Below are 56,348 nucleotides of genomic sequence, written 5' to 3' on the forward strand. Positions count from 1 at the left end.
AATTTTACGACAGGCTAACAGCGAAGGAGAATTTAGAGCTTCACTGTGAGTATATTGGGGTTTATGAAAAAGGAGCCGCTGAGGAGGCATTAGAGATAGTAGGTCTTAATGGTGTTGAACATAAAAAAATATATGAATTTTCGCTAGGAATGAAGCAAAGATTAGGCATCGCACGTGCCATTGTTGCCAAACCGGAAATTCTTATTTTGGATGAGCCAATTAATGGCCTTGATCCTATCGGTATTAAAGATATTCGGGAGCTCTTGCTACATCTAAAGGAGAAGCTTGGCATCACCATTTTAATATCCAGTCATATCGTGTCAGAAATTGAATCAATAGCGGATACAATTGGCATCCTTCATCATGGGAAGTTATTAAAAGAGGTAAGGATGGACGATGTTCGAAAAGAGAACATGGAGTATTTGGAGATACAAATAGACGATGCAAAAAAAGCGATTCATGTGATAGAGAACAAATTAGGAATTCAAAAATATGAAATTGTCAATCAGCATTGTATTCGAATTTTTGAACATGATATTTCTCAATCCCAAATTAATAAAGAGCTTATATTCAATAACATTGCTGTCAACGGCATTGAAAAACAACAACAGCATTTAGAAGAGTATTTCTTAAATCTTATTAATGGAGGGAATCAAATTGCTTAAACTATTAAGACTTGAATGGAAAAAGAATAGTATGTCTAGCTATTTTAAAGGCTTAATCATTTGTATTATTGGAATTTTTGCGGCAGTGGCACTTATGGCTGTTGGTTCTGGAGATGAAAAGATGTTTCTAGATTATACAGATTTTATGTCTTTAACAAATATTTTAATTCGCATTGTGTTTATCATTTTTGCAAGTGTGATTTTATCTCGTTTAGTCATTGATGAATACAAAAATAAGACGGTTCAATTATTATTTACGTATCCATTAAAAAGGAAAAAAATTATTTTCGCTAAGCTATCTCTAGTTTTCGGATTTTGCTTCTTTAGCATTATCATTGCAACCTTTTTGATGAATATCGCTGTTTATTTTTTAAATCCAATGATGAACTTATTTGAAGCTCCTGTTGAGATACAGGAGATGGTAGCTACTATACCGTCTACCCTTATTAATGCGTTTATGATGGCTGGGGTAAGCTTAATTCCTTTGTACTTTGGTATGCGAAAAAAATCAACAGCTGCGACAATAACGTCAGCTGTCTTAATTGGATTTTTGATTAATGCAACGGTTTCAAATGGGGATACATCTACTAGTTTATCTCAATTTATCATTGTCCCAACAATCATGTGTCTATTAGGGCTTATTATCGGTTATCTGTCCTATTATAAAGTCGACAAAGTAGATTTAATTTAATGAGAAATGAGGATGTAAAGTGAAAAAAGCGATCATTGCTTCGATATTCGTTATTGCAATAGGTGGACTATTCTTCACCCTTAAAATCAAAGGAGAAAAGAGCATCACTGAAGAGCAGTCCTTTGATGTTAAGGAAGTTGAAGAGCTAGAAATAAACATTGAGTCTTGGAATATAGCATTAGAAAATACAGAATCTGATAAACTAACGATTGAATTTGAAGGTAAGCAACAACAAAAGCAGCAAAGCAATCCTGTTGAAATTAAGAAAGACGGGAAAAAAGTAAAGGTACTTCAACAAGACACTGAAGAAGGGGTTATGAAAAACTTTAGCTTTGGAAAAAAAGATACTATTCACATTTCGATCCCTAAAAATGCAATGAAGAAGATTGTATTAAAAAATAGTTATGGTGATATTAAAATTAACAACATTGAAACAGAAGAACTTTCAATTTCTACGGATTCTGGCGCTAAAACCATTAAAGGGCTATCGGCAGATAAAGGTACAATTACATCAAAAGATGGTGAATTGAGTATCGCAGACAGTTCTTTAAATGAATTAACAATAGCTGCTACAAATGGTGATAGCTATATGACTAGAGTGAACAGTCCGAAAACGAAAATTACTTCGACTAGCGGTGAGGTCTTAATGAAGGAAATCATCGAAGGAAAAGCATTATTTGTAGAAACTGCTTCAGGGGATATTACAATAGCATACAAAGAGGCACCAAAATCATTAGAGCTTAAAGCGAACAGTGAATCATCTGATATAAGCGTTAATTTGGAAGGTTATCAGAAAGAAGAACATACGGATACATTAAAGACAGGTAAGATTGGCGATGCGTCAAATAAATTGGAACTAATTAGCAAAGGCGGTATAATAACTGTAAAATAAAAACTTACAATCTGTGAGGTTGATGAATCATGTTAAGACAGGAACTTGTTTCAAAAGTAGCGGATCATATTTTAGATTTACAACTTTATCATCCGACTAGAGTAGCGATTAGTGGAATCACAGCTTCAGGGAAAACAACTCTTGCCAATGAACTTGCTGAAGAGCTTCGTCGAAGAAAAAAAGAAGTAGTACGAACAAGCATTGACAATTTTCATAATCCAAGAGCGATTCGCTATAGACAAGGAAAAGATTCAGCAATCGGTTATTATGAAGATGCACACGATTATCAAGCATTTAAGGAAAAACTACTAATTCCTTTGGGGGAAAATGGAAATCGTCAGTATCAGACACTTTCATTCGATTTAGAAAAAGATGAATATGTAAATCCTGAGCAACAGCTTGCAAAAGACGATACCATTTTCATTGTTGATGGAACATTCCTATTAAAAAAGGAGCTAGTTCACTTTTTTGACTATAAAATTTTTGTTCAAACAGATTTTGAGATAGCTAGAAAAAGAGGAGCAGAGCGGGAGACGAGTGCATTCGGGAGCTATGAAAAAGCAGAGGAAATGTTTTTGAACAGGTATCACGCGGCATCGAGCCTTTATTTTAAGGAGCATAACCCTCAAGAAAATGCAGATATTGTGGTTAATAACAATGATGTAGGTTCTCCATATTTTCTCTAGGAGGTTTATATGGTTAAACATATTTATGTCATTAGACATTGCGAAGCCCAAGGACAATCGTCGGATGCTTCTTTAACAGAACATGGCTTTCAACAGGCTGAAGTTTTAGCTGATTTTTTCACTGACAAAAAAATTGAACGAATTATTGCTAGTCCCTTTTTGCGAGCAATTCAAACTATAGAACCGCTGAGTACGAGGGAAAATATAAATATTGAAATTGACGAACGCCTTTCGGAACGTATTTTAAGCACTAGAGATTTACCTGATTGGTATGAAAAACTGCAAGCGACTTTTACCGATATGGATTTGAAATTTGATGGTGGAGAGTCAAGTAACGAAGCAATGAAACGGATTGTTCATGTAGTTGAGGAAACTCTCCAAAGTGATGCCGAGCATTCCATTATTGTTAGTCATGGAAATATAATTACTTTACTATTGAAGTATTATAATAATGATGTCGATATTCAAGTTTGGGGAAATTTAAGTAATCCAGATATTTTTCAATTAAGCACTAAGCATAATGAAATAACACTAGAACGTGTATGGAAATGATAAAAGTTTGTTTTGCTTAAAAGCGCCTCCCGATATAACAAGAAGACCGCTTCTGAGCTACGTTTTCCTGCATTTGTTAGGGCGGCAGCAAGGGAGCGTATAAAAAATTGCGAATTAATCAGGTGGTATGAATCGAATTTCATACCACCTATTATTGTTGGTAAAAGGAGAATGAAGATGGAGAGGATACTACAAGAAATACTCAATTGGATAAAATTAAATGATAAAAGGATTATTATTGGCATTTCGGGACATGGAGCAGCAGGAAAAACAACGTTTGCCAATAAACTTATTAATGGTCTAAATCAAAATGAATTAAATTATATAAATACAGATCCGTATATTGTTAGTTCAGATATACGTAAGCAAACAATTATCGACTATATATATCAAAATGAAAACCATCGTTTTAAAATGACGGCTTGTCATCCAGCGGCGCATCATTTGCCTTCTTTAGAAAGAGATATTCAGATGGTTCGAGAAGGTCTAGATTTATTGACAATAGATACGCATTATATGAAAAGTGAGATGATTTCTTCAAAAATTAAAGTAACGATTGTAGAGGGAATGAGTGTAGCATTTATTAATCCCAAATTATTTGATTTGAAAATTTATTTTTATACAGATAGTGAAACGGAATTAATAAGAAGGTCGGGTCGTGATGTACTTGAAAGAGGAACCGATATCAATTATTTAAAGCAGTCCCATGAAGAACGTCGGATTCAATATGAATTGTTTATGCATTCGTATAGCCAGCATTTTGATATCATTTTTAAAACTTCTGATGAAGTAGTATGTTTAGAAAAAAATCCATTTAATCCTGAATAATATATAGTCATGTATGCGGACTGTTCTTGATTTCCGTATATATGGATGAATCCCAAGGAAAAGCGGATAAGTCTCTTTTCCTTGGGATTTTGTATATGATAAATTCAACTAATTCGAATAATTTCGCATGTAAACATAAAATTCAATACCTAGCATAAAGAGCGTTGCAATTAAAAATCCAATCATAAAAATTTCGTGTACAAGTGCAAAATACGCTATATAAATTACAATAGCAACTAAAAATAAGATTACAAGAAAATGAAACTTAACTGCTTTTTCATTATTCACGATTTGCTTTTTTATATTGCTATTACCTTTAATCAAATTATCTAAACTAATATTCATTTCATCGCTTAATAAAATTAAATTTTCAATATCAGGAGCACCTTTTTCTTGTTCCCATTTTGAAATGGCTTGTCTAGTTACACCGATTTTATTAGCCAATTGTTCTTGGCTTAAATTATTACTTTTGCGATAATCTAAAATCGATTTGCTAATTTGCATTTTTATCATTCCTTTCATATTTGATATCATCACCATACCAAATTTACTGCTGTTGCAAACGAAACCAATAGTATCAAGTCCGCAACGCTCCGTTGATGAAAAAAGAGTGCCATTGTTTTTAACCCTCTCGGCGTATCCAAACCTTCTTTTTTCAAGAAAATAAGATTTGCATACGAAGCAGAATTTTAGGTTCTTCACTAAAAGTCATGATAGTTTTTCTATAAATTCAATAATCTTACATTTATCTGAAAAAGAAAAGTGAAAACTCACGTATGGTAATTGTTGTTGAGACAAACCAAAAGAAGAGTTTTCGCTTTGGAATTATACAATTTAATATTGAAATTTCACTCGAACAGTCGCATTAATGGCTATTTGACCTTGCTCAATAGGTGTAGAAATTTTGGAATCAACCATCGCCATTGATCTATACAGGATAGGTGCACCTTCATGTTCCTCAACAATTTCAATTGGTTGTGGTTGTAAAGGCAAATGCATCGTCTCTGCAATTGTTTTAGCCTTCATTTGGGCATTATGAAGGGCTAAACTGAGAGCTTGTTGATAATAGGCATCTACATTGTCGATGTTGAATTGGATAGAGGAAATCCGATTTGCTCCATTTTCTACTGCTGTATCAATAATTTCACCAATCTGGCTCGTATCCGTTACTTTAACGGTAATAGCATTTGTTACTTCGTAGCCATTAAAAATCTGTTTGCCGTTCTCATAATCATAAAGTGGTGAAATAGTATAGAAAGCTGTTTGAATATTTTCTCTTGGGATATGGAGAGCTAAAAGAGATTGGATGACACGATTCATAATAATTGCATTTTCCTGCTGTGCCTCTTGTACATTTTTCCCTCTTGTCTGGACTTCTATTTGGATTTGAACATAGTTTGGAGTAGCCACTACTTTTCCATTTCCGGTGACCTCAATCACGCGAGAAGTATGGGGCGATAGCTGACTAACATTTGCATAGTACATAGAATACCACCTTTCGAATGGTTCATATTAGTTATGCTATGCTGGCTACAGAGGAATATTGTTTAGCTATTTTCTTTACCTTTTCAATAATTTATCATGGAATTTTGTCAATAACAGTAAAGCTAAAACGGTTCCAATGATGGCTAAAAACATGTCCCATTGTACATCCCAGCGATCTCCCTAGTAGCTTACATCAACTAAAAAAGCGTCTAGTAATAGCACTGACGCTTTATTTATGCAAAAGATAACTGTTATATCATTTTTAATAATGCCTCTATACCAGACATTCCTTCAGTAATACCGAGCTGCTGAGCTTCATAAGTAACGGATTCTAATGGAGCCGTCAATAACTCATCAATGGTTTTCACGCCAACTGCTCGACCTGCAATGATTTTTCGGTCTGCTAAGCGATCATTTAATAAACCAACATCTAAAGCCCCACACATGATGTAACCCATATCATTTGAAATTGTCAGTAGGGTTGTTTTCGGTAATTGGACCATTACAGCAGTGAAAAAATGCCCTTGAATCATAATAGGCTCAATTGTCACCATCAAAATCACTCCTTTTCTCTATATACATATGGCAATAGATAAAAAGGTGTTCGACATTTCTCTAAAATTATTTGTTACTTGAAACGAACGGCACAAATGTATCTTCTCGATTAAAAACTTTATAAATGATGTCACAACCGATTAAGTGAATTCGTTATAAGGGAAAAAGGAGGAGATATGATGAAGAATATTGTCATTGTTGGCGGAGGTTATGCAGGAATAAATTTATTAGAGGGATTGAAAAAGGAATTTCAAGGTCAAATCGGAAAATCAGTAAGAATCATTTTAATTGATAAAAATAGTTATCATTTAAAAAAAGTATTACTTGTTCGGGCTGCGATAAGGGATATAAATTTGAAAATACCTTTTAGCGAATACTGTCAGGACGGAATAGAATTTATTCAAGGGGAAGCAGTAGCTCTTCAGAAGCAAAATCAACAAATTACCATTAATATAGGAAATGAAAAAACTGGTAATTTACATTATGATTACTTGGTGCTGGCCTTTGGAAGTGTAATTAAAGAGATACCTAAAGATTTTGGTGGAATCACTTTAAAAGATAGACAGAGCGCCATAGAAATAAGAGAACAACTATTGTCTCTGATGGAATCATTTAAAGCCTTGGAAAAATCACAACAAAACCAAAGTTTATTTAAGGTAGCCGTTGTAGGTGGAGGAATCGCAGGCATTGAAACAGCTGCTGAAATTGCTGTGTGGTCTAAAGAACAGTTGACAGAAGCAGGTGTTAATCCAAATTTAGTAGAAGTTTTACTTTTTGATGCAAAGGATCGACTTTTACCAGAGGCTCCTGAGAAAGTAAGTGAAAAACTCGCCAATCATCTTAAAAATGTGGGGGTGGTTGTCAAAAATAAAACTAGGGTTTCTCATTGTAAAGAGGGTCAGTTATATACTAATGATGGTCAAAAATATGCTGTAGGAACTTGTATCTTTAATCCTGGGGTAGAAGCGAATCCGATAATCTCTAAATTAGGTGTATCTATGTCAGAAAAAAATCAAATTATTGTTAATCATTCCTATCAAGTTAAAGATGAAGAACATATCTATTCCATTGGTGATTGTGCACTAATAGCAGATTATAAAAATAATCATCCAGATGGTATGACATGTAAGGAAGCTATTCCACAAGCGACAAGGTTAAGTAAAATATTGAAGGCATCAATCAGCCAAACACCCGTGAACATATTGCACGAATCATATCCCGTAAAATTCTTTTGTATTAGTTTAGGTCCAAATAACGGGTTTTTGTGGACACAAAAATGGGGTCTTGATTTTACGATAGCCGGAAAATTAGGTGCAAAAATAAGAAACTACACTTGGGAGTTAGCAAGTCTTCAAAAATAAACAGCTTATGAGGTGTGCTATGGATAATGAGTTAATAAGTCAGCTATATAAAGAGCATAAATCACTTCTTTTTTCAATTGCCTATCGTATGACTGGTAGTGCTTCAGATGCCGAGGATATCGTACAGGACGTATTTACACGGATAGGGAAAACCGAAGTAAAACATATGAACAATATAAAAGCTCTTTTATGCAAAATGGTGACGAATCGTTGCTTGGATTTGTTAAAGTCATCGAGGAAAAAAAGAGAATTATATACGGGAACATGGCTACCTGAACCTCTGGCATTGGATGAGGATGATCCTTTGTTTACTGTTTTAAATGATACTAGCATTTCCCTAGCCATTATGATTTTGTTTGAGGAACTAAATCCAATCGAGCGAGCTATTTTTATTCTGAGAGAAGTTTTTGAGTATGAGTATCCAACAATTGCTGAAATCGTTGAAAAAAGTGAGATAAATTGCCGAAAAATCTTAAGTAGAATTAAAAAGAAATTACCTGAGCTAGTGAGAAAAAATAGTATCGTTACCAATAAGTTGGAAATACAAAATACAGTGACTGTTTTTATGTCTGCTTTTCAACAAGGAAAGGTCGATCAGCTCGTTCATATTTTAAAAGAAGATGTTGCTTATTATGCAGATGGTGGAGGAAAGGTTACAGCTGCATTACATCCTATTTACGGTCGCGAAAAAGTTTTCCGTTTATTATCTGCTCTTTTCCGTAAGTTTGAAAATAATGATGAAATTTATCAATTAGAATTGATGAATGTTAATGGTACAACTGGCTTAGCATTAATATCTGAAAATAAAATTCAGGCAGTAATTGGCTTCGAAGTTGAACATGGGCAGATCGAAGCAATTTATTATATGGTAAATCCTGATAAGTTAAGATGTGTTTGTTAAAAATTGATTTATACGTAAAAAGGTAAAAGAATCAACTCGTTTCATAAGAGTTGATTCTTTAAATTATTTTGTATAAGAAAGCATAGCTGTTTGCTTGAAATTGTTTAATGCAACCGTTGCCTCGTTTTTAGATTTATACTCGAACATACGATAAGTATTTTGTTCAAAAACTGTAATAATCCACATAATGAAAAATCCCCTTTGTTGTTTTTTTGTACTATAACAACTAGTAAAATATTTGATTTTTTCTCTTGTTGTTATACATCAGTTATGTTTTTTATTTTACATCAATCATTGAAAAAATAAAGTACTATGTGAGTGTTTTCACATTTTGTTCAAAATATAACTGGGAATTTATAAAATTTTTATGCATTTTTTATAAGGAGAAAACAGCCAAACCCTTCATAAGTATAATTCATTACAATTCGTAAATAGTAAGTTGACGGAGTTATGTGAATTTGAACTTGGGAGGTGATGCTTATGACACGTAAATATGTATTGGTTTTATCCCTTTGTTTTTTAATCATATCGGTATTTTCTACAGAGTTGACAACTTATGCGGATAAAGGTCGACCTTATTATGAGGAGACAGGGGAAGTTGTGTGGGACATTAACACAAAAGACAAAATAATTGCGCTAACCTTTGACGATGGACCTCATCCTAAATATACGGCAGCTATTTTAGATTTATTGGCAAAGTATGATGCAAAGGCGACGTTTTTTATTATTGGAAAAAATGCAGAAAAATATCCAGACCTTGTTTTACGATCTTATTCAGAAGGGCATGAGCTGGCCAATCATACGTATTCACATCCGTTTAAAGCTTCCGTAGCTGAATTACAGGCACAACTGCGTAAGACAAAGGCAATAATTTATAGTATTACTGGATTTGCACCGGTTTTGTTCCGTCCTGTAGGTGGTTACTATAATGATCAAATGATCAATTCCGCTGTTAAGGATGGCTACAAAGTAGTTATGTGGTCTTGGCATCAGGATACTCAAGATTGGAAACAGCCGGGGGTTAACAAAATTGTACAAAAAGTGATGAAGGGGTCGAAGCCTGGAGATGTTATTTTGTTCCATGATGGAGGCGGCGATCGTACGCAGACCATTAAGGCACTGGAAGAAATCTTACCAGAACTTAAAAAACAGGGTTATACATTTGTCACAATATCCGAGTTGATTAAAAGCAAACAGCAACAAGAGCAAGTGCAATAAGGGGAAATAAGCCATCTCAGTAACGTGAAATGGCTTATTTTTTTCCCGATGACAGTAAGTCTGTCAGCGCGCAGCGGATTGTATAATTAGTCATTTCGATATTACCAAAATAATAGTGGTGCTAGTGCAATTCCGGCAACTACCCCAAGTGCGATTCCAACACCAAAGCCTGCTCCGCCTCCTCCCCAACCCCAATAACCTAAACCATAACCGCCAAATCGTCTATCAGGTAGAATCCACACTTGTCTTCTATCCACCCTAGTTATTTCTCCGTAATGTACTCTGCCACCACGTTCTTCAATTCTTACACGTTTACCATGATATTGACAACAAAGATTATAAGTATTAGCTGGATTCACAAACTATCCCTCCTTTCGACTTCCTTACAAGCTAATATATGCGGTTGCAATCATTATCGTTAGCCGATTGTCTACTTTAGACATAAGTTATAGTAAGGAGGGAATGTATGTCAGTAATACCTACAGATGTGTGGCTCAATGAATTAATGGCTAGTCAAAAGCTTAATAACAGTAAAAATCTTGAAGACTTACAACGCTCTATTCTTTGCGGTCGTTTAGTAGAGATTTTTATTGGTGGATCTCCAGATGAAATACAATTTGAACTACAGCAACAGGGGCTTTTCAAATCACATGAGAAAATAGACATTAACAAGTTAAAAAAACAAAACGTATGGGAAGTAGTACAGAAGGAATTTATCTATTTAAAGGAGAGATGGAGCGGTCCCAATATACCAATCTATATCTTCCCGATAACGCAGGAGCAAACTATTACTAATAAAAACGGTGTTGCCTATCCAAATGCTATGTTTCTATATATTGGAGAGCTTGAAAAGAAGGAGCTTAAAGCGTTATTTGCACATGAATATAATCATGTTTGTCGTCTGCAATACTTAAATAAATCACTAGCCGAAGTGACGTTGTTAGATTCTTTAATATTAGAGGGATTAGCAGAGTGTGCGGTGGAGGAGATTTACGGTGATAAATGGTTAGCACCATGGTTGGGATCCTACTCAGTAGATAAAATGCTAGAAATTTGGAAAGGTCATTTTTTACCTCAAATCAATATTCAGGGTTTAAACAATCATGCTGAATTTTTATATGGTGGAAAGCTTCCTCAATGGATTGGGTATTGTATTGGTTATGAGATTGTAAGGACATATATAAAAAACCATTCATCCAATAACCTGCATGTAAAAAGCTCAAAGGAAATACTGGCTGGCTCTGATTTTTCTTTATAATCAAAATCTATGTTCATGACCGATAGATGGGAATGACACTTTGTTGAAACGTATGTGATGAGGATAAGTTGATTGGAGTGGAGGCTGGGTGATTCCTTGGGGATTAGCGGCTCATCGGACGCCCCAAGGAATGCGCCCAGCCGAAACGAAAATCAACCCCACTGTATAGTGATGAACCTTGATTTTCGGTATTTGATACATGCACTTCCATGACATTGACACAAATTTTCCGCTACAATATAAGGAAGGAGTGATTGTCATGTCGAATGAACTTAAAAATGTATTACCACCAGTTATTGACTTGTCAACGAAGGTGCTAATTGTCGGCTCAATGCCGGGAAAGCAATCATTAGAGAAGCAGCAATATTATGGTAACCCACGCAATCACTTTTGGCCGATTATTGGGGAAATAGTAGAGATGGATGTACCTCAGGATTATGGACAAAGATTAAAATGGCTAAAGAGCCATCATATCGGTCTCTGGGATACAATAGAATCGTGCGAGCGTAAAGGAAGCTTAGATGCAGCCATTCGTAATGAAAAACCGAATGATTTTAAAATGCTTTTTGAACACTATCCGAATATTGAGTTAGTGCTTTTCAATGGTGCAAAGGCATTCGAGGTTTTTAAAAAACATATCGGCCTTGGGGTTTTAGATGGTCGAGCATATCAGAAAATGCCTTCAACTAGCCCAATACCAGGTAAAAATATTAAATCTTTTGAAGAAAAGCTTGAGGATTGGCGAGTGATGCACTCTTATTTGCCTAGATAACTATATTACAAAAAAATCCCCTCTGATTAGTGTTACTTGACGGAGAGGATTATAAGCACTATTTAATAGATTACTGCCATGTATTGTAGTAAGATCCTGCCGGGCTATAAAAGAATTTAAAATGATATTTTTCAGCTAAAGCATGACTTTTCTGTTCATCGTTAAATCCGATGGTCATCACCTGTTTACCGAATTTTTCTCGTGTCTGAACTAATTGCTGTATCATTTTTAACGACCATTCATCTTCTCCGACTATATCATACGAAAAGTTTTCCCACATAACAAAATCGATATATGGTGCTGTAAAATCAGCTAAAGTTTGAAAGCCCCAAATTCCAACCGTAAAAATACGAATGCAGTTAGTCCGGCTGTACCAAGCTAATAGGCGACTGCTCAACGGTTATTAGCCCTTTCACATATATTGAATTATGTAAAGGAGGGGTTTATCATGTACAATCCATATGAAGAAATTATGCCACTGCCAGAACCCGGTTTCGAACCATCATTTGGACTGCCTGGTTTTGGACCACCACCATCATCTAGACCACCAAGTTTTGGACCGCCACCATCGTCTGGACCGCCTGGTTATGGACCATCACCACCATTTGGACCACCTGGTTTCGGTCCACCACCAGCAGGTCAAATGCCTCTTGGACCACCGCCTAGCTTTGTGCCATCAGTTCCACCTTTTGGAGTAGGTACAAGTGGTATTCAATCATGCTTATTCAGGAATACGTATATATGGATGTTAAATGGAACAGGCTTTTGGTTCTTCCTAACTGCTGTAGGAAGAGAGTTTATTGCAGGGTTCCGATGGAGTAGTAGAAGTGGTTGGCGCTTCCAAACAATTGCGAGAAGGAATATTCGCTCGTATGAATGTTCGAGATGGTAATGAAGAGTATGGAGAAGCCATGTTAATGAAATAAAGGTGTCATTAATAGGGAAATTTTATTGGTTCATAGTGTTGAAAAAATGGCCAAGGAAATCTTCCTGAATTGACCATTTTGTTTTTCAACACGAATAAAACCCCTAAAGCATATGTCTCTGCTTTAGGAGTTTTATTCGTGATTTTGCTTAAATCTCCTTAATATCATCCACGAGCTGCTTATACTCCGCAAACCACTTTTGCCATACTTCCATTGGAAATTCTTCATGTACAGTTCCATTTAATAAGTCCGAAAGCAGGTCTAAGCATATATGCCAGCCGGCTAAATCTTTAGGCGTATGCTCAGTTAGCTCACCAATCGTTTCAAGTAATACTAATATGGCGCCGCTGCTAGTAGGGGAGAGCTCAAACCTTACTGTATCTTTGCCCCAATCAAACTCGAGTATATTCTTCTCAGCATAGTCTGTAATTGCTATTTCTTGATAAGCATTTGTTCCATCATTCATATTAAAATGGATCTTGCCGTTCTTTCGAAGATCAATGATTTCTAAATTATTCATCCATTTTTGAAGCTTTTCATTCTCTGTTAATACTGTCCAAATAGCATCCACTGAATATGACAGTGGACGGTTGAATTTTACGATATAGTTATTTTGTTGTTTTTGAATAGTAGCGAGCATAGGTATCCTCCTTGTTTACTTTTCCACATCATAAACTGCTTGAAATAGTCTTGTCACGCCTTCATCTATTTCATTCTTCTTTAAATGACCATAGCCTAAAATAATTTGATTAGTATATTTCCCTTTCTCAATTGTGTGATCCTCTACAGGGTATACCCTTACACCAAATTGTTCGATTTGTAACAATAACTCTTTAGAAAAATGAATATTCTCCAGTTCAACAATTAAATGCATGCCAGTAGAGTAACCTAAAACTTTTACTTTATTTGAAAAGGTTGTATGTAAACATTGGATAAGGAAATCACGCTGGCTTTTATAAAATTTCTTCATTTTTGTAATATGTCGTTCTAAGTAACCTTCCTTAATAAAACGAGCGAGAATAAGCTGATCTAATGATGGTGAGTGTAAATCAGTAAACCATTTCAGCTGCCGACATTTCTCAATTAGATGAGTTGGGAGAACGATGTAACCTATTCTTAATGCTGGAGAAAGAATCTTACTAAAGGAGCCGATATAAAGTACGCGTTCTGGATCTAGGCCTTGTAAAGAACTGACAGGTGGACCTTCATAGCGAAACTCACTATCATAATCATCTTCAACTAAAAAACAATTATTCCTCCTAGCGAAGTTGATTAATTGAATTCTGCGCTGTATGGGTAGCGTACCCCCTAGTGGGAATTGGTGTGATGGAGTCAGGAAAACAAATTTAGGATGCAAACTCTCAGGTATTAAGACTGTCTTCATGCCATCTTCATCTACAGGTATTGGATAAATAGAGGCACCCGAAGATTTAAAAATTGTTTGAATATCATTCGTAATAGGATCTTCCATAATGGCTGTATCCTTAGGCGATAAAAGCAACCTAGAAACAAGTGTCATTGCCTGTGTAGCGCCTGATGTAATGACAATTTGTTCTGGATGACAGTTAACACATCTAGTTCTCAATAAGTAGTGTGCCAACGTTTGTCTTAATTCGAGACGACCTTCTGGAAAGTCATATCCAAAATTAGATGATTCACTATCATTCCACAGTTGGTGTGATAATTTTGCCCAAGTTTTACGTGGAAATAAATCCAATGCTGGAATGCCTGAACGGAAATTAATAATATGATTTTTAATCTCATTTTCATCTGCTTCATGTAATAAAAATGATGAATCATGCTGTGTTAAAAGGGCCCCCTCTGCCACAAATGTACCTGATCCTCTTCTTGCTAATAAAAATCCTTCTGCTAACAATTGATCGTAAGCGTCCAATATAACATTTCTGGAAACCTTTAACTCGGCGGAAAGCTCACGGGTTGATGCTAGCTTTTCACCTGCTTGAAGATGTCCATTTAAAATTTTTTCCCGAATTTGCTGATATACTTGCCGATTTAAAGGAATATCTGAAGAACGGTCGATCGGTATCCATAACAACTTTGTCTCGCCTCCTATTTAAAAGTGGTACCTTGAAAAAAACTATAAAGTGGTTCTTATTCTACCAATTTTATCATGTTAAAGTACTGGTAAATAGCTAGGAGGGAGGAATAAAAATGAAAAAAGCAGAAGAATTGGTGGTTCAAGCATTAAAATCTGCAGCGAGAGATAAGGGAATGAAACATGCCGTTCAACAATCAACAGAACTCTATCCGTTATTATGGAAGGCAGCGAAACGGTATGTTACGGGTGAAAAGAGACAGGATGCCCTCCCAATGGCTCGAGAGTTCATCGCCAAGGATTATCGAATTTCCATTGAATTTATTGGGGAAAATACAACAGATTTGTTGGAATGCCAGAAGGCCAAAGATGAATTGTTGCAACTTATCGAGAGTATGGGTGCCTCATCAATGAAACAAACCGTTTCGTTTGATTTGTCTCATATTGGTCTTTCTGTCAACGCAGAACTTGCTTATAAACACTTGGTAGAGCTTGCTCAAAAAGCAAATCAATATGAAATTACTTTAATGATTAGTATGGAGGAGTCATCAAAAACGAGCGATATTCTCAACATTTATAAAAAAATAGCTAGCCAATATTCCAATGTCGGGATTACACTACAAGTTCATCTCTATCGTACAGAGGAGGATATACAGCAGCTTATTCAATATCCAGGGAAAATAAGGCTTGTTAAAGGTGCTTTCCAGGAGCCAATCGACGTTGCGCTGAAAAGATCAGCGGAATTGAATGAACGTTATCTTCATTATGTAGAGCAGTTGATTAATGCCAATCATCCAATCTTGATAGCTACGCATGATGAAGTATTGATTCAAGAAATGGAACAAAGACAATATTTTAATCAACCAAATGTTGAGATAGAAATGCTTTATGGCATACGGCCAGATTTGATTCATCAATTAAAAGCGAAGGGCTATCGTTGTAAGGTTTATCTTACGTATGGAACTGATTGGTATTTATACTTATGCCATCGTCTTGCTGAATATCCGGAAAATCTATTTTTGGCTGTGGCAGACATTATTAATCCATCTATGTTATCTAGAAGTGAAGGTTATTAAACAAATAAATACATCAAACTAAGTTCTTATGTCCTTGGTATTATTAGACCTTTATGTAGAGCAGAATATCAGCTAATATGGTTGATAAGGGGGGGACCACATGCCGTATCAACAAGCTTTAGAGAGCTATATTGCAGCGACAAATCCCCATGATTTTAATAACGTAAAGGGAATTTTGCATCCGCAGGCGGTATATTGGTTTTCGGATAAAACATGCATAACTTTAAAAGAAATAGGAGTTTATTTCAATAATGCATGGGATTTGATAAAGGAAGAAGTTTATTCGGCTACCGATGTCCAGTGGCTTACGGTTGATGAACAATCAGCTACCTGTATTTATACATACCATTATGAAGGCTATCATAACGGAAAATTTGTATCAGGTAGCGGGAGAGCAACGAATATTTTTACGGTCTTAAACAATGAGTGGAAGTTAATTCATGAACATTTAAGTAGTTAAATTATTTTTATTGCTACTTGAATAAGTAGTAAAGAAATGATGATTATTAATAGTATTTTAGCTATTTTTATCGGAATTTTCGGTAAAATTAAAAGTCCGAGCTGAGAGCCGATAATGGAGCCTACTGCCATCGCAATTGCATAATGCCATTGAATAAAGCCAGTTTGGTAAAATACTAAAAATGCTCCTGTACAGCTCCCGAAAATAAGTACGCGTGTGAGCTGTACAGCCTTTATGTAGGAGTAATGATAGCGTAAAAAATGTAGTATGCTGAAGGTTGAAGAGCCAGGTCCAAAACAGCCATCATAAACTGCGATAAAAAATGGCTGCCATAATTTATTGCTGTGTTTAGTGTCGTTTTCTTCTGAGCTAACAGTCCATTCTTTATTTTTCAACGTCATAAATAGGGCGAAAATAAGTAGCATACATGCAATAATATTCATTGTTTTTTCTGAGATGGATACTGTTAGGAGTGCTCCACAAACGCCTCCGACAATTGCTACAGCAACATATTTCATAATAGCTGCTAGACGAAGCTCTTTATGATAAAGAAGATAAAAGATGCTCGACAAAGCTGCAATGCCCGATGAAAATTTATTCGTAGCAATGCCTGTTTGAATAGGTATACCAACAAGCATCATAGCAGGGATCGTAATTAGCCCAGCACCTCCAGCAAGTGTACCGATAAAAGCAGCAATAATTCCGATACCGACGAGCGTCAGTGAAATCTTTGTATAAGAAAGTCCCATTATAATGGCGAAAATCACAATCAAAATAAAAGGTTTTTTCATAAGCGTCTCCTTTAACGTTGGTAGTTAAAGGGTACGGGTAAATGATTTATAAATCTAATATATTATTTTTCGTTTTGTATAAATGATATTTATACAAAGGACAATTGATTTTTTCTCTTTCATCTTGAAATACTGTCCCCTTAAAGCTCCAGTCTCTCCTAATTTGCCCTGCTTAGCCCCTATGAAATTGAATTGTAAATAGTTATTATTGTAAGTAATGGGAGTAATTATTTGCCGAAGGGGATGGTAGCAATGAAACAAAACATATATCAATGGGGCGACTCACAAAATCCAACTTTACTCTTTTTACATGGCCTAGGGAGTACGGGCTTAGCATATGGAGAATTAGCAAAATATTTACCAGAGTATCATATCGTATCCTTTGATTTACCTGGACACGGCTATGCAAAAGCCTTGGAAGAAGAAGAGGCTTATTTGCCTTCCAATTTGATTGAAGAGATAGAAGCAACAATAAATCAGCAGTTAGGGAATACATCTCATTATTTAACTTCTTTCAACAGAAGCCCCTACCCTATATGTGTTGAGATGAATGCGGTTTTAAGTCACTTTTCAGCGGGTGTCCAATTATCCGCTGAAAGAAGTTAAAGCCTCCGGCGGATGTCACAGAATCGGAAAGGAGTTCTTTGTGCAAGCACAAAGCCGATTCCGGACGCAATTATGCCGAGGCATAATTGATTTGGTCATTCTTTTGGAGCTGATTTGGCATTACATTATGCCGCTAAATACCCAAAACGATCAAAGGGAATAATTTTGTTAGATGGCGGTTATTTGTCATCGCAAGATTTAGGCATGACATTAGAAAACGAATTACAAAGTATAGAGAAATTTTGCGAAGAAGTAAAATTCCCATCTTGGGACGTATTTTTTGAATCGGAAAAAGAAGAGCTTTCACGATGGTCGGAAGAGCTTGAAGAAGCATCAAGGGCTCAAGTTAAGGAGCAGGATGGAGAAATTAGACTAACGATGTCTACTTTTACAGGGCAATCCATCATAAAAGGTATTGATGCGGAACCTGTCAAAGATATAGTAGAACAGGTGCATTGCCCGACTCTCTTGATCTGCGCAACAAAACCAAGCGAATTAGAAGCTATTAGAAAGAAGAGTATTCAATTTTTGCAAACTAGAATTAAGAGCTTCGATATTGAACCAATCGCAGATGCAGGCCATGATATTTTTCGTGAAGCACCTAAGGATGTTGCCCAAAAAATAAGAACATGGGTTGAGAATCATTAATAAGGAAGCAGCGCAAGCATGGTATGACAAATTCAGAGGTGAATGAAACTGATAAAAACAGAAGAAGAGCTAAAAAGCTTAATTGCAGCAGATGAATGGATGATGCACATTTTAACAACTGTAGAAAAGCTACAATTACCTGATTCATGGGTATGTGCTGGATTTATTCGTTCAAAGGTGTGGGATTATTTACACGAAAAAGAATACAGAACACCATTAGCCGATATTGATGTGATATATTTTGATAAAGTAAATTCTTTAGAGAACTATGAGAAGCAATATGAACAAGAATTGAAGAAGTATTTACCGAATGAGCCATGGTCTGTGAAAAATCAAGCAAGAATGCATGAAATAAATAATAGTGAGCCTTATCAATCCTCTATTGATGGCATTGCACATTTTCCAGAAATACCAACAGCTATCGGTGTGAGGCTTGCTAATGGAAGACTTGAAATAGCTGCACCGCATGGTATCGAGCATTTAGTTTCTGGAATTGTCGCTCCTACACCATATTTTCAAAAAGGCTCTCAACAGCATGAGGTTTATATGAATAGAGTTCGAAACAAGCAGTGGGATTTATGTTGGCCGAAGCTACAGATTGTCTACTAAAATGAAACGAAGGAGGTAAAGACTTGTATCACGATAAAAATCAAATAATCTCGCATTATGAAAAATCTATAGCATTTGTGGGAAATTTAGTAAGTTTAACTGAAGAACAATGGCGTACACCTATAGAACCTGGAAAATGGACGGTTGCAGAGATAATTGGACATCTTACACCATGGGATGAATTCGTGTTAAATCAACGTCTACCGTTTCTTTTTACAGAAGAAAGCTTACCGAAAGGGCCACCTGTAGAAGAAACGAATGCAAGCGCATCAAGGAATAGTCGTGTACAAAGTAAAGAAGCAACGATAACTAATTTTATAAATCAGAGACATCAGCTAATGAACGCACTTCATCCATTTGATGATAAGCAATGGCAACAGCCTTTTAAAATAGGTACAACTGAATTAACACTCCACGGGTATTTTGCTAGTTTAGTAGATCATGATCTGCATCATTTTTCACAAATCCAAAATGTTTTAAAGAATGTAGAGGCAGTAAAGTGGATATCAAGCATTTAATCGATTACTATGCACATGCATCTGTAAGCTTTACGGATGTTTTTACAAATAAAATGGAACCAGGTCAAGTAGATACAGGACGAATAACAGCTCCTGGGAAGTGCGGGTTAGTTGTGCCACTTGCTGGTAGTGCCATATTTAGTTTTAATGGTATCCCTTATGTAATGGAGCCAGGTATGGTCGTACATGCAGGGCCACAAATGCCAATCGAAATTAAAGTTTCCGATGATAAGGAATGGGAGTATGCGGTTATCCATTATCAACTTCCTCCCGAAGAAGCAACTTTATATCCATTATCAGTTCAGCATTTTTTAATCAATACAGGCTATCATACAAAAATTATCGATTATGTACAGCAGCTAATAGAAAGCCAAGCAATGCCAGGTAATATGTCAATATTCAAAGCAAAGACGCTATTTATGAATCTTTTAGAAGTCATTCTTATGTCGGCAAAAGTGAAGGTTCTTGATACGGCAAGTGATCAGATGGAGCAAGCTTTGCAGTATATACATGAGAATTATGCTAAGCAACTTTCTGTTTCGAAAATTGCTGAAGAATTTGGCGTGGAGCGTCGTCGGTTTGCTTATCTGTTTGAACAGCATACTGGGATGAATCCTAGCGTCTATTTAACGGAATATCGCATACGGCGGTCGGAGGAGTTACTAAAATATGACGATTCTCCAGTAGCAGAAATAGCAGAATGTGTAGGTTATGTAGATTGCTTTTACTTCAGTCGAGTATTTAAAAAATGTACTGGAATGTCCCCGACAGCTTATCGAAAATTAATGATTGAGGAAGCTAAATACGTATAAAAAGTTGTTTCTTGATAATAGAAGCAGCTTTTTTTTTGTGACATCCGCCGGAGGCTTTAACTTCTTTCATCAGGTGTTTGAACACCTGATGAAAGAAGTTGAAAATCGGCAAAAGTCCATGAGATTCATGAAATTGTCCATTCACAATAAGTTTTCTCTTTGTTAGGATAGTATCCGTAAATGATAATGAATATCAATTAAAACAACAAAGTCTATTGACTTATAAATGAAAATGATTATCATTATCAATATAATTAAGTTCGTTAGGAGAGAATAAATCTATGAATAAATATTTTAAAATGTGTGCACCCGCTCTATTAGCGCTATCCTTGGCTGCATGTGGTACGGATAAAGCGGAAGAGTCTACTGCATCTACAAATAATGCCGCTGAAACTAGTACAACAGAAACACAAACGAATCAGGCGAAAACACAGACAATTACATACTTAGGCGAAAAATATGAACTTCCTGCAGAAGTGAAAAACATTGTAGCTGCAAGTTTAGAATCTATGGAGGATGCGACAATGCTTGGTATCAAGCCTGTTGGGGTGCTTGATATCGGTGGGAAAATCCCTTCATATCTTGCTTCTGAATTAGAAGGTGCTGAGCTTGTTGGAAATAAAATGTCACCGAATACTGAAGCCATTCTTAAACTTGATCCAGATGTCATTTTAGGTTCCTCAAAATATCCTGAGGAAATGGCTGAAAAGCTTAAAAAAATTCAAACGATGATTCCTTATTCACATGTCTCTACAAATTGGAAGGAGAATCTAACATTACTCGCCCAGCTTACAGGTAAAGAAGATGAGGCGAAAAAAATCATTGCTGATTATGAAGCGAAGGTTGCTGATTCTCAAGTGAAATCTAAAGAGCAATTAGCAGATAAGCAAGTTCTAGTTATTCGAGTACGTGGTGGCATCATGTATATCTATCCTGCAGGCGTTTACTTAAACCCTGTTTTATATGAAGATTTAGGGGCTCCAGTACCAGAGGTTTTAAAAACAGCTAAGGCACAGGCTGAACTATCGCTTGAAACATTAGCAGAGGTTAATCCTGATGCTATTTTCCTTCAATTTGAGGAATCAGAAAATGCCGATGCACCAAAAGCGTTAGAAGAGCTCCAAAAAAATCCGATTTTCGCAAGCTTAAAGGCATCACAAAATAAACAGGTTTTCGTTAATGCAATTGAACCTTTAGCACAAGGTGGTACAGCATGGTCTAAGGTGAAATTCTTAGATATCGCAGCGGAAAAATTACTTAAATAGTTTAGATAGGCTGGTAGTAGATTTGGTGGCATCACCAGGCTATTACCAGCCTTTTATAGGCATAATTGATATAGAAAAAGGTGTGGAAGTTGAAAAAAACAAACATTGTGGCATTTTCAATAGTAGCGGTTTCTCCATTCCTAATTGCGATTGTGGCATTAGTATCCGTTATGTATGGCACAAAAGACATTAGTGCAATAACGGTGTGGCAGGCGATTACTGCATTCGACTCTTCAAATGTGGATCACCAAATTATTCGAACAGGGCGTATCCCTAGAATAGCTGCAGTTTTACTGGTGGGAGCATTTTTAGCAGTAGCTGGGGCAGTGATGCAAGGTATTACACGAAATTATTTAGCATCCCCTTCGTTAATGGGCGTTAATGATGGTTCTGCATTTGTGATTACGTTAGCGATAGTATTTTTCCCAGGGCTTCCAAATTACCAAATGATTCTACTTTCAATGCTTGGTTCAGCATTAGGAGCAGGGATTGTCTTTGGTTTTGGCTCTTTAATTCGAAATGGTTTATCACCAGTAAGACTGGCCATTATTGGAACGGTCATTGGTACGTTTTTAAGCAGTATTACTACAGCCATTGCGATGTATTTCCAAGTATCACAAACGGTAAGTGTTTGGTATAACACAAAGGTACATATGGTAGATATGGATATGCTCATGCTAGCTATCCCATTTGGATTAATTGGTTTAGTTCTTGCACTTTTATCAGCTAAGGCTATTACAATAACTTCACTAGGCGAAGATATCGCTATTGGACTTGGACAAAAAACAAAAGCAGTGAAAATTATTAGTATGCTTGCTGTTGTTTGTTTAACAGGTACAGCAGTTGCACTTGTAGGAAAGATTGCCTTTGTAGGGTTAGTCATTCCTCATATTACACGTTTCCTTGTTGGAGTCGATTACCGCTTTATCATTCCTTGTGCAGCAGTAATAGGTGCGTTTTTCTTAGCGCTCTGTGATGTACTCAGCCGCTTTGTTAATTATCCATTCGAAACCCCAATCGGCGTCTTAACGGCCTTGGTTGGTGTTCCATTCTTCCTATATTTAGTTCGTAAACACGGAGGTGAACAACGTGCGTAAAAAAACCTCAAGTGTATTCGTCATGACTGTTTCCATACTCATGCTATTTATTTTTGGCGCCGGCTATCTCCATATGACAAATGGTGTCTTTGATATGTCGGTGATGGATGTTTTAAAAACATTGCTACGCATTGAACCAAATCCAAAATTTGATCTTGTCATTTTTGAATTTCGTTTACCACGTATCGTCATTGCAGCATTAGTAGGTGTTGGCTTAGGGATGGCAGGGGTTGTGCTACAAGGTATTACGCGTAATGGCCTAGCAGATCCGGGGATTTTAGGGATTAATGCTGGGGCTGGTGCAGCGGTGGTTATATTTATGTTTTTCTTTCAATTACGTCTCACATCCGCAGATTATAGTAGCTGGTTATCGATTTTGATGATGCCGATTTTTGGATTCGTCGGTGGTGCGATGGCAGCTGTGTTGATTTTCTCATTTGCCCGGAAAAATGGTCATTTAGATATGCAACGGCTAATTTTAACGGGGATTGCGATTAATAGTGGCTTTGGGGCATTGTCACTTTTTTTATCATTGAAAATGAATGCTCAAGATTATGAAGCTGCCGCCGTTTGGATGGCAGGCTCTATTTATAATGCAAACTGGATCTTTGTTGTGACAATGCTACCGTGGCTTATTTTATTAGGCTTTTATGTTTATCGGAAATCGTATTTGCTCGATTATTTTCAATTGGAAGAGGATAGTATTACTAGCTTAGGAATAGCAGTAGAAAAAGAGAAAATGAAGCTGTTATTGGCAAGCGTCGGCTTAGTAAGTGCCTGTGTATCAGTATCAGGTAGTATCGGTTTTATTGGATTAATGGCACCACATATTGCTAAACAGCTTGTTGGTATACAACATCGTTATGTCATGCCAGTAAGTGCGTTGATAGGCGCGGGATTGCTTATATTAGCTGATTTTATAGGAAAAACAGTATTTGCGCCGTCTGAGCTGGCGGTAGGTATTGTTGTCTCGATTATTGGGATTCCGTATTTCTTATATTTACTAGTGAAATCAAAGGCATAGGAGGAAAAAGTGTGCAAACTGCATTTAGAATGGAAAATTTATCTTCTGGCTATGAGCAGGTTCGTGTGTTTGAAAGCTTGAATTTAACAATAGAGGAGGGGAAGGTTACGACCATTATAGGTCCCAATGGATGTGGAAAATCTACACTGTTAAAAACAATTGGTCGTATATTAAAGAAGCAGCAGGGCACGGTTTATTTACAGGATCAAAACATGCAAAATTTATCGACGAAGGAAATTGCGAAAAAGCTCGCTATCTTGTCCCAGACACCTATCGCCCCAGGTCAGTTAAAGGTGAAGGAGCTCATTGCTTATGGCCGTTATCCCCATCGAAATAATGTTAATCGCTTAACGAAAAAGGACGAGGAAATGGTTGAATGGGCCTTAAATGTAACGAATACGATGGAGTACCGAAATCGAGAGCTTGCTCAGCTTTCGGGCGGTCAACGCCAGCGTGTATGGCTTGCAATGGCCTTAGCGCAAGAAACAAGTATTTTGTTATTAGACGAACCGACAACCTATTTAGATATGGCACATCAGCTAGAGGTGTTAGAAATTGTAAAAGACTTAAACGAACAGCATCGTTGTACGATTGTTATGGTATTGCACGATATTAATCACGCGGCACGATATTCAGATCATTTAATTGCAATGAGGCAGGGAGCTGTAATGAAAACTGGAACACCTGAGGAAATTTTATGTGCAGATGTTATGCGGAACGTCTTCAATATTAATGCTCGTATTATGGAAGATCCAGTTACGAAAACACCAGTATGCTATGGCTATGATGTTATGAAGGAGACCGACAAATGATTGAGGAGAAAATCGTGAAAGCACTTGATTATATGACGCAGCAAATTACTTCGAAATTTACAGATTATACGTATACCGTAAATGTCTATGTACCGAACGGAGAAGTACCGAAAGGAGGTTTTCCGATCTTATACGTATTAGATGGATCTTCATATTTCCACCTTATAAAGGAAGCGGTTCGCCTACAAAGCCGTAATGCACCTAAAACAGGAGTCTTACCAGCCGTTGTTGTTGGTATTGGGCATGGTGCAGACATGCACGAACGACGATTTTATGATTTTACAGGACAAGCCGAAACGTATACTTATCCTGCAAGATTTAAAGGTAAGGGTCATGAGAAACATGGAGGAGCAGAGAACTTTAGTAGATTTTTAGAGGAGGAATTAAAGCCAAGTATTCAGGCTGAATTCCCAGTAAATATACAGCATGAAGCACTGTTTGGGCATTCATTAGCTGGTTATTTTGTACTTTGGCAATTATTCCATCATCAAGCAAGTTTCCAACGCTATATAGCGATTAGCCCTTCTATTTGGTGGAATGAGCATGAACTAGTAGGTTATGCGTCAACATTTTTAAAAGAGCGTCCATTTGCTTATGAAAAACTATTCATCGGTGTGGGAGAACTAGAAATCTTTATGGTTGATGATGCACAACAAATCGCGAGTAAATTGCAGAATATCATGGATATCTCCTTCTATGAAGCGTTGGAGGAAAATCATGCTTCAATCGTTCCAACTGTTATGAGTAGAGCAATACGTTTTGTGAACAAAAAATAAATAGTGATGACCGCATTATTTCAAGGTAATGCGGTTTATTTATGGTTAAAAATACATTATAATGTATTTTTAACCATAAAAGGAGTGTTGACAGATGAACATTATTTTAGCGCAAGTAGAGGATGCTTCAGTAATTCATAATGTTATGCTGCGAGCTTTTAAATTCTTTCAGCGCTTGACTACCCGCTGAAAGAATTTAAAGCCTCCGGCGGATGTCACGGAATCGGAAAGGAGTTCTTTGTGCTTGCACAAAGCCGATTCCGGACGCAATTATGCCGAGGCATAATTGATAGAGTATGAACATGCAACACCACCATCAAGTGCACTAAGTGAAACAGTTGAATCGATTGAACAGGCGATGAAAAAAGGTGAGCATGCCTTCATCGGATATATCGATGAACAACCAGTTGCAATGGTAAGATTTACACTAAGCGCTCAAGGAATTTATTTTTTTAGATTATCTGTAATTCCAGAAATGCAAGGACAAGGATTGGCCAAAGCATTAATTACCGAGCTTGAGCAATTCGCATGGGCGAAAGGAAAAACGATAAGCGAATGTAAAGTACGTATGAGTGTACCGAGAAATATTGAGTTATATCACTCATTGGGGTATATTGTCACAAAAGAAAGCGAGGAAGAAAATCGTAACGGTTTCTCTCTTTCTGTAGCGACAATGGAAAAACAGCTTAATAATTAGGGGGGATAGCTCTTGAGGAAAACGCTTGGCTGTTTACATGCACATTATTCAAATATTGAGTATATAGAACAGGCATTTCAAAACATTGAGAAAGTAGAACTGGTACATTTTGTGGATCCTGGTCTTATACAGCAAGTATCAAAAGGGACTGGAGAGTTAGCCTTTAAGGTTAAAGAGCAACTTGAATGGATGGAAAGTTGTGATATGGATGCCATCTTAATAACGTGCACTAACTATATTGCATTATTAGAGGAAGAACAGCTAGAACTTTCTATTCCGATTGTTAAAATAGATGAGCCGTTCTTTGAAACGGTATGTGAAGAAGAACAGCCTCAAACGATTCTTTTTACAAATCCTGAAACCGTAGAAGGAACAATGAACAGACTTCAGCAATATGCTTTACTACATGAAAAATCCATTAATGCTGAAGTAAAAGTTATCGACAATACGTTTGAATTGATTATCCAAGGAAAAAAGGATGCATATAATAACGCTATTATACAAGCTCTTCATGATGTAGCAGGTGAACAGCAGCATATTTCAGTTGCACAGCTTTCAATGGTTGAGGCTGCACGGCAATTCGAAAAAGAGTCAACGTTAACGATTACGCATCCGCTAAAGTCGTTAGCTAAATTTGTGATGCAAGCTATAGAATAATAGTTTGTGTGTAGTTTTCGGAATACTCTGTAACAATTTGTGCAATACATTCGTTTCATAGGAAATAACTATGACTTGTAGGGAGTGTGGTAATGAGGGTATGGATAATTATGGTAGCTTCGTTGTTATTGTTGGTAGGCTGTTCAATGAACGGGAAAGCAGTAACTCTGCCAAATGATTTACCTGATTTTGTGCAAGAAAGTGATTTTAAATCGATTGATTGGGACAAAAAGGCGGTAGAGTTTGGAGACAGAGGTATTATTGGTAATGCGAATAAATCAGGTGTTATCGGGGCCAATATGCCGAGTTTAAACACTCAAAAATGGATGTGGCATCTTTGGGGAATTGAAGAAGGTCGTGATAGCAAGTTAACAATTGTCGGGTATCATAAAGATTCTAAAACGGTGTATCCTATCTTGGTAGATGGGTGGACAATAGGGCTTGGTGGACCTGTTAATGGTGCAGATGCTCATACACCTTCAAATGTAAAAATACCAAAACCTGGTGAATGGGCAATTTTACTTTATACGAATGGGAACTATTTTGATACGTTAATTTACGATATTAATGAATAGAGAGTGAATATTGCATACAACGACCCTCATTTTGTAAGTATAATTCTTACAAAATGAGGGTTTTGCTTAAAAGATTTAACTTCTTTCAGCGGGTGTCCAAACATCGCTGAAAAAGAGAAACTCAGGCTAAAACCTTCACATCCTGTGAAAACGCCTGAGTGACCAACATCGTGTTGGCCCAAAGCCTCCGGCGGATGTCACGGAATCGGAAAGGAGTTCTTTGTGCTTGCACAAAGCCGATTCCGGACGCAATTATGCCGAGGCATAATTGATTGCAAATGGCGTAAAAAATATAAAATTGGTAATATGAAAAGTAAGAAAATAGAAGTGGAGGATAGCTATTATGACCGATTTACGATATCCAATTGGACAATTTCAATTTCCGGAAGTAGTTACAGCACAGCAAGTAAAGGAATGGATGGAGGATATTCGTCTATTACCGAAACAACTAGCAGAGACTCTTAATGGAGCAAGTGAACAAGCATTAACAAAATCCTACCGAGAAAATGGCTGGACGGTTACGCAGCTTGTCCACCATATTGCAGATAGTCATATGAATAGCTTTATCCGTTTTAAGCTAGCTTTGACGGAGGATATTCCAACGATTAAACCTTACAATGAAGAAGATTGGGCAAAGCTTCCTGATTCAGAAATGCCTGCTTCAACATCTTATAAAATGATTGAGAGCTTACATGAACGTTGGGTTTATTTACTAACAAGCTTAACAACAGAGCAATTACAACGAGCATTTAATCATCCAGATTCAGGATTAATGACACTTGAAAAAGCTGTAGCCTTATATGCTTGGCACGGAAAGCATCATCTTGCTCATATTCAAATTGCTTTGGCGAAATAGATGCTCAAGTAAATAAGGTATTGGCTCAATCAATGGATTTTGAAAAAGCAGTTGAATCATAAATGACGCTTGCTTGATGACTTGATCCACAAATTGAATGAGCTAACTATAGAACTTAATACTGATAAAACTGTATAAAGTATGTTATTGAAGGCTGTTTCAAAAGTAAGACAAGACACTTTTGAAACAGCTATTTTAATGTTATTCGGGGATTCTACATAATTGTAGAGCAATCATATCTTGCCTTAATATTATTTCGTTTCTCGGTGCAATGTAACTCTTTTCAAGCGCGGGGAATATTTCTTAAGCTCCAGCCTTTCAGGATTAGTTCGTTTATTTTTTGTAGTGATATAGTTTTTATCACCTGTTTCTGTGCAGGCTAATGTCACTTGTACACGCATAAAATAACCTCCTTTTAAATCGTAATTATTACGCTTTATACATTATTATTTTTATTGAAATATGTCAATATCGTATTTCCGCAAAGTTTTTAGCGTTGCATTTTGTAGGATACTATGTTTTAATTACAAACTATAAATAGTAATCATTACGATTTAAGGGGTTGTAAAAATGACAAGAAAAATTCCAGTTACAGTTTTAAGTGGTTATTTAGGTTCTGGTAAAACAACAATGATGAATCACATTTTACAAAATGAAAAAGATATGCGTGTAGCTGTTATCGTCAATGATATGAGTGAAATTAATATTGATGCAGAGTTAATTGCAAATGGAAGTGGAATTTCACGAACAGAGGAAAAATTTGTAGAGTTATCGAATGGTTGCATTTGCTGCACGTTACGCGAGGATTTATTGCAGGAGGTGGAGCGTCTCGCAAAGCTCGGTACTATTGATTATATTTTAATTGAATCAACAGGGATTAGTGAGCCAATACCTGTTGCCCAAACGTTTAGCTATTTAGACGAAGAGCTTGGTATTGATTTAACAAAGTTTTGCCAGCTTGATACGATGGTGACGGTTGTAGATGCGAATCGTTTTTGGCATGATTTTCAGTCGGGTGAAAGCCTTTTAGAGCGTAAGGAGGCAGTGGGCGAATTAGATGAACGGGATGTTGCGGACTTACTCATTGAGCAAATCGAGTTTTGTGATGTCCTTGTATTAAACAAATGTGATTTAGTATCAGGTGAAGAGCTTGAAAGATTAGAGCGTATTTTGCGCGCTTTACAACCTGAAGCAAAGCTAATTCGTACAGTTAATGGTGTAATAGAGCCAGCTGAGATATTAAATACTGGACGCTTTGATTTTGAACGAGTATCGGAATCTGCTGGTTGGTTAAAGGAATTAGAACTTGGCCATGAAAATCATACACCTGAAACAGAGGAGTACGGCATTTCTTCGTTCACCTATATACGTAGAAGACCCTTTCATCCAATGCGTTTTGTAGAATGGTGTGACCAGATGCCAGAATCGATTGTCCGAGCAAAGGGGATTATTTGGAGTGCAAAGCATCAAGATGTTGCATTATTGCTATCACAGGCAGGCTCATCAGCAAAAATAGAGCCCGTTTCTTATTGGGTAGCTGCTTTACCAAAAGAACAGCAGCAGGATGTTTTCTTGCAAAGCCCCGAGGTACTAGAGGATTGGGATGAGGAATTCGGAGATCGCATGACACAGCTCGTAATAATTGGTGTTGATTTAGATAAAGAGGCGATTATAAAAGAATTGGACAAGTGTTTATTAACGGAAGATGAGTTTAATAATTCATGGGAGAGTTTACAAGATCCGTTCAATTGGGAATGGCATTAAAGATAAAAACAAAGAAGATTTCGGCTAGGATTCCGAAATCTTCTTTTGAAATATATGATTGTAATTTGTAGCATCTCGCAAAGCTTTTTCCTCAATTGGAATGCGCACGGACAGCATTGTCACATTTAAAAGTGTAAAGCAAAATGCTGTGAAATATGCTTGAAACATTAAAGGCAGAAGAATAATTTCTAAGCAAACCACAGCGTAATTTGGGTGACGCATAAATGTGTAAGGGCCTTTCCGTACAACTTCGGCATCCGGTAATATGAGTATTTTTGTGTTCCAAAAAGACCCTAATGAACGAATACACCAAATACGTAATGCCTGAACGGCAATAAATAATATGAACAATAACGGAAATAAAGGCGATAAACTTTTATGATTAGTAACGACTTCAATAATTAAAAACAGGAAAAAACCGGCGTGCAAAGAAACCATATATGGATAATGAGAGGAGCCAACTTCGTATGCCCCTTGTGAAAGCATCCATTTTTCATTGCGTTTTGCAATGAAAACTTCTGTCAATCTTTGTAGAATGACGAGGATCAAAATAATGTAAATAATCATGCTACTCCCTCCATTTAAGTAATACAGCTTCAGCACAGAAGCCAGGGCCGAGAGCGACGAGTAAACCAGTATCCTCTACTTGTCCTTCATTTAACATAAATTGCTCCAATACATATAGCACGGTAGGAGATGACATATTTCCGTGAAATTTCAATATTTCCCGAGAAATATCGGTTTTTTTGGAAGCTAGATACAGAGAATCTTCATAAGCTTTTAACACTTTTTTACCGCCAGGATGTGCAATGAAGTGGTTAAGCTGTTCACTATATAGTTCATGTTCTAATAAAAATTGTTCAATGAATGGCCCGAACCATTGGGTGATTATGGCAGGAATACTTTTCTGAAAAACGACATGTAGACCATTATTTTTAATATTCCAACCCATAACATTTTCTGAATCTGGCATCCATTTAGAGCCAGTCCCGATAATAGCAGGTACTGATTTTTTTACTGCGATATTCACTTCATCTCCACAGACGAGTATACATGCGGCTCCATCTGCAAAAAGAGAGGCACCGATTAAATTACTTTTTGAAAAATCATTTGGCTGAAAGGTTAGACTACAAAGCTCGACACAAACGACAAGAACTTTTGCTTCTGGATGGGCACGACAAAAATCATAGGCTCTACTAACACCGGCCGCACCACCAGCGCAACCAAGTCCCCAAAGTGGAATGCGTTTAAGTCTGTCTGAAAAAGGAAGTTTATTCATAACTCGTGCATCAATACTTGGTGTGGAAATGCCAGTAGAACTCACGAAAATGATGGCATCAATATCTTTAGGAGAAATAGGTGAATGTAAAAACGCTTCATTTTGTAAACAGGCTTGAATGACGTCAACGCTATATTGTGTAGCTAGCTCAATATATAAATCATTACGTTCCTCAAAGGAATGATCCGTACGATGCCATTCTGGTGGCACACAAAAATGGCGTGTTGCAATACCACCATTCTCAAAAACTTTTAAGTAGCGTTCTAATTTGGGAATCTTTGCATGAAAAAGCTCCTTCGTTAGCTCCTCTGCGTTTGTCTGCTGTAATGTGTACGGTGGTTGGTATGTACTGATAGAAATGATTTTTGACAATTCAACATCTCCTTCGCAACTAGTGGTCTTGTTCATTGTATGCAGGGGGATAGGGGGTACATGCTTGTTAGATTATAATTGACAATTTCGGAATATTTCGCTATATTGAAAATAACTAAATCGGAAGTAGGTGATGTGACATGATGAATAGATCCGTTTTTAACGAACTGCAATTCGGTTTGTTCAATTTCACACGCCTAAAATATATAAATTGACCACGCAGTGTATTTCAATCACAATTGTGGTGATTTGTATATTCTCTTAAATGTGCCTGTGAACCTTGTAACTGCCGAATTGCGCAGAGACAAGGTTTTTTTGTGTTTATTATCAATTGAGTACAAAGGATTTTCACATTTAGGAGGAAAACAAATTGAATTTAACAACTTTAGGATTTTCAACATATTTTGAAGAGCAAATGACTGGATTTAAACAGGAGGCTAAGCTGGCGAACTGTGTGCCGGCTAGGGTTACTTTAGAGCATAAGCATTCTTATCGTGTACTGGCTGAAGAAGGAGAGTGGCTGGCAACGATTGCTGGACATTACGCGTATACATCATTAGCACGTGAGGATTTCCCGGCAGTTGGGGATTGGGTGCTAGTTGAGAAAATGCCTGGTGAGGAAAAGGCGATTATTCATAAATTGTTTACACGAAAATCAGTGTTTTCACGTAAGGCTGCGGGTATGGAAATACAAGAGCAAATTGTAGCATCGAATGTTGATATCGTGCTTCTCGTTATGAGCTTAAATGCAGACTTTAATATTCGTCGTTTAGAACGTTATTTAGTAGCTGCGTGGGATTCAGGTGCGAAGCCGATCGTTGTATTGACGAAGGCTGATCTCTGTGAAGATATTTCTAGTAAACTACGTGAGGTTGAGTCTGTAGCGTTCGGTGTGGATGTTTTTGTGACTAGCGCTCTGTCAGGTGAGGGCTTAGAAGATATTCGTACGCTATTTACAGAAGGCGTGACGGGAGCATTGCTCGGCTCTTCTGGTGCCGGAAAATCTACATTGACAAATGCTCTTTGTGGTGAGGAGCTTATGAAGGTTTCGGGTATTCGTGAAGATGATGCGAAGGGGCGCCATACTACAACACATCGTGAGTTAGTTCTATTGCCAGAAGGCGGCTGTTTAATTGATACGCCTGGAATGCGAGAGCTACAATTATGGGACCAAGGTGATAGCTTATCCTCTAGTTTTAAGGATATTGAGGAACTTTCTGCGGCCTGCCGTTACAGGGATTGTACACATCAGAAGGAGCCGTATTGTGCTGTGCAGCAAGCAATTACAGATGGCGTGCTCGAACAATCCCGCCTTCAAAGCTACTTTAAGTTGCAAAGAGAGCTTGCTTTTATTGAACGCAAAACAAATACTCAAGCAAAATTAAGTGAGCAACGCAAATGGAAGCAAATTTCGAAAGGCTTAAAGAAAGGTAAAAAATCAAATTAAACTTGAAATATGAGTGAGCGATTTCATAGCTGGAGGCACGAAAATGACAATCCAAAACATAAATCATTTATTATTTTCAGTTTCAAATTTAGAGAAATCCATCGCATTTTATGAAAAGGTTTTTGACGCAAAATTATTAGTGAAGGGTAGAACTACAGCCTATTTAGATGTAAATGGGCTGTGGCTTGCCCTGAATGTAGAAAAGGATATCCCACGCAATGACATACATCAATCCTATACACATATAGCGTTTTCTATCCAGGAGGACGATTTTGACAAAATGTATGAAAAGCTAGTCCATCATAATGTCAACATTCTAGAAGGCAGACAAAGAGATGTGCGTGATAGAAAATCGATTTATTTCACGGATCCAGACGGTCATAAATTCGAATTTCATACAGGAACTTTACAGGATCGATTGGATTACTATAAGAAGGAAAAAACGCATATGGAGTTTTTTAATGTCTAATGGTTGCAACACTTCTTCAAATGAAAACGTTGCTAATAGTAGAAGGGGTGATCTTATGAAAAAAGCTATTATTTTTGATATGGATGGTACTTTATTTCAAACAAACCTAATATTAGAGCCAGCACTAGCGGCAACGTTCGATGTGTTACGTGCGAAAGGCTTATGGCAGGGAGAAACACCAATAGAGAAATACCGCCAAATTATGGGGGTTCCATTACCTGTTGTTTGGGAAACGTTATGTCCAATGCACACGCTAGAGACACGTGCAGAAAGCAATGCATTATTCCATGTTAAGCTGATTGAACAAATACGTAATCGCCAGGGCGCATTGTATCCAAATGCAGAGCAAACACTTGCTACTTTGGCAGAAAACTATGATTTATTCATTGCTAGTAATGGGCAAACCGAGTATTTACAAGCGATAGTAGAAACTTATCAATTACAGCGTTTTATCAAAGGTACATATAGTATTCAGTCCATTTCGAGCGGTCATAAATCTGATTTAGTGAAAAAGGTCATCGAGGAAAATGCCATTGACCGTGGAGCAGTTATAGGTGACCGTTCTTCTGATATTCAGGCAGCTCATGACAATCAGTTACTCTCTGTTGGTGTACGTTTCGACTTTGCGCAGGAAACAGAATTACAAAAAGCAGACATTATTATTGATGATTTAAAAGAGCTACTTTATATAAAGCTAGGATAAAATTTTATCGACTACATTTTCTGATTTATCGCCTAACTTTTTCATTTTATCGAAAACTTTCAATCGTTTATCGACATGCATTGCAATTCAAAAGTAGAAAGAGTAGAATGGTGGAAATCTATAGTAAAAGCATTGATAAGGAAAAGTAAATTGGATAAGCATTATATAGAGAGCCTCTGTTGGTGGAAATGAGGTAAATGCCCCCTTTTGAAAATGACCTTTGAGCTTCGTACCGAAAGCAAGTTTGCGAGTAGATTACGACGAGATAGGCACTCGTTACAACAGCGGCAGTATCTTTCACTTCTTCCAGCAGATGTCTAAACACCCGTTGGAAGAAGTTCAAGCCTCCGGCGGATGTCACGGAATCGGAAAGGAGTTCTTTGTGCAAGCACAAAGCCGATTCCGGACGCAATTATGCCGAGGCATAATTGATTAAATAAGATGGCACGTACTGATGGAGGCAAATAGTGTGAGCTATTTGTGAATATAGGTGGTAACACGGGTATACTCGTCCTAATCAATTTTGATTAGGGCGTTTTTTTTATCTTCATTCAGGGCTTACCTGAATAAAGATAAAGCCTCCGGCGGATGTCATGGATTTTAAAAGGAAGAATTGTGCTAGCACAATTCAAAATCCAGACGCAATTACGCCGAGGCGTAATTGATCTACACTTTTTCTGTACAATTTTTTCGAGGGGAGCAACTAAAGATGACAATTGTTATTGGAGGCGCGTGGCCATATGCAAATGGTTCGTTGCATTTAGGACATGTTGCCGCATTATTACCAGGTGATATTTTGGCTAGATATTACCGACAAAAGGGCGAGAAGGTTTTATATGTTTCGGGAAGTGACTGTAATGGCACACCGATTTCTATTCGGGCTGCACAGGAAAACACGACAACGGAAGCAATTGCTAATCATTATCATGAGGAGTTTTCAAGGTGCTTCAATGATTTAGGATTTACCTATGATTTGTATACGCGAACGGATGCGCCACACCATCATGATTCTGTTCAGACAATTTTTTTGCAACTACTAGCGAACAATTTTTTATACAAAAAGAAAATTGAACAAGCGTATTGTGAAACGGACAAGCAGTTTTTGCCGGACCGATTTGTAGAGGGGATTTGTCCAAACTGTGGTGCGAAGGCGCGTGGTGACCAATGTGATAATTGCTCAACAATTTTAGACCCACTCGATTTAATCGATAAACGCTGTAAAATTTGTGGGAATGAGCCAATTATCAGGGAGACAGAGCATTTTTATTTTGCTTTTAGTCAGTTTCAAGGGAGGTTGGAGACTTATTTAGCAGAGGCAAAGGCGGAAAAACGCTGGCGAGACAATGCTTTAGGTTTAACAGAACGTTACTTGGCAGAAGGGGTTCCGGACCGCGCTGTAACAAGGGATTTACCAAATGGAATAGACGTGCCAGTACCAGGTTTTGAAGGCAAAAAAATATATGTGTGGATTGAAGCTGTAGCAGGTTACTTAACAGCGAGTATTGAATGGGCAAAGCAGCATCAAATAGCGATTGAAGATTTGTGGAATGAAGAAACGATTTCGTATTATGTGCATGGTAAGGATAATATTCCGTTCCACACAGTTATATGGCCAGCTATTCTTATGGGGATAGGAGCAAAGGCCTTACCTACACATATTGTATCAAACGAATATTTAACATTAGAAAAACGAAAATTATCGACGAGCCAAAACTGGGCAGTATGGGTGCCGTATATTTTGAGTCGATACGATGCAGATTCTATTCGTTATTTTTTAACAATGAATGCGCCAGAAAATCGTGATACTGATTTTTCTTGGCGAGAATTTATTTATAGCCATAATGGCGAATTACTTGGCGCTTACGGTAATTTTGTCAATCGAACATTGAAGTTTTTAGAGAAATCATTCGATAGCAAAGTGCCTCAAACCGAGATAGATACCACTATTCGAAAACACACGATTCAGCTATTTAATGATGTTGGGATTCATTTAGAAGCGGGTCATTTTAAACAAGCTTTAGAGGCTATTTTTGAATACATTCGTGGGGCTAATCGTTATTTTGACGAGCAGCAGCCTTGGCTACAGGTGAAAGAGAATGTAGAAGCCGGCAATCGAACACTAGCAACATGTGTTTATATGATTGCTAATCTTGGCCAGCTGTTACATCCATTTTTACCGTTTTCAGCTGAGAAGGTGAGAAAAATGTTAGGAATCAATGAAGTGATGTGGCATGAGCAAGTGGAGTTACCAACAAGCATTGGCGAAGTGACACCATTGTTTGAACGTCTTGATATTGAATTAATTGAAGAGGAATATCAAAAGTTAGTGGAGGGCAGCCGCTAGGAAAAATGAAAGCAGTATGACTCGATATTGTCATACTGCTTTTAACTTCTTGTTGAACGCAATTATGCCGAGGCATAATTGATCTATTTAATTCATAACAGGTGTTAATTTAGCGACAACAATACTATTGATAGCATTAATATAAGCTAGCGCACTCGCTTTTAAAATATCTGTATCCGCAGCTTTTGCGATATATTTTTCACCTTCATGCTCGATTGTAATTTTTACTTTACCAAGCGCTTCTTTACCACGAGAAACACTATTGATATTATACTCCACAAGTTTCACGTCAATGTTTGTAATTTCTGCGATGGCCGAATATAGGGCATCAATTGGACCTGAGCCAACCGCACTTGCTTTAAATATCTCGCCACCTTTACGTACTTTCACACTTGCTGAAGGGAAGCTTGCATTGCTGACGACTTGTAAATCATCGAAGTCAAAGAACTGATCACTATAATGAGTGGCATTAGCATTGTTGGCGTCATGTTTTTCATAATAGCTTTCCACAATGACATATAAATCGTGATCGTAAACTTCTTTCTTAGCATCAGCAAGTTTCAAAAAGCCTTCGAAAATCCCTTCAAATTCATCTGTAGAAAGATTTGAGAAGCCAAGTTTTTCAAGGGCATTTTTCACCGCGTGACGCCCGGAGCGAGCTGTCAGAACAAGCTCCATATCATCAAGACCTACATCTTCAGGGTGCACAATCTCATAGGCATCACGAGATTTAAGAAGGCCGTCTTGATGAATACCAGATGAATGGGCAAAAGCATTATCCCCAGTAATCGCTTTGTTTACTTGTACGTCTAAGCCCATAAAGCTTGAAACAAGACGAGACGTATTCATAATTTCTCTTGTATTGATACGTGTCTCAGCATTATATACCGAGCCACGTGTTTTCAGCGCCATGACGACTTCTTCTAATGCAGCATTACCTGCACGTTCCCCAATGCCGTTAATTGTACATTCCACTTTATCCGCGCCGTTTTTAATCGCAGCAAGCGTGTTAGCAGTTGCCATACCAAGATCATTATGGCAATGAACACTTAGTAAAACGCTATCGTCTAAGTTCTTCATACGTTCATTTAGTTTATAAATCATTGCTCCGAATTCTTCCGGTTCTGCAAAGCCGACCGTGTCAGGTACATTAATCATTGTTGCCCCAGCTTTCATCACAGCTTCAATGGTTTTCCAAAGATACTCGAAATCAGAGCGAGATGCGTCTTCTGTTGAATATTGGACTTGTGGTAGAAGAGTTTTCGCATATTTTACTGCATCAACGCCAATTTGTAGAATTTGATCCTTGGATTTGCTAAATTTTTTCTCAACATGAATATCAGAAGTACCAAGTACCATATGAATCATAGGGTTTTCAGCATATTTTACAGCGTTATAAACAGCATCAATATCTGCCTGTACAGCACGTGCTAAAGCAGTAATCATAATATCACTTGTATGACCAACTTTTTGTGCGACAGCTTTAACTGCATCAAAATCTCCTTGTGATGAAGCAGGGAAACCAGCCTCGATAATATCGACGCCTAATTTTTTGAGTTGCTGAGCAATCTCTACTTTTTCATATAAATTCAGTTTTGCCCCAGGCACTTGCTCGCCATCACGTAAAGTTGTATCAAACACCCAAATTTTTCTTCCCATTTTCAAACACTCCTTTTGTAGTAGTTGTCTTTATATTGATATTGTCTCTACTTTGAACCGTTAGCTCTGCTAGAGACGAAATCCACACTTAGGCCAATAAACTTTTTGGAATCAATAAAAAAACCCGCCTCTATATAAAAATATAGAGACGAGTTTATGCTCGCGGTACCACTCTAATTGACCTTCTCTTTACAGAAAAAGTCCCCTTATCGACAGCCATCACTGTCTATCCCTTTAACGGAGGAAACCGACGTCCCTTACTTAAAGTTCAGGGAGTGGCTCATGGACGAGTTCAAAATGTGTGCCTATCGGTTTGCACCAACCACCGACTCTCTACAAGTACACTTGCATTTCTACTATTTCCAATCATGGCCTAAAATAATGTGTTGTTGAAGGCAATGATACTTTGATATCTCTGAATTGTCAACAATATTCTAAAAATTATTTTTTTTCTGTCTTATAAGATGTTCAATTATTTATTATGAAATCGATCATTTGATAATGAAAAAAACACTCTTAATTTTGGCTCATCGGACGCCCCAAGAAAGCGCCCAGCCTGAACTGAAATCAACCCCACAATATGGTTATTTGCTTTATTTTTCACAATAGATGTAAATATTTATGAGATAATAAATAGGCAATTAACAGTTTAGAAAGAGGGCGTGACAATGAAATTTGTATTTGATTTAGACGGTACGATTTGTTTTAAGGGCCAACCATTAAGTAAGGGAATTACTAATGCTCTAGAAGCTTGTATTGAGAATGACCATGAAATTATTTTTGCATCAGCTCGTCCGATTCGTGATTTATTACCTGTATTACCTGAAACAATGCGGAAATTTCCAATGGTCGGGGGAAATGGTGCATTCGTTGCACAGAACGGAGAAACTGTTGAGGTAACAGCATTTGCAGCAGAAATTGTAGAAGAGATTCAAAACATTATTTCAGCATTTCAACTGCCGTATTTAGTAGACAGTGATTGGGATTATGCGTATACAGGTAGTGAGGCACATCCAATTTATCAAAATCTAGATCCACTAAAGCTTGCGAAAAAAGTAGCATTACATGAACTAAACGATATCGTAAAAATTGTTTTATTTCCTGGAGAGCATCATAAAGAAATATTGGCTGAATTACAGAAGTTGCCTATCTCGTTATACGAGCATAGTGCAGAAAATATTGTAGATATGAGTCCTAATGGCATTGATAAATGGAATGGCTTAATGAAATTAGGTGTCGCTGAAGGGGAATTTATCGCATTTGGGAATGACGCGAATGATGCTTCAATGTTTGTAAAGGCAAAAGAAAGTGTTTGTGTAGGTGAGCATAAAGTACGTGAGCTTGCATCGTTACAAGTACCAAGTACGGAAACGGCAGTAATTGATATGCTAAATGTCTTAAATGAAAAGTATAAATAAGAGACTTTATCGGATTAGATTTTAGTGCTACCCGAGCAGTTATTGACTTTACCTGATCAGATTTCAGAGCAACCCGAGCAGTTATGGGTCTTACCTGATCAGATTTCAGAGCATGCTAAAAGAAGAAAAGAGACAAAATGAAATTCTAGCGATTGAAAAAATAAGAGATATGTTAGGCAATGACACAGGCCAACAGTTTTATGATTTGAGGTTTAAATTTGAGCATAAAGATACATATGAGGCCAAAGTGGCAAATGCTCTAGATAAACTAGAAGTACAAATTCAGCACAACGAAGCTGCCATTGAAACGTGGTTACCGATTGAGCATGAAATGACATTTTTGCTAGGAAAACATACTGATTTTTACATAGTGTTAACTGAGCTCAAGAACCTTATTGAAGCGGAAGGTGCGGAGAAATTAAGGCAAGCGGGGTTTTAATAAATGAAATCATTGAATGACATATACTAGATTCGGGGTTTTCCTTCCGAACTGTTTAAAAGATATAAAAAAGTTATCCTCTCCCGAATTGTATGTAATAAACAAATACAATTCGGGAGATTTATTATGGATAACGATAAACAAGCTTGTGGAAAAAAGGACTTGTTACTCCACCTTAAAACGTGAAACCTGTGTTTGTAGTTCCTCGGCCATGTTTGATAATGTAGCAGCGGAAGCGGCAACTTCTTCAATAGTCGCTAGTTGTTCCTCAGAAGCAGAAGCTACATTTTGCAAATTAGATGAAGACATCTGTGCGATTGTTGCAATTTCATCGAAGGATGCGTAAATTTGCTCAGCACTCGATGACATTTCTTCAGAAACTGTTGTTGCTTCTTGAATTTGCTTGGATACTTGTTCAATCAGTTCAACGATTTTTGAGAAGCCTTCCTCCGCTACTTTTACAACTTGCATACCCACTTGTACCTCTTGTGTACCAGTATCCATAACAGTTACGGCGTGGTTTGTATTTTGTTGGATTTCTGAAATCAAAGTTGCAATTTGTTCAGCAGATCGTTTGGATTGCTCCGCTAACTTTTTCACTTCATCGGCAACTACTGCAAAGCCACGACCATGATCCCCTGCACGTGCTGCCTCAATTGCAGCATTCAGTGCTAGTAAATTTGTTTGCTCTGCGATATCCGTAATGAGACCAATAATATTTCCAATTTCAACAGAATGGTTTTCTAAATTTTTCACAACGCTAGCAGATTCTAAAACTGCTGAATTAATTGTGTCCATCTGTGTAATAACGCGGTGTAGCGAATCATTGCCTCTATTAGCTTCAGTATTTGTCTCTATAGCAAGTTCTGAAACGGCAGCTGTAGTCGCAGCTAGTTGTTGAATGCCTTTTGTCATATTTTTCATAGCTGCTGAGCTTTCAGTAGCATTTTTTCCTTGAGTTTCGGAGCCACTTGCTACTTCTTGTATAGAGGAAGTAATTTGTTCGGTCGCTTGGATTGTTTGTTCAGCACTTGCGGTTAACTCAGCGGCAGAACCACTCACTTGCACAGTGTTATGACGTACATTTGTAATAAGGTCCTTTAAGTTTACTGCCATTTGATTAAAGGCAAGTGCTAAATCACCTACCTCATCACGATTCTTAATGTGAATTTGCTCAGCTGTTAAATCACCCTCAGCAATCTTTTTCGCAGTCTTTGCCATACCTTTGATAGGGCGGGAAATAAGACTTCCCATGACCATAGCAATTATCAGACTAATGACAACAGCAAACACGCCAAGAATAATCATTTGGAATTTAATAGCTTGAATTTCTTTTGATGTAGCAACGATTTTTCCTTGTATATGCTCATCTTGGTAGTTAGCGAGGTTAGCTACACGTTCATCGAATTGTTTAATAATTAGTCGGCCTTGTGTGCTATCAAGTTTTTCGTATTGCTCTGTTTCTCCAGCAGACTTTAATGAAAACATTCGATCTGCGAACTGTTGGGCATCTTGCTCGCTTTTATTGATGGCTTCTAATAATTCAGTAGATTTTTGAGAATCGAACGATGCCATTAATTCATCATATTTCTTTTTAAATTCTTCACGGGACGCCTTATTACTTTGAAAATTTTGCTTGTCCCCAAGTAATAGATAGCCTCTCATACTTACAATTTCTTGTTTAGCAATTACACGTAGCTCTTGAATACTAATAGATTTAGTTGTTTGTTCTTCAAGTAACACACGATATGTCTTGTTTACGGAATTAAGCTGTTTAATATTTAATCCGATTGTGCCAACTAGTACTAAAATAACAATAAAAAAACCAAGTATTAACTTTTTGTAGATAGTAAATCGCATAGTTGTTGTTTCCTTTCTCTATATTTTAGTAGAAATGTTACAAAAAAATGAAATATGTATATACCATTTATATCAGATTATATGAATTTTACAAAGTATTATGAGTATTTTTACTATAATGAATAGGATTAATAAGGAAGTAAGTTGTAGACAAAATGATAAAAAAAGCAGAATAAATTGCTGTTTTACCGTTAGTGAAAGCGGATAGTTACCTGTATATAACAAACAATTGTGACGATTTACATAATTTTGAAACTAATTGAATTGTAGTAACGTAGAATAAAAAAAGGAATAAGCAAGGAAGTGTGAAGATGTATAGACCAATTTTGAATTTGCCGAAAACGAAATATGAAAAGATTTGGGATTATATCGGTGGCGGGTTATTTGTACTGTCCATTCTTTATATTTTTGTAATGTGGGGCAAACTCCCCGAAGAGATTCCAGGTCATTTTAATGGAGCAGGAGAAGTTGATCGTTGGGGTTCGAAAATAGAGGTACTCATCCTTCCGTTCATCGGACTATTTCTATGGATCTTGCTAGGGTTACTTGAAAAAGCTCCTCATATGCATAATTACCCGGCACGCTTAAACGAAAGTAATGTAGAGGCATTTTATTTGAATAGCCGAAAAGGATTGAATGAAATAAAAAACCTCTGTCTAATTTTATTTGCAGCTATATCATTCCAAATGATACGTATTGCACTTGGGAAGGTAGAGAATATCGGTTGGTGGTTCTTACCAATCGTGCTAATTGTAATAGCTATTCCGATTATTAAAGGAATAATTGCGACTACAAAAATTAAGTAACTTATCTCAATTTTAAACGCTCGAGAATGTTCGAGCGTTTTTTTATACGAAAATTTCACTAAATCAGCTATACTATCAAAACTAAGAGAAAATTGTATTGATAAGTAGAAGAGGTGTCAAAACTATGCAAAAGAAATTTAAAATGAAGGATGGATTGTCCATTGCTATTCATAATCAACCACAGGAGATGCTTTTAGAGGGAATATCCCAAACAGGAAATGCACCTCATGATCGAATCATTGCCTTTGTGTTTAATATCGATGAAATGGTAACGTATTTACAAAATGCACTAAAGTTAAACACTCTTACGGAACAAGGCTATTTATTTTTTGTTTATCCGAAAAAGGGGAATAAGAAGTATGAACAGTTTATCCATCGCGATGAAATCTTCCCAGCAATTCAAGTGGACGAGGAAAAATACATTGTCGACAGTGATTATAAATTTGCAAGTCTGATGTCGTTAGATGAGACATTTTCTATATTAAGTATAAAGAGAGATGGCAAGGGACGTGGTAAGAAGAAGACAGCGAGTAGTCAGTGCGTTAGTGACTATGAAGGTATGATTCCTCAATTGCGTGATTCACTTGCGGAAAATCCGGATGATTTAACATTTTACGATGGATTAACACCGGGTTATCAGAAGGACTGGGCCCGTTATATCTATAGTGCGAAAAAGGAAGAGACGCAAGTAGCACGTCTAGAGGAGATGCGTGAAATTATTAGATTAGGCTACAAAACAAAGGAATTATACCGAAAAGCAAAGGCAGAAGGTAAAGCATAAATAATAAAGAGACTTTATTTGTTCCTATAAATGATGCTATATTCATTGGAATTGGTAATCCATCATTAGCTATTTTGTGAAATAGTGCAGAGGTTTAGCGACTAAGTAGGATTCATTACGCGCATAGCGATTGAGGATAAGTGGCTCATCGGACGCCCCAAAAAGCGCCCAGTTGGAACGGGAATCAAATCTAAGTTATGTAATGAGTCTTTTAATTAATAAAAATTGTTAGTCAAAAAATTTAGCAATAATACTATGTTGAAAAGAGGGCAGAGTATGAAGAACACATATATTGAACAAGTGGATGAAAAATGGCGAGAGAGTTTTGCTAAACTTGTGGATGTGGTAGAAAGCAATTTACCAGAGGGTTTTGAAGAGAGTATGTATTATGACATGGTAAGCTATGTTGTCCCACTATCTACTTATCCGAAGGGCTATCATGTCACACCAAATACTCCTTTGCCCTTTATAAGTCTTGCTGCACAAAAACGCCATATCGCAGTTTATCATATGGGCATTTATGCAGATCAAGCGTTACTCTCGTGGTTCCAGGAGGAATATGCGAAACGAGTACCGACGAAACTCAATATGGGGAAGAGCTGTATTCGTTTTACAAGCACTAAAAATATTCCGTATGAATTAATTGGAGAGCTTGTTTCGAAAATGACACCAGCGCAATGGATTACAAAATATGAAGGGGAGTTAAATAAATGAAAAGTGCCACTACATTTTTAATGTTTCAGGGACAAGCCAATGAAGCTATTCAGCAATATCAACAGTGGTTTTCAGAATTACAAGTGGAAAGCTTAACTTATATGGAAAACTCAAAACAGGTTGCGATGGCTGTTCTTCATTTAAAAGGCTTGAAAATGATGGTGAATGATAGTGTAATACAGCATAACTTTACATTTACACCGTCAACTTCTATTTTTATGGAATGTGAGTCTGAAGAAGAAATCGACAGTCTAGTTGCTCAAATTTTAGAGGGTGGACAAGCGTTAATGCCACTTAATAATTATGGATTTTCTAAGAAATTTGCCTGGATTCAGGATCGTTTCGGTGTATCCTGGCAACTAACGTATAATTGATTTTTAGAAGAAATATATATGAATAAATGGATGAAATAACTTTATTATGTTAGTAGAGGATGATACAAAATCCGTTGTTAATCATGTTAAAAGGAGAATAGCATATGGTAGTAACTTTAGTGAGACACGATATAAAATATGCTGAAGCGATGCATGCATTGTCTTCTATGCCACAGGTTCGAGATGCGCTAGGGTTACCTGCTGGCAAAGTGGAAGATACGATTAATTTTATTAAACGTGAATGTGTGGACGAAGAAGCTGGAAAGACAGTCCCTCGTGTTGTTCTGGATGAGGAAGGACAACTTATTGGTGTGACGGCATTAATGTTTATTGATCACACTAAAAAGAGCTGTCATATTGGCTCTTGGCTGGGCTATGAATTTTGGGGAAAAGGCTATAATCTTCAATCAAAAGTTGCGATTTTAGATATTGCATTCTTTGAGTTAGGGCTAGAGCATGTTTTTGCAGGAGCTAGAATGGTCAATATTCGCTCACAAAAGGCACAGGAAAAGTTGTCTTTTATTCTATTAGGAGTTGAGAAAGACTTTCCGCAGGAGCATTCATGGCTAGAGGTCAAAGAAAAGCAACCATGTGTTTTAAATGTTTTTGAGCGCGAAGATTTTGTTCGATATCGTACATCCTTAAAGAAAGTGGAAGGTGTGCGGGAAGACTATATACCACAATTATTATTAGCTGATGAAAGTGAAGTCGCTGTTCGTGAATATTTAAATAACGGTGAATTATACGAAATTAAATGTGGTGAGGAATTAGCGGGTGTAGCGTTACTTCTTGCACAGTCTGATACGACAGTAGAGTTAAAAAATATTGCGATTGTACCGAAGTATCAAGGTAAAGGGCTTGGAAAAGAAGCACTGCGACAAATAACAACAATTTGTCAATCGCAAGGATATCGAACGATAATAGTTGGAACAGCAAATTCTAGTATTGATAATATTGCCTTCTATCAAAAAGCAGGTTTTCGTATGGAAGCAATTGAAAAAGATTTTTTCAGTAATTACCCAGAGCCAATCTATGAAAATGGAATTCGTGCACTAGATATGATTTTCTTTTCCAAGGCATTATAAAATAATATAGACATAAAGAAATACCCGTCCAACTTGAGTTGTGCGGGTATTTTTATTCGCCAAGCAACAGTGCCATCAACTTTTCTTTCGAATGTAAAAAGTCATCTAGAGTATAGCGATCTAGGACGGCTAAATAGGCTTGTAGTGCTTCGTATAATACACCTTTTAGCTGACATTCTGGCGCAATCTTACATAGATTATTTTCTTTGTCAAAGCATTCGACAAGATGAAAATCCTCTTCTGTATGGCGTACTATTTCACCTATTGTAATGGTCTTTGGATCAATTGCTAGGCGAATTCCGCCACCACGCCCTCGAATCGTTTCAATATAGCCCAATAATCCAAGCTGGTGTGTCACCTTCATTAAATGGTTTTTCGATATATTATAAGCATCTGAAATTTCTTGGATAGTTGATAATTGGCCATCTTCCTTTGCACCCAAATATATGAGTGTTCGAAGGGAATAATCTGTGTATAAAGTTAAGCGCATAAGAACACCCTACTTTCTATAGTTCAAAATAATTATAGCATTTTTACCTTGAAGTATTATGAATTCAATACTTTTTTAAAGATGTATTTAAAATACATTAATTATGTCCATTTTGTTAAAGATGTATTTTATATATTGCTTTTAAAAAGTGAGAGCGTTATATTGTAATCACGAAAGGATGGTAAGCGATATGTTAAAACAAGAAACAGTACAAATTATTAAAGCAACAGTTCCTGTATTAGAAGTTCATGGAGTGGAAATTACTAAAACGTTTTATAAAAATATGTTTCAAGCTCATCCAGAATTATTAAATATTTTTAACCATACAAATCAAGAAAAAGGCCGTCAGCAAACGGCGTTAGCAAACACAGTTTATGCTGCAGCAGTCCATATTGAAAATTTAGAAGCTATTTTACCAGCAGTGATGTTAATTGCTCATAAACACCGTAGTCTAGGTATTTTACCTGAGCACTATCCAATAGTAGGAGAAAACTTACTAAAAGCGATTAAAGAAGTACTTGGTGATGCAGCAACAGATGATATTATTAATGCTTGGGCTGAAGCATATGGCGTCATTGCAGATATCTTCATTCAAGTAGAAGAAGAGCTATATCAAAAAGCTGAGGGTAATGGCGGATGGCGCTTATTTAAACCATTGAAAGTAGCGAAAAAAGTAGTAGAAAGTGATCTTGTTACATCTATCTACTTTGAAAATGAAGATGGTTCTCCACTACCAGCTTATGAGCCAGGTCAATATATCAGTATTCGTGTGAAAGTACCGGGTGAAGAATATTTAATGAACCGTCAATATACACTTTCACAAGCAAGTACAGAAGATGGTTATCGCATTTCGGTAAAACGTGAAAGCGATCATACGCCAAATGGTAAAGTATCTAACTTTATTCACGACGTATTAGAAGTCGGAGATTTAGTGGATGTAAGTGCTCCAGCAGGGCTGTTTGTATTAGAAGAAACTGCTGCTCCAATTACATTTGTAAGTGGTGGTATCGGTGTAACTCCATTAAACAGTATGCTGCAATCATTAAAAGATAATGCGGCAAATGAGGTGAGCTTTATCCAATGTGCGCGCAACGAAAAAGTTGTGGCATTTAGCGATGACATTCAAAAGAAAGTAAGTGTTCTCCCAAACGCGACATACACAGCGTTATATTCGGATGAAGATAAGATAATTACAAAAGAATTTTTAGCTGAAAAAGTAGCCAATAATGCAGATGTTTACGTATGTGGACCTGTTGGCTTTATGGAAGCAGTCATTAAAAATTTACAAGAGATTGGCGTGAAAGACGAAAAAATTCATTATGAATTCTTTGGTCCAGCCATGCAATTAGCAAAATAAATAAATAGATGAACCCTTGTTATAAGAAGCAGTTATCTGCACTTGTAGCAAGGGTTTTTGAGTGCATAGGTTCGGAAGAATTATTAGATTTTTCGTAGTTTTTGAAAAAGTAATTGAATTCATAGTAAAACAGGTGGTAATATATCTTATAAGAATACTTGGGTATAGAAAGGGGAATTGTGGATGGTCCAAATGGTTATTACAGGACTTATTTGTGGAGCTTTACTAGGATTTGTAATGCAGCGTGGTCGCTTTTGCTTAACTGGCGGATTCCGCGATATGTATTTGACAAAAGATAATCGTATGTTTTACGCATTACTGATTGCGATAGCAATTCAAAGTGTTGGTGTGTATACCTTAATTAGTTTAAAGGTATTTAAATTCAATGCTGGTTCTTTACCAATCGTAGCTGTTATTGTTGGTTCATTTATTTTTGGAATTGGCATTATTTTCGCTGGTGGTTGTGCAACAGGGACTTGGTATCGGGCAGGAGAAGGTTTAATTGGCAGTTGGATTGCATTAGCTGGATATATGCTTGTAGCAGCAATGATGAAATCAGGCGTATTGTTGCCACTGGATAAAGCTATTCAAGAAACGAGCATTGAAAGTAATTCTATTGCTGAGACAATTGGCGTAAACAACTGGTTGATTATAACGATTTTTGTAGTAGTTGTAGCATTTATCATTTACCGTGAGCTCAAGAAGCCACGATTGAAAATCCCGGGGTTAAAGCCGAAAAAAACGGGATTAGCACATATTTTATTTGAAAAACGTTGGCATCCATTTATAACTGCAACAATTGTTGGTGTGATTGCAATTTTAGCATGGCCATTAAGTGTTGCTACTGGTCGCATACATGGATTAGGAGTTACAACACCTTCTGCTAATATTTTGCAATTTTTAGTGACAGGACAAATTAGCTACATCAACTGGGGTGTTTTTCTAGTACTAGGAATTTTCTTAGGATCATTATTCGCAGCAAAAATGAGTGGCGAATTTAGATTCCGTATTCCAGATACAAAAACAGCGATTAACAGCTTCTGCGGTGGACTTATGATGGGGTTCGGCGCAGGTTTAGCAGGAGGTTGCTCAATTGGTAATGGATTGGTGATGACAGCGATGATGACTTGGCAAGGCTGGATTTCATTAGGGTTTATGATTTTAGGTACATGGACAGCATCTTACTTTGTATTCGTTCGACCAAGTAAAAAAGCTAAGCAATCTACGCAAGTAATAACAGCGTAAGAAGGAGTGTTTTTATATGAAAAGAACATTAGAAGTAATGGGGATGGTTTGTCCATTTCCTTTAGTAGAGGCAAAAGAAGCTATAAAAGACTTAAATTCAGGTGATGAATTAGAAGTGCAATTTGATTGCACACAAGGTACAGAATCCATTCCTCGTTGGGCTGCTGAAGAAGGGCACGAGGTAACAGAGTATGAACAAGTTGGCGAAGCTGCTTGGACAATTACTATTAAAAAGAAATAAGCTATCATAGCAATGTGCTATAAAGTCTATTTAAGCGAGCAATTCGATGGTAAAATCGTCGAATTGCTCGCTTTTTTTGATACAAGAGGAAAAAACATTGTAATGATGTTTAAGAAAAAATAAGAACTTTCACGTTGACATTATACCTAACGGGGTATATTATGAATCTCGTAAGCAAGTTCAATCGATCGTTTTGAAAGGGGGCATGAACAGTATGGCTTACGGTACAAAAACAACTAATCGAGTGAAGCGAATAGAAGGTCAATTGCGCGGTGTTTTACGCATGATGGAAGAAGAAAAAAGCTGTAAAGATGTGATTACGCAGCTATCTGCCGTGCGTTCTGCGGTTGATCGAACTATCGGAGTAATTGTTAGTGAAAATTTATTGGAGTGTGTAACAACTGCTGAAGGAGATGCTGAAAAAGTAAATACAGCAATCCAAGAAGCAATGGATTTAGTCGTGAAAAGCAGATAAATTTTATATACCCTGAATAGTATGTGGGAGGAGGCAATGGTACTTGGGAACATGGATTATACTTGCTGTCGTTATAGCGTTTTTCGTTTGGCGAATGAAGCCAACGAAAGGGGTACAGTCAATTTCGGCGGCACAATTGAAAAATATTTTGAATGATAAGGATAAAGTTTTTATCGATGTGCGTACACCAGCTGAATATAAGGGGCGAAATATTATCCCGCAATTTAAAAATATTCCACTTGGTTCAAGCTTCGATAAATTACCGAAAGATAAAGAGATAGTGGTCATTTGTCAAAGTGGAATGCGTAGTAGTCAAGCGTGTAAGCAATTAAAAAAACAAGGATTCGAGCGTGTTACAAATGTCCGCGGTGGCATGAGCGCGTATTAGGAAGAAAATAGCATGAAGGAAATTTCAGCAAAAGAAGTGCAACAAGCTTTAGAGCAAGGTCAGGCAATAAATTTAATCGACGTACGTGAAGTAGATGAAGTGGAGGCAGGTCACATACCAGGCATTATTCATATCCCACTTGGCTTACTTGAATTTCGTATGCATGAGCTAAATAAAAATGAACCATATGTTATAGTCTGTCGATCAGGTGGTCGTAGTGGAAATGCTACGCAGTTTTTAGAAAGCCAAGGCTTCAATGTATCCAATATGGTAGGTGGTATGCTTGCTTGGGATGGCGCAGTAAAGTAAGCAGAGGTGGGGAACCTGTAGCGCTTGCTATTTTTTTAAACTTCTTTCAGGATGGATCGCTGAAAGAAGTTAAAGCCTCCGGCGGATGTCACGGAATCAGAAAGGAGTTCTTTGTGCATGCACAAAGCCGATTCCGGACGCAATTATGCCGAGGCATAATTGATCTAAAACAATACCTGTGTAGGTATATAGGAGGAAGTTATGAGTATTAAGGCAGATTTTCAGCTAGATGCCAAGGGACTTTCTTGTCCTATGCCAATCGTTAAAACGAAAAAGGCGATGGCTGATTTAGTAGATGGTCAAATTTTAGAAGTATCAGCAACAGATAAGGGTTCGAAGGCGGATATTGCTGCATGGGCTGAATCCGTGGGCCATCAATATATTGGGACAGTGGAAGAAGAAAGTGTGCTTAAACATTACATTCGTAAATGTTCAGACGACATGATGGATGAGCAAACGTTTGAACATACAATTGAGTTAAAAGAGGCAATAGAAAGAGAAGGTCTTCTTCTCGATGTTCGTGAGGAGGGAGAGTTTGCTTTTGGCCACATAGAGGGAGCGAAGTCTATTCCGATGGGTGAGCTGGAGGGGCGCCTTTCTGAGCTTGATAAAGAGCAAGAGATTTATGTCGTTTGTCGAACTGGGAAGCGTAGTGATTTAGCTGCTCAAAAGCTTGCGGCACATGGTTTTGCAAAGGTATTTAACGTTCTGCCGGGGATGACATCTTGGGCGGGCGATTTAACAAAACATATTTAGGGGGAATTTATTATGTCAAATAAAGTAGCAATTATTGCAAGTAACGGTGGTCTTTTCGATGCGTATAAGGTGTTCAATATTGCAACGGCAGCAGCGGCGACAGAGAAAGAAGTAGCTATCTTCTTTACATTCGAAGGATTGAATTTAATTCATAAGCAAGGAATGCATGCATTACCTATGCCTGAGGGAACAGAGCATTTTGCAGAAGGGTTTGCGAAAGCTAATGTACCAGCAATTCCGCAATTGGTGGAAATGGCACAGGAATTAGGTGTGAAATTGATTGCCTGTCAAATGACTATGGATGTAATGGGTTTAACGACAGATGATTTTGTTGAAGGTATCGAGTTTGGGGGAGCTGTGACGTTCTTGGAGTTTGCAAAAGATGCAGCACCGTCATTAACGTTCTAAAAAAATGAAACTAAACTAACAATTCAGGCGGAGAGGACAGTCCTTTCCGCTAAAAAAACCAACAAAACAATACCTTAGGGGGTAACTAAAGTGTCAGTTCTAAAATGGAACGCAGCACAGGTAGCGAAAAAAGTAATTAATAATGAAGAACTATTTATCTTAGATGTTCGAAATGCAGATGCATTCGAAGGTTGGAAAATTGATGGCCGTAAATTTGAATACCTTAATATTCCGTATTTTGAGCTATTAGACGGCGTCGAAGATATTTTAACGAAGATTCCAGCGGATAAGGATGTGTTAGTCGTTTGTGCGAAAGAAGGTTCATCGCTGATGGTAGCCGAGATGTTATCAGAAGCGGGACGCACGGTGGCTTATTTAGAAGGTGGAATGAAAACATGGAGTGAATATTTAGAACCGATTAAAGTTGGAGATTTAACAGGTGGTGGTGAGCTTTATCAATTTGTCCGTTTAGGGAAGGGCTGCCTTTCTTATATGGTCATCTCTGAGGGAGAAGCAGCAATTATCGATGCGGTGCGTTTTACTGACGCATTTACAAGCTTTGCAGAAGGGAAAAATGTAAAGATTAAATATGTGTTCGATACACATTTGCATGCTGATCATATTTCTGGTGGACGGCATATAGCAGCTACTACTGATGCGACGTATTATTTACCACCAAAAGATGCAGAAGAAGTTGTGTTTGACTATACACCTTTACTTGATGGAACAACTGTACAAGTTGGCACATCTAAAATTGACGTAGGAGCAATTTATTCGCCTGGTCATACAATTGGTTCAACGTCATTCGTTGTGGACAACAAGTATTTATTAACTGGAGATATTTTATTTATTGATTCAATTGGACGCCCAGATTTAGCGGGTCTTGCAGAAGATTGGGTTGGAGATTTGCGCGAAACACTTTACAAACGATACAGAGAATTATCGAATGATTTACTTGTTTTACCGGCTCATTTTATGATTATTGATGAACTAAATGAAGATGGAACTGTAGCAAAACATCTTGGCCAATTATTTGCCGAAAATCACGGCTTAAATATTAAAGATGAAGCAGAATTCCGAAGTGTCGTAACGGAGCATTTGCCTCCGCAGCCAAACGCATATCAAGAAATTCGTCAAGTAAATATGGGTAAGATTACCCCAACGCAGGATGAGCAAACAGAGATGGAAATTGGTCCGAATCGTTGCGCAGTTCGATAGTTGATTTATAAAAGAATGTTGAAATGCAATGAGTACGCATGCATGATTATAGCGTGTAAATACCGCGAAGCGAAGGCGCTCATCCTTTGTAAAGTCGTGAAAAAACAAACAGAACCGGCAAAATCGCTTACAACCTTTGCCGTTCCAAAGGAGAAAAATATGAAATCAAACTTACAACTAGACGCAAAGGGTTTATCTTGTCCAATGCCTATAGTGAAAACAAAAAAAGCGATAGATACATTAGCTTCAGGGGAAGTTTTAGAGGTCCAAGTAACAGATAAGGGAGCTCTAGCGGACATCCCTGCTTGGGCAAAAGCTGGCGGTCATACAATTTTAGAAAAATGTGAAGACGCTAGTGTCATTACATTCTTTATTCAGAAAGCTTAAGACTGGTGGGGGTTGTCTCTTCTATTTGATGGTAGAACAACCCTCCTTTCCTTATATTGGTCCTTAGTGAAGTAACCGGAAAGAAGGAAAAGTATGGATTTAGCATGGATTATTACAATATTTTCAATTGGTTTTGTAGGTTCGTTTGCATCAGGAATGCTAGGAATTGGCGGAGCAATTATTAAATATCCAATGTTGTTATATATCCCACCTTTACTTGGTTTTGCGGCATTTTCAGCTCACGAGGTATCAGGGATTAGTGCAGTAGAAGTGTTGTTTGCTTCTATGGCTGGGGTATGGGCATATCGAAAAGGTGGTTATTTAAATAAATCACTAATTATATATATGGGTGGTGCCGTATTAGCGGGAAGTTTCATTGGTAGTTATGGCTCCAAATTTTTATCTGAAGTGGGAGTTAACCTCGTTTATGGTGTATTGGCGTTGATTGCTGCAGTGATGATGTTTATTCCTAAGAAGCAAAATGACGACAAGCCTTTAGATGAGGTAACGTTCAATAAACCGATAGCAGCTGTATTAGCGTTTATTGTTGGTATTGGATCAGGGATTGTAGGAGCAGCTGGTGGTTTCTTGTTGGTGCCTATAATGCTGGTAGTATTAGGAATACCAACACGTATGACAATCGCTACAAGCCTTGCTATTACCTTTGTATCCTCAATAGGCGGAACAATAGGAAAATTGATGACCGGACAAGTTAATTACTATCCTGCGTTCATTATGATTATAGCTAGCCTAGTAGCTGCTCCACTAGGTGCAAAAGCGGGAAAAAAATTAAATACAAAAATTTTAAAAGCTATTTTAGCGGTGCTTATATTGGCAACTGCTATTAAAATTTGGGTAGATATATTGTAGGAGGCAGTAATATATGAAAATTGAGGTTTTTTCGGATTTTACATGTCCGTTCTGCTATATTGGCAAACGGGAATTGGAACGTGCTATTGACTTAGCGGGTTATTCAGGGCAGGTAGAAATTGAATATAAAACATATCAAATTGGACCACATACGCCTAAGAAAGATGCACCAATTTTATATGATGGGATGGCTGAGAAATTTAACGCCACACTGGAAGAAGTAAAGGAAATGACTAAAGGTATAGCAGCACGGGCCGAAGAGGTTGGCTTGCATTATAATTTTGAAGATATGAAAACAGCTCATACTGAAAAAGCTCATCGATTGGCAAAATGGACAAAACAGTTTGGTAAAGAGTCGGTCTATACGGAAGAGCTTATGAGTGGTTATTTTACGGAAGGAAAAGACTTAAACGATGATAGGTTTTTGTTAAAAGTCATTGGAAATTTAGACTTAGATGTTGAAATAGCAAAGGGTGTTCTGGCATCAAACGATTTCAGTGAAGCTTTAGACAAAGATCGATATGATGCCCAACAATTAGGTGTACAAAGTGTTCCGTTCTTTGTTTTTGAAAATCGTTACGGTATTAAAGGTGCAGAGCCGAATGAGGTTTTTGTACGAACTTTGCATCAAGCGGCAGAGATAGCGGGTATCCAGCCGGCATTAAAGATGATAGGTGATGGTGAAGCAATTTGTGCTGATGGTGAATGTAAATTATAAGGGAACGCTATAATGCCGGGTGCAATGCTGTGCTCGGCATTTTTTATCTTCATTCAGCGAATTTTTTCTGTGCGAAAGCAAAGCGACAGCAACAAATCTTTTCTGTGCGAAAGCAAAGCGACAGCAACAATTACGTCGAGGCGTAATTGATTAGGAAAAATTACATACTACAAGAGGTATTAAGTCTCGTTTGATGTGTTATAGAACAAAAGAATTCATAATTTTATCCTCTAAATGGTTCTATTTACGCAAGGTGTGAGAAAATTCACATCGAAAAACATGCTGCTTTGCTAAAATATAGGTGATTATACAAAGGGGGGTATTGTAGATGAAACCTATAGTAGCAGGAGTAGCGGGGACAGTACTGTTAGCAGGTACACTTTTTGTAGGGGCAGTTATTAGCGACAAAATTTTAGGGGATGCAAAAGGAGAAAGCAATGAAGCCGCTGTACAAACAAAAATACCAACATCAGCAGCTGCTCAGTCAGTTGTCTATGCGCCGCCAAGCATTGAGGAAGTACCAGATGGGCCTATGAAGGAAGCGATATTATATGGCTATGAGCTTGTAAATAATACACATGTTGCTGCAGAAGAATACGTTGGGAATCAATTGTCTTGCACAAGCTGTCATGCAGGGGCAGGTTACGATGAGCAAGTTTCGTCATTAGTAGGTGTTATGGCGAATTATCCCCAATATATTGCACGCTCAGGTGATATTGTAACGATTGAGGAGCGTATTAACGGTTGTATGGTTCGCAGTATGAACGGTAAGAAATTTGACATGAATAGTAAAGAGTTAGAAGCAATGGTCTCATACTTTGCTTATATTTCAGAAGGTGTACCTATCGGGGCAGAGCGTGAATGGGTAGGTACAAGTACTATGAAGAACATTCCTGTACCGGATGTTAAGAACGGTGAGGAAGTATATGCCCAGTCTTGTATTACTTGTCACGCAGCTGATGGCTCAGGTACTGGTGCTAATACAGGTCCGGCATTATGGGGTAAAAACTCATTCAATGATGGGGCGGGTATGGCGAGAATGTCGAAAATGGCTGGCTACATCAAACATAATATGCCAGTCGGCGCAACAGGTACTTTAACAGATCAAGATGCCGCTGATTTAGCAGCCTTTATTTTATCGCAGGATCGACCTGAATGGGCTAATCATGGTAAAGATTGGCCAAAAGGCGGACGTCCTAATGATATTATGAATAAAGAAAAACGGGAACAAGTTAAAAATGGCACAATAAATTGGGAGCAAGTGCTTTCCACTAATTAAAATGAGGGAACTTGCGAGTAGAAATCATATACGTTTCCATTTACCTTTAGAATTTTTTGTCTAAAGGTATTTTTTTATCTAAAGATGGAAATCTACATCTGAGGTCGTATAGGCGCGTTATCCTTCGATTGCTATATTTAGTAATGGTGATTATTATCACGGATTTTAGACATAAGGAGGAAGTTTATTATTAAAAAAATGTTGCGAAAGTATGGTTACACAAACGGCGCTTTAATAGGATTCATTTTATTGTTATGGATCAGTGTTCTTTTTAGTGGTGGCTTATATGGAGCATATTCATGGGCAATACTTAAATTAGTTTTACCAATCGTAGGGGCGCTAGGATTAATGATTAATTTGATTATGTTGATTATATTCATTGTTAAAAAGCGAAAAAGTGTAAAGCTGTTTATTAATATAGTCGTAAACATAATGTTAATCTTTCCAATACTAATGACCATGAATATTATTCCTTATGCTTACCCGAACACTATTGAACGTGCTCAACCATCTATAACTGTAAGCTGGCCGTTAGCTGCAGAAACTGTAGTTGGGTGGGGCGGTAATA

General features: G+C 37.3%; 68 protein-coding genes, 1 pseudogene and 2 other annotated features (2 of these 71 running past the window's edge). Of the genes and pseudogenes, 54 read left to right on the forward strand and 15 right to left on the reverse strand.

Translation table 11 applies throughout. From position 1 onward, the window contains the following. The 6 genes from AMS59_RS00515 to AMS59_RS00540 form a co-directional block, all read left to right on the forward strand. Positions 1–665 carry the 3' portion of an ABC transporter ATP-binding protein gene (locus tag AMS59_RS00515; protein ID WP_053481818.1) on the forward strand. 259 nt of this gene lie to the left of the window's left edge, so only the last 665 of its 924 coding nucleotides appear in the window; its start codon lies beyond the left edge, outside the window; it ends in the stop codon at positions 663–665. Next, positions 658–1,356, forward strand: coding sequence for an ABC transporter permease (locus tag AMS59_RS00520; protein ID WP_053481819.1), 699 nt, complete (start codon positions 658–660; stop codon positions 1,354–1,356). Before AMS59_RS00515 ends, AMS59_RS00520 begins: the two co-directional genes overlap by 8 nt. Positions 1,357–1,375: 19 nt before the next feature. Next, entirely contained in the window at positions 1,376–2,248 is an 873-nt protein-coding gene (locus AMS59_RS00525) for a DUF4097 family beta strand repeat-containing protein (RefSeq protein ID WP_053481820.1), read from the forward strand. A 29-nt stretch (positions 2,249–2,277) separates the two neighbouring features. Beyond that, complete coding sequence (locus tag AMS59_RS00530) at positions 2,278–2,934, forward strand: AAA family ATPase (protein ID WP_053481821.1); 657 nt, start codon at positions 2,278–2,280, stop codon at positions 2,932–2,934. 9 nt (positions 2,935–2,943) lie between these two features. Next, complete coding sequence (locus AMS59_RS00535; RefSeq protein ID WP_053481822.1) at positions 2,944–3,486, forward strand: histidine phosphatase family protein; 543 nt, start codon at positions 2,944–2,946, stop codon at positions 3,484–3,486. A 177-nt stretch (positions 3,487–3,663) separates the two neighbouring features. After that, a complete protein-coding gene (locus AMS59_RS00540) occupies positions 3,664–4,314 on the forward strand; it encodes a uridine kinase (protein ID WP_053481823.1) in 651 nt (216 codons plus the stop codon). Between the two features lie 108 nt (positions 4,315–4,422). Here the strand turns inward: AMS59_RS00540 and AMS59_RS00545 are convergent, their stop codons facing one another. The 3 genes from AMS59_RS00545 to AMS59_RS00555 all read right to left on the reverse strand — a co-directional run bounded on the left by AMS59_RS00545 (position 4,423) and on the right by AMS59_RS00555 (position 6,353). Then, entirely contained in the window at positions 4,423–4,818 is a 396-nt protein-coding gene (locus AMS59_RS00545) for a helix-turn-helix domain-containing protein (protein WP_053481982.1), read from the reverse strand. A 330-nt stretch (positions 4,819–5,148) separates the two neighbouring features. Next, on the reverse strand, positions 5,149–5,799 hold the full coding sequence (locus AMS59_RS00550; protein ID WP_053481824.1) for an SIMPL domain-containing protein: 651 nt from the start codon (positions 5,797–5,799) through the stop codon (positions 5,149–5,151). A gap of 251 nt (positions 5,800–6,050) precedes the next feature. After that, entirely contained in the window at positions 6,051–6,353 is a 303-nt protein-coding gene (locus AMS59_RS00555) for a YunC family protein (RefSeq protein ID WP_053481825.1), read from the reverse strand. A gap of 180 nt (positions 6,354–6,533) precedes the next feature. Between AMS59_RS00555 and AMS59_RS00560 the strand changes: the two genes are divergently transcribed. Together AMS59_RS00560 and AMS59_RS00565 are read left to right on the forward strand one after the other, a co-directional pair. Next, complete coding sequence (locus AMS59_RS00560) at positions 6,534–7,715, forward strand: NAD(P)/FAD-dependent oxidoreductase (RefSeq protein WP_053481826.1); 1,182 nt, start codon at positions 6,534–6,536, stop codon at positions 7,713–7,715. Positions 7,716–7,734: 19 nt separating this feature from the next. After that, positions 7,735–8,616: an RNA polymerase sigma-70 factor gene (locus AMS59_RS00565; protein ID WP_053481827.1), complete on the forward strand. Its 882-nt coding sequence runs from the start codon at positions 7,735–7,737 to the stop codon at positions 8,614–8,616. A 63-nt stretch (positions 8,617–8,679) separates the two neighbouring features. Here the strand turns inward: AMS59_RS00565 and AMS59_RS26595 are convergent, their stop codons facing one another. Further along, positions 8,680–8,802: a hypothetical protein gene (locus AMS59_RS26595; protein ID WP_255349990.1), complete on the reverse strand. Its 123-nt coding sequence runs from the start codon at positions 8,800–8,802 to the stop codon at positions 8,680–8,682. A 294-nt stretch (positions 8,803–9,096) separates the two neighbouring features. On the opposite strand from AMS59_RS26595, the gene AMS59_RS00570 reads away from it, so the two are divergent. Continuing rightward, positions 9,097–9,834: a polysaccharide deacetylase family protein gene (locus tag AMS59_RS00570; RefSeq protein WP_053481828.1), complete on the forward strand. Its 738-nt coding sequence runs from the start codon at positions 9,097–9,099 to the stop codon at positions 9,832–9,834. A gap of 101 nt (positions 9,835–9,935) precedes the next feature. On the opposite strand, the gene AMS59_RS00575 is transcribed toward AMS59_RS00570, so the two are convergent. Next, a complete protein-coding gene (locus tag AMS59_RS00575; protein ID WP_053481829.1) occupies positions 9,936–10,193 on the reverse strand; it encodes a hypothetical protein in 258 nt (85 codons plus the stop codon). Positions 10,194–10,300: 107 nt separating this feature from the next. Between AMS59_RS00575 and AMS59_RS00580 the strand changes: the two genes are divergently transcribed. Together AMS59_RS00580 and AMS59_RS00585 are read left to right on the forward strand one after the other, a co-directional pair. Further along, positions 10,301–11,092, forward strand: coding sequence for a DUF2268 domain-containing protein (locus AMS59_RS00580; RefSeq protein ID WP_053481830.1), 792 nt, complete (start codon positions 10,301–10,303; stop codon positions 11,090–11,092). A 259-nt stretch (positions 11,093–11,351) separates the two neighbouring features. Further along, positions 11,352–11,864 carry a DNA-deoxyinosine glycosylase gene (locus tag AMS59_RS00585; RefSeq protein ID WP_053481831.1) on the forward strand — a complete coding sequence of 171 codons (513 nt, stop codon included), beginning with the start codon at positions 11,352–11,354 and terminating at the stop codon, positions 11,862–11,864. A gap of 70 nt (positions 11,865–11,934) precedes the next feature. Here the strand turns inward: AMS59_RS00585 and AMS59_RS00590 are convergent, their stop codons facing one another. Next, entirely contained in the window at positions 11,935–12,261 is a 327-nt protein-coding gene (locus AMS59_RS00590; RefSeq protein WP_053481832.1) for a hypothetical protein, read from the reverse strand. A 51-nt stretch (positions 12,262–12,312) separates the two neighbouring features. Between AMS59_RS00590 and AMS59_RS00595 the strand changes: the two genes are divergently transcribed. After that, positions 12,313–12,756, forward strand: coding sequence for a hypothetical protein (locus tag AMS59_RS00595; RefSeq protein ID WP_053481833.1), 444 nt, complete (start codon positions 12,313–12,315; stop codon positions 12,754–12,756). Between the two features lie 182 nt (positions 12,757–12,938). Here the strand turns inward: AMS59_RS00595 and AMS59_RS00600 are convergent, their stop codons facing one another. Continuing rightward, complete coding sequence (locus AMS59_RS00600; RefSeq protein WP_053481834.1) at positions 12,939–13,430, reverse strand: SRPBCC family protein; 492 nt, start codon at positions 13,428–13,430, stop codon at positions 12,939–12,941. 15 nt (positions 13,431–13,445) lie between these two features. Continuing rightward, positions 13,446–14,846, reverse strand: coding sequence for a PLP-dependent aminotransferase family protein (locus AMS59_RS00605; protein WP_053481835.1), 1,401 nt, complete (start codon positions 14,844–14,846; stop codon positions 13,446–13,448). 116 nt (positions 14,847–14,962) lie between these two features. On the opposite strand from AMS59_RS00605, the gene AMS59_RS00610 reads away from it, so the two are divergent. Together AMS59_RS00610 and AMS59_RS00615 are read left to right on the forward strand one after the other, a co-directional pair. Then, the gene (locus tag AMS59_RS00610) at positions 14,963–15,922 is read left to right on the forward strand and encodes a proline dehydrogenase family protein (protein WP_053481836.1); all 960 of its coding nucleotides are present in this window, start codon (positions 14,963–14,965) and stop codon (positions 15,920–15,922) included. A gap of 100 nt (positions 15,923–16,022) precedes the next feature. Next, positions 16,023–16,382: a nuclear transport factor 2 family protein gene (locus tag AMS59_RS00615; RefSeq protein ID WP_053481837.1), complete on the forward strand. Its 360-nt coding sequence runs from the start codon at positions 16,023–16,025 to the stop codon at positions 16,380–16,382. On the opposite strand, the gene AMS59_RS00620 is transcribed toward AMS59_RS00615, so the two are convergent. After that, positions 16,379–17,173 (reverse strand): sulfite exporter TauE/SafE family protein, encoded by a 795-nt coding sequence (locus AMS59_RS00620; protein ID WP_082337333.1) that lies wholly within the window; start codon positions 17,171–17,173, stop codon positions 16,379–16,381. The two genes, AMS59_RS00615 and AMS59_RS00620, sit on opposite strands and share 4 nt — an antisense overlap. A 252-nt stretch (positions 17,174–17,425) precedes the next feature. Between AMS59_RS00620 and AMS59_RS00625 the strand changes: the two genes are divergently transcribed. The 14 genes and pseudogenes from AMS59_RS00625 to AMS59_RS00690 all read left to right on the forward strand — a co-directional run bounded on the left by AMS59_RS00625 (position 17,426) and on the right by AMS59_RS00690 (position 28,125). Then, positions 17,426–17,779: an alpha/beta fold hydrolase gene (locus tag AMS59_RS00625; RefSeq protein ID WP_053481838.1), complete on the forward strand. Its 354-nt coding sequence runs from the start codon at positions 17,426–17,428 to the stop codon at positions 17,777–17,779. Between the two features lie 102 nt (positions 17,780–17,881). Beyond that, a pseudogene (locus tag AMS59_RS00630) lies at positions 17,882–18,427 on the forward strand (alpha/beta fold hydrolase); the annotation flags it as partial. A 42-nt stretch (positions 18,428–18,469) separates the two neighbouring features. Continuing rightward, positions 18,470–19,036, forward strand: coding sequence for a nucleotidyltransferase family protein (locus AMS59_RS00635; protein ID WP_053481840.1), 567 nt, complete (start codon positions 18,470–18,472; stop codon positions 19,034–19,036). A 23-nt stretch (positions 19,037–19,059) separates the two neighbouring features. After that, entirely contained in the window at positions 19,060–19,554 is a 495-nt protein-coding gene (locus AMS59_RS00640; RefSeq protein WP_053481841.1) for a DinB family protein, read from the forward strand. After that, positions 19,536–20,366: an AraC family transcriptional regulator gene (locus AMS59_RS00645; protein ID WP_053481842.1), complete on the forward strand. Its 831-nt coding sequence runs from the start codon at positions 19,536–19,538 to the stop codon at positions 20,364–20,366. The genes AMS59_RS00640 and AMS59_RS00645 overlap by 19 nt, the downstream gene beginning before the upstream one ends. A 281-nt stretch (positions 20,367–20,647) precedes the next feature. Further along, the gene (locus tag AMS59_RS00650; RefSeq protein ID WP_053481843.1) at positions 20,648–21,631 is read left to right on the forward strand and encodes an ABC transporter substrate-binding protein; all 984 of its coding nucleotides are present in this window, start codon (positions 20,648–20,650) and stop codon (positions 21,629–21,631) included. Positions 21,632–21,720: 89 nt separating this feature from the next. Beyond that, entirely contained in the window at positions 21,721–22,728 is a 1,008-nt protein-coding gene (locus AMS59_RS00655; RefSeq protein ID WP_053481844.1) for an iron ABC transporter permease, read from the forward strand. After that, positions 22,721–23,752, forward strand: a complete 1,032-nt coding sequence (locus AMS59_RS00660; protein WP_304438243.1) for an iron ABC transporter permease — start codon at positions 22,721–22,723, stop codon at positions 23,750–23,752. The genes AMS59_RS00655 and AMS59_RS00660 overlap by 8 nt, the downstream gene beginning before the upstream one ends. 29 nt (positions 23,753–23,781) lie before the next feature. Beyond that, entirely contained in the window at positions 23,782–24,564 is a 783-nt protein-coding gene (locus AMS59_RS00665) for an ABC transporter ATP-binding protein (RefSeq protein WP_053481985.1), read from the forward strand. Continuing rightward, on the forward strand, positions 24,561–25,340 hold the full coding sequence (locus tag AMS59_RS00670) for an alpha/beta hydrolase (protein ID WP_053481845.1): 780 nt from the start codon (positions 24,561–24,563) through the stop codon (positions 25,338–25,340). The genes AMS59_RS00665 and AMS59_RS00670 overlap by 4 nt, the downstream gene beginning before the upstream one ends. Before the next feature lie 286 nt (positions 25,341–25,626). Next, positions 25,627–26,037: a GNAT family N-acetyltransferase gene (locus AMS59_RS00675; RefSeq protein WP_234007648.1), complete on the forward strand. Its 411-nt coding sequence runs from the start codon at positions 25,627–25,629 to the stop codon at positions 26,035–26,037. A gap of 12 nt (positions 26,038–26,049) precedes the next feature. Beyond that, the gene (locus AMS59_RS00680; protein ID WP_053481846.1) at positions 26,050–26,694 is read left to right on the forward strand and encodes a hypothetical protein; all 645 of its coding nucleotides are present in this window, start codon (positions 26,050–26,052) and stop codon (positions 26,692–26,694) included. A gap of 92 nt (positions 26,695–26,786) precedes the next feature. After that, the gene (locus AMS59_RS00685; protein WP_053481847.1) at positions 26,787–27,269 is read left to right on the forward strand and encodes a hypothetical protein; all 483 of its coding nucleotides are present in this window, start codon (positions 26,787–26,789) and stop codon (positions 27,267–27,269) included. A gap of 343 nt (positions 27,270–27,612) precedes the next feature. Continuing rightward, positions 27,613–28,125, forward strand: a complete 513-nt coding sequence (locus tag AMS59_RS00690; RefSeq protein WP_053481848.1) for a YfiT family bacillithiol transferase — start codon at positions 27,613–27,615, stop codon at positions 28,123–28,125. Positions 28,126–28,376: 251 nt separating this feature from the next. On the opposite strand, the gene rpmG is transcribed toward AMS59_RS00690, so the two are convergent. After that, the gene (gene rpmG, locus AMS59_RS00695; protein ID WP_053481849.1) at positions 28,377–28,526 is read right to left on the reverse strand and encodes a 50S ribosomal protein L33; all 150 of its coding nucleotides are present in this window, start codon (positions 28,524–28,526) and stop codon (positions 28,377–28,379) included. Positions 28,527–28,695: 169 nt separating this feature from the next. On the opposite strand from rpmG, the gene AMS59_RS00700 reads away from it, so the two are divergent. Then, entirely contained in the window at positions 28,696–29,889 is a 1,194-nt protein-coding gene (locus AMS59_RS00700) for a GTP-binding protein (protein WP_053481850.1), read from the forward strand. A 24-nt stretch (positions 29,890–29,913) separates the two neighbouring features. Here the strand turns inward: AMS59_RS00700 and AMS59_RS00705 are convergent, their stop codons facing one another. Both AMS59_RS00705 and AMS59_RS00710 read right to left on the reverse strand, forming a co-directional pair. Next, positions 29,914–30,456: an isoprenylcysteine carboxyl methyltransferase family protein gene (locus AMS59_RS00705; protein WP_053481851.1), complete on the reverse strand. Its 543-nt coding sequence runs from the start codon at positions 30,454–30,456 to the stop codon at positions 29,914–29,916. Position 30,457: 1 nt separating this feature from the next. After that, complete coding sequence (locus tag AMS59_RS00710; RefSeq protein WP_053481852.1) at positions 30,458–31,540, reverse strand: type III polyketide synthase; 1,083 nt, start codon at positions 31,538–31,540, stop codon at positions 30,458–30,460. Between the two features lie 370 nt (positions 31,541–31,910). Here AMS59_RS00710 and rsgA point away from each other — a divergent pair, with 370 nt between their 5' ends. From rsgA to metG, 4 genes are all read left to right on the forward strand, one after another. After that, positions 31,911–32,987 (forward strand): ribosome small subunit-dependent GTPase A, encoded by a 1,077-nt coding sequence (gene rsgA, locus AMS59_RS00715; protein ID WP_053481853.1) that lies wholly within the window; start codon positions 31,911–31,913, stop codon positions 32,985–32,987. 43 nt (positions 32,988–33,030) lie between these two features. Further along, positions 33,031–33,456: a FosM family fosfomycin resistance protein gene (fosM, locus tag AMS59_RS00720; RefSeq protein WP_053481854.1), complete on the forward strand. Its 426-nt coding sequence runs from the start codon at positions 33,031–33,033 to the stop codon at positions 33,454–33,456. A 55-nt stretch (positions 33,457–33,511) separates the two neighbouring features. Then, positions 33,512–34,159 (forward strand): HAD hydrolase-like protein, encoded by a 648-nt coding sequence (locus tag AMS59_RS00725; protein ID WP_053481855.1) that lies wholly within the window; start codon positions 33,512–33,514, stop codon positions 34,157–34,159. Between the two features lie 123 nt (positions 34,160–34,282). Further along, positions 34,283–34,678, forward strand: a binding site (T-box leader). Between the two features lie 190 nt (positions 34,679–34,868). Next, complete coding sequence (metG, locus tag AMS59_RS00730) at positions 34,869–36,503, forward strand: methionine--tRNA ligase (protein ID WP_053481856.1); 1,635 nt, start codon at positions 34,869–34,871, stop codon at positions 36,501–36,503. An 87-nt stretch (positions 36,504–36,590) separates the two neighbouring features. Here metG and AMS59_RS00735 read toward each other — a convergent pair whose 3' ends face one another. After that, a complete protein-coding gene (locus tag AMS59_RS00735; protein ID WP_053481857.1) occupies positions 36,591–38,162 on the reverse strand; it encodes a 2-isopropylmalate synthase in 1,572 nt (523 codons plus the stop codon). A gap of 141 nt (positions 38,163–38,303) precedes the next feature. Next, positions 38,304–38,541: a binding site (T-box leader), on the reverse strand. Between the two features lie 289 nt (positions 38,542–38,830). Here AMS59_RS00735 and AMS59_RS00740 point away from each other — a divergent pair. Continuing rightward, positions 38,831–39,580, forward strand: coding sequence for an HAD-IIB family hydrolase (locus tag AMS59_RS00740; protein ID WP_053481858.1), 750 nt, complete (start codon positions 38,831–38,833; stop codon positions 39,578–39,580). 112 nt (positions 39,581–39,692) lie between these two features. Next, positions 39,693–40,019 carry an HD domain-containing protein gene (locus tag AMS59_RS00745; RefSeq protein WP_053481859.1) on the forward strand — a complete coding sequence of 109 codons (327 nt, stop codon included), beginning with the start codon at positions 39,693–39,695 and terminating at the stop codon, positions 40,017–40,019. A gap of 165 nt (positions 40,020–40,184) precedes the next feature. On the opposite strand, the gene AMS59_RS00750 is transcribed toward AMS59_RS00745, so the two are convergent. Next, positions 40,185–41,879: a methyl-accepting chemotaxis protein gene (locus AMS59_RS00750; protein ID WP_053481860.1), complete on the reverse strand. Its 1,695-nt coding sequence runs from the start codon at positions 41,877–41,879 to the stop codon at positions 40,185–40,187. A 311-nt stretch (positions 41,880–42,190) separates the two neighbouring features. Between AMS59_RS00750 and AMS59_RS00755 the strand changes: the two genes are divergently transcribed. The 5 genes from AMS59_RS00755 to AMS59_RS00775 all read left to right on the forward strand — a co-directional run bounded on the left by AMS59_RS00755 (position 42,191) and on the right by AMS59_RS00775 (position 45,639). After that, a complete protein-coding gene (locus AMS59_RS00755; protein WP_053481861.1) occupies positions 42,191–42,685 on the forward strand; it encodes a DUF1648 domain-containing protein in 495 nt (164 codons plus the stop codon). Between the two features lie 124 nt (positions 42,686–42,809). Further along, positions 42,810–43,466 carry a YdeI/OmpD-associated family protein gene (locus AMS59_RS00760; protein WP_053481862.1) on the forward strand — a complete coding sequence of 219 codons (657 nt, stop codon included), beginning with the start codon at positions 42,810–42,812 and terminating at the stop codon, positions 43,464–43,466. A 276-nt stretch (positions 43,467–43,742) separates the two neighbouring features. Beyond that, positions 43,743–44,180: a DUF1801 domain-containing protein gene (locus AMS59_RS00765; protein ID WP_053481863.1), complete on the forward strand. Its 438-nt coding sequence runs from the start codon at positions 43,743–43,745 to the stop codon at positions 44,178–44,180. Further along, the gene (locus AMS59_RS00770) at positions 44,177–44,554 is read left to right on the forward strand and encodes a VOC family protein (protein WP_053481864.1); all 378 of its coding nucleotides are present in this window, start codon (positions 44,177–44,179) and stop codon (positions 44,552–44,554) included. Before AMS59_RS00765 ends, AMS59_RS00770 begins: the two co-directional genes overlap by 4 nt. A gap of 104 nt (positions 44,555–44,658) precedes the next feature. Then, positions 44,659–45,639, forward strand: a complete 981-nt coding sequence (locus AMS59_RS00775; protein WP_053481865.1) for a GNAT family N-acetyltransferase — start codon at positions 44,659–44,661, stop codon at positions 45,637–45,639. Between the two features lie 52 nt (positions 45,640–45,691). On the opposite strand, the gene AMS59_RS00780 is transcribed toward AMS59_RS00775, so the two are convergent. Then, entirely contained in the window at positions 45,692–46,129 is a 438-nt protein-coding gene (locus AMS59_RS00780; RefSeq protein WP_049663205.1) for an Rrf2 family transcriptional regulator, read from the reverse strand. Positions 46,130–46,319: 190 nt separating this feature from the next. Between AMS59_RS00780 and hmpA the strand changes: the two genes are divergently transcribed. The 14 genes from hmpA to AMS59_RS00855 all read left to right on the forward strand — a co-directional run. Next, positions 46,320–47,486 carry an NO-inducible flavohemoprotein gene (gene hmpA / locus AMS59_RS00785; RefSeq protein WP_053481866.1) on the forward strand — a complete coding sequence of 389 codons (1,167 nt, stop codon included), beginning with the start codon at positions 46,320–46,322 and terminating at the stop codon, positions 47,484–47,486. 183 nt (positions 47,487–47,669) lie between these two features. Continuing rightward, positions 47,670–48,731 (forward strand): YeeE/YedE family protein, encoded by a 1,062-nt coding sequence (locus AMS59_RS00790; RefSeq protein WP_053481867.1) that lies wholly within the window; start codon positions 47,670–47,672, stop codon positions 48,729–48,731. Positions 48,732–48,747: 16 nt separating this feature from the next. Beyond that, a complete protein-coding gene (locus AMS59_RS00795; RefSeq protein WP_049663225.1) occupies positions 48,748–48,972 on the forward strand; it encodes a sulfurtransferase TusA family protein in 225 nt (74 codons plus the stop codon). Positions 48,973–49,186: 214 nt separating this feature from the next. After that, positions 49,187–49,447 carry a metal-sensitive transcriptional regulator gene (locus tag AMS59_RS00800; RefSeq protein ID WP_053481868.1) on the forward strand — a complete coding sequence of 87 codons (261 nt, stop codon included), beginning with the start codon at positions 49,187–49,189 and terminating at the stop codon, positions 49,445–49,447. A gap of 43 nt (positions 49,448–49,490) precedes the next feature. Next, the gene (locus AMS59_RS00805; protein WP_053481869.1) at positions 49,491–49,835 is read left to right on the forward strand and encodes a rhodanese-like domain-containing protein; all 345 of its coding nucleotides are present in this window, start codon (positions 49,491–49,493) and stop codon (positions 49,833–49,835) included. A 12-nt stretch (positions 49,836–49,847) separates the two neighbouring features. Next, complete coding sequence (locus AMS59_RS00810; protein WP_053481870.1) at positions 49,848–50,144, forward strand: rhodanese-like domain-containing protein; 297 nt, start codon at positions 49,848–49,850, stop codon at positions 50,142–50,144. 201 nt (positions 50,145–50,345) lie between these two features. Next, positions 50,346–50,900, forward strand: coding sequence for a sulfurtransferase TusA family protein (locus AMS59_RS00820; RefSeq protein ID WP_053481872.1), 555 nt, complete (start codon positions 50,346–50,348; stop codon positions 50,898–50,900). A 12-nt stretch (positions 50,901–50,912) separates the two neighbouring features. Further along, positions 50,913–51,308: a DsrE/DsrF/DrsH-like family protein gene (locus tag AMS59_RS00825; protein WP_053481873.1), complete on the forward strand. Its 396-nt coding sequence runs from the start codon at positions 50,913–50,915 to the stop codon at positions 51,306–51,308. A 90-nt stretch (positions 51,309–51,398) separates the two neighbouring features. Next, entirely contained in the window at positions 51,399–52,526 is a 1,128-nt protein-coding gene (locus AMS59_RS00830; RefSeq protein ID WP_053481874.1) for an MBL fold metallo-hydrolase, read from the forward strand. 159 nt (positions 52,527–52,685) lie between these two features. Then, positions 52,686–52,913 carry a sulfurtransferase TusA family protein gene (locus tag AMS59_RS00835; RefSeq protein WP_053481986.1) on the forward strand — a complete coding sequence of 76 codons (228 nt, stop codon included), beginning with the start codon at positions 52,686–52,688 and terminating at the stop codon, positions 52,911–52,913. Between the two features lie 93 nt (positions 52,914–53,006). After that, on the forward strand, positions 53,007–53,783 hold the full coding sequence (locus tag AMS59_RS00840; protein ID WP_053481875.1) for a sulfite exporter TauE/SafE family protein: 777 nt from the start codon (positions 53,007–53,009) through the stop codon (positions 53,781–53,783). Between the two features lie 13 nt (positions 53,784–53,796). Then, positions 53,797–54,501 (forward strand): DsbA family protein, encoded by a 705-nt coding sequence (locus AMS59_RS00845; protein WP_053481876.1) that lies wholly within the window; start codon positions 53,797–53,799, stop codon positions 54,499–54,501. 328 nt (positions 54,502–54,829) lie between these two features. Next, positions 54,830–55,780 carry a c-type cytochrome gene (locus AMS59_RS00850; protein ID WP_053481877.1) on the forward strand — a complete coding sequence of 317 codons (951 nt, stop codon included), beginning with the start codon at positions 54,830–54,832 and terminating at the stop codon, positions 55,778–55,780. 249 nt (positions 55,781–56,029) lie between these two features. After that, on the forward strand, positions 56,030–56,348 hold the start of the coding sequence (locus AMS59_RS00855) for a M23 family metallopeptidase (protein WP_234007649.1). Its footprint extends 515 nt past the window's final position; 319 of the gene's 834 nt are visible here — the first part of the coding sequence; it begins with the start codon at positions 56,030–56,032; its stop codon lies beyond the right edge, outside the window.

Origin of the sequence: Lysinibacillus sp. FJAT-14745, from assembly GCF_001275675.1 — a bacterium.
Classification (GTDB): Bacteria; Bacillota; Bacilli; order Bacillales_A; family Planococcaceae; genus Lysinibacillus.

What these genes read in the sequence shown, in the direction of transcription:
- AMS59_RS00530 (WP_053481821.1), top strand. Translation starts at nt 2,278, where the DNA reads ATGTTAAGACAGGAACTTGTTTCAAAAGTAGCGGATCATATTTTAGAT.
- AMS59_RS00535 (WP_053481822.1), top strand. Translation starts at nt 2,944, where the DNA reads ATGGTTAAACATATTTATGTCATTAGACATTGCGAAGCCCAAGGACAA.
- AMS59_RS00540 (WP_053481823.1), top strand. Translation starts at nt 3,664, where the DNA reads ATGGAGAGGATACTACAAGAAATACTCAATTGGATAAAATTAAATGAT.
- AMS59_RS00545 (WP_053481982.1), bottom strand. Translation starts at nt 4,818, where the DNA reads ATGCAAATTAGCAAATCGATTTTAGATTATCGCAAAAGTAATAATTTA.
- AMS59_RS00550 (WP_053481824.1), bottom strand. Translation starts at nt 5,799, where the DNA reads ATGTACTATGCAAATGTTAGTCAGCTATCGCCCCATACTTCTCGCGTG.
- AMS59_RS00555 (WP_053481825.1), bottom strand. Translation starts at nt 6,353, where the DNA reads ATGGTGACAATTGAGCCTATTATGATTCAAGGGCATTTTTTCACTGCT.
- AMS59_RS00560 (WP_053481826.1), top strand. Translation starts at nt 6,534, where the DNA reads ATGAAGAATATTGTCATTGTTGGCGGAGGTTATGCAGGAATAAATTTA.
- AMS59_RS00565 (WP_053481827.1), top strand. Translation starts at nt 7,735, where the DNA reads ATGGATAATGAGTTAATAAGTCAGCTATATAAAGAGCATAAATCACTT.
- AMS59_RS26595 (WP_255349990.1), bottom strand. Translation starts at nt 8,802, where the DNA reads ATGTGGATTATTACAGTTTTTGAACAAAATACTTATCGTATGTTCGAG.
- AMS59_RS00570 (WP_053481828.1), top strand. Translation starts at nt 9,097, where the DNA reads ATGACACGTAAATATGTATTGGTTTTATCCCTTTGTTTTTTAATCATA.
- AMS59_RS00580 (WP_053481830.1), top strand. Translation starts at nt 10,301, where the DNA reads ATGTCAGTAATACCTACAGATGTGTGGCTCAATGAATTAATGGCTAGT.
- AMS59_RS00585 (WP_053481831.1), top strand. Translation starts at nt 11,352, where the DNA reads ATGTCGAATGAACTTAAAAATGTATTACCACCAGTTATTGACTTGTCA.
- AMS59_RS00595 (WP_053481833.1), top strand. Translation starts at nt 12,313, where the DNA reads ATGTACAATCCATATGAAGAAATTATGCCACTGCCAGAACCCGGTTTC.
- AMS59_RS00600 (WP_053481834.1), bottom strand. Translation starts at nt 13,430, where the DNA reads ATGCTCGCTACTATTCAAAAACAACAAAATAACTATATCGTAAAATTC.
- AMS59_RS00610 (WP_053481836.1), top strand. Translation starts at nt 14,963, where the DNA reads ATGAAAAAAGCAGAAGAATTGGTGGTTCAAGCATTAAAATCTGCAGCG.
- AMS59_RS00615 (WP_053481837.1), top strand. Translation starts at nt 16,023, where the DNA reads ATGCCGTATCAACAAGCTTTAGAGAGCTATATTGCAGCGACAAATCCC.
- AMS59_RS00620 (WP_082337333.1), bottom strand. Translation starts at nt 17,173, where the DNA reads ATGAAAAAACCTTTTATTTTGATTGTGATTTTCGCCATTATAATGGGA.
- AMS59_RS00625 (WP_053481838.1), top strand. Translation starts at nt 17,426, where the DNA reads ATGAAACAAAACATATATCAATGGGGCGACTCACAAAATCCAACTTTA.
- AMS59_RS00635 (WP_053481840.1), top strand. Translation starts at nt 18,470, where the DNA reads ATGAAACTGATAAAAACAGAAGAAGAGCTAAAAAGCTTAATTGCAGCA.
- AMS59_RS00650 (WP_053481843.1), top strand. Translation starts at nt 20,648, where the DNA reads ATGAATAAATATTTTAAAATGTGTGCACCCGCTCTATTAGCGCTATCC.
- AMS59_RS00665 (WP_053481985.1), top strand. Translation starts at nt 23,782, where the DNA reads ATGGAAAATTTATCTTCTGGCTATGAGCAGGTTCGTGTGTTTGAAAGC.
- AMS59_RS00670 (WP_053481845.1), top strand. Translation starts at nt 24,561, where the DNA reads ATGATTGAGGAGAAAATCGTGAAAGCACTTGATTATATGACGCAGCAA.
- AMS59_RS00685 (WP_053481847.1), top strand. Translation starts at nt 26,787, where the DNA reads ATGAGGGTATGGATAATTATGGTAGCTTCGTTGTTATTGTTGGTAGGC.
- AMS59_RS00690 (WP_053481848.1), top strand. Translation starts at nt 27,613, where the DNA reads ATGACCGATTTACGATATCCAATTGGACAATTTCAATTTCCGGAAGTA.
- rpmG (WP_053481849.1), bottom strand. Translation starts at nt 28,526, where the DNA reads ATGCGTGTACAAGTGACATTAGCCTGCACAGAAACAGGTGATAAAAAC.
- AMS59_RS00700 (WP_053481850.1), top strand. Translation starts at nt 28,696, where the DNA reads ATGACAAGAAAAATTCCAGTTACAGTTTTAAGTGGTTATTTAGGTTCT.
- AMS59_RS00705 (WP_053481851.1), bottom strand. Translation starts at nt 30,456, where the DNA reads ATGATTATTTACATTATTTTGATCCTCGTCATTCTACAAAGATTGACA.
- fosM (WP_053481854.1), top strand. Translation starts at nt 33,031, where the DNA reads ATGACAATCCAAAACATAAATCATTTATTATTTTCAGTTTCAAATTTA.
- AMS59_RS00725 (WP_053481855.1), top strand. Translation starts at nt 33,512, where the DNA reads ATGAAAAAAGCTATTATTTTTGATATGGATGGTACTTTATTTCAAACA.
- metG (WP_053481856.1), top strand. Translation starts at nt 34,869, where the DNA reads ATGACAATTGTTATTGGAGGCGCGTGGCCATATGCAAATGGTTCGTTG.
- AMS59_RS00735 (WP_053481857.1), bottom strand. Translation starts at nt 38,162, where the DNA reads ATGGGAAGAAAAATTTGGGTGTTTGATACAACTTTACGTGATGGCGAG.
- AMS59_RS00740 (WP_053481858.1), top strand. Translation starts at nt 38,831, where the DNA reads ATGAAATTTGTATTTGATTTAGACGGTACGATTTGTTTTAAGGGCCAA.
- AMS59_RS00745 (WP_053481859.1), top strand. Translation starts at nt 39,693, where the DNA reads ATGCTAAAAGAAGAAAAGAGACAAAATGAAATTCTAGCGATTGAAAAA.
- AMS59_RS00750 (WP_053481860.1), bottom strand. Translation starts at nt 41,879, where the DNA reads ATGCGATTTACTATCTACAAAAAGTTAATACTTGGTTTTTTTATTGTT.
- AMS59_RS00755 (WP_053481861.1), top strand. Translation starts at nt 42,191, where the DNA reads ATGTATAGACCAATTTTGAATTTGCCGAAAACGAAATATGAAAAGATT.
- AMS59_RS00760 (WP_053481862.1), top strand. Translation starts at nt 42,810, where the DNA reads ATGCAAAAGAAATTTAAAATGAAGGATGGATTGTCCATTGCTATTCAT.
- AMS59_RS00765 (WP_053481863.1), top strand. Translation starts at nt 43,743, where the DNA reads ATGAAGAACACATATATTGAACAAGTGGATGAAAAATGGCGAGAGAGT.
- AMS59_RS00770 (WP_053481864.1), top strand. Translation starts at nt 44,177, where the DNA reads ATGAAAAGTGCCACTACATTTTTAATGTTTCAGGGACAAGCCAATGAA.
- AMS59_RS00775 (WP_053481865.1), top strand. Translation starts at nt 44,659, where the DNA reads ATGGTAGTAACTTTAGTGAGACACGATATAAAATATGCTGAAGCGATG.
- AMS59_RS00780 (WP_049663205.1), bottom strand. Translation starts at nt 46,129, where the DNA reads ATGCGCTTAACTTTATACACAGATTATTCCCTTCGAACACTCATATAT.
- hmpA (WP_053481866.1), top strand. Translation starts at nt 46,320, where the DNA reads ATGTTAAAACAAGAAACAGTACAAATTATTAAAGCAACAGTTCCTGTA.
- AMS59_RS00790 (WP_053481867.1), top strand. Translation starts at nt 47,670, where the DNA reads ATGGTCCAAATGGTTATTACAGGACTTATTTGTGGAGCTTTACTAGGA.
- AMS59_RS00795 (WP_049663225.1), top strand. Translation starts at nt 48,748, where the DNA reads ATGAAAAGAACATTAGAAGTAATGGGGATGGTTTGTCCATTTCCTTTA.
- AMS59_RS00800 (WP_053481868.1), top strand. Translation starts at nt 49,187, where the DNA reads ATGGCTTACGGTACAAAAACAACTAATCGAGTGAAGCGAATAGAAGGT.
- AMS59_RS00810 (WP_053481870.1), top strand. Translation starts at nt 49,848, where the DNA reads ATGAAGGAAATTTCAGCAAAAGAAGTGCAACAAGCTTTAGAGCAAGGT.
- AMS59_RS00820 (WP_053481872.1), top strand. Translation starts at nt 50,346, where the DNA reads ATGAGTATTAAGGCAGATTTTCAGCTAGATGCCAAGGGACTTTCTTGT.
- AMS59_RS00825 (WP_053481873.1), top strand. Translation starts at nt 50,913, where the DNA reads ATGTCAAATAAAGTAGCAATTATTGCAAGTAACGGTGGTCTTTTCGAT.
- AMS59_RS00835 (WP_053481986.1), top strand. Translation starts at nt 52,686, where the DNA reads ATGAAATCAAACTTACAACTAGACGCAAAGGGTTTATCTTGTCCAATG.
- AMS59_RS00840 (WP_053481875.1), top strand. Translation starts at nt 53,007, where the DNA reads ATGGATTTAGCATGGATTATTACAATATTTTCAATTGGTTTTGTAGGT.
- AMS59_RS00845 (WP_053481876.1), top strand. Translation starts at nt 53,797, where the DNA reads ATGAAAATTGAGGTTTTTTCGGATTTTACATGTCCGTTCTGCTATATT.
- AMS59_RS00850 (WP_053481877.1), top strand. Translation starts at nt 54,830, where the DNA reads ATGAAACCTATAGTAGCAGGAGTAGCGGGGACAGTACTGTTAGCAGGT.